The following is a 57,671-nucleotide window of genomic DNA, read 5'->3' on the forward strand; positions in this document are numbered from 1 at the left end:
TCTCTCAATCTCGGATCCCCGGTTGAACTGACCATCGCAGAGGTTGTTTCCAGGTGATGCTCACGCTGCCGTATCTCTGCATACAATCGATTATTCCATTCATCGTAAGGGAATTTGGATAAATCAGGTTGGTATTTGCTAAAGTCGATCACTTCGTTGCGATCCATTCTGGAATCATGTGTTGGAGCATTGGTTTGTGCATTTCTTTGAGTTGTCTGCTGTTCAAACTGCTGAATACGATTTCCCCAGGCTGATAAGTGATGGTTACAAGCTTTCACGGTGGACGAATCATTGCTTAAATCCAACTGATACGCAACAAAGGTTCCTCTTCCATGCTCTGATTGAATGTAACCTTGAGCAGTCAACGTATCATAGACCTGATTCACGGTTCCTCTGGAAATGTGATACGTCGCGGCTAACTCTCTAGTCGAGGGTAACTTCTCGCCATGTATAAGATTACCTTCATGAATAGCATCACGAATGGCATGATAGAGAGCCTTCATCTTCGTATATTTTCGGTTCAAATATGAACTGTAAGCTACATGAAATTGCATATGCCCTCCAGAAGTTATAATTGAAGTGGTACAATAAAAACCAAAATTATTGGATCTTTTTAGTTGACCATTCTCATTTTATACTAAATCATAGATTAGAGCGATGCCTTTATTGAAAACCACCCAAAGTTCATAGGAGGAATACAAACATGCAAACAGGTACAGATCGTGTAAAAAGAGGAATGGCTGAGATGCAAAAAGGTGGCGTCATCATGGACGTTATGAATGCAGAGCAAGCTAAAATCGCTGAGGCGGCTGGGGCAACAGCAGTTATGGCTCTTGAGCGGGTGCCTTCTGATATTCGCGCAGCTGGCGGTGTAGCTCGTATGGCTGATCCAACGATCGTTGAAGAAGTAATGAAAGTTGTGTCTATTCCAGTTATGGCCAAAGCGCGTATCGGTCATTACATAGAAGCCAAAGTGCTTGAATCCCTAGGTGTGGATTATCTCGATGAAAGTGAAGTTCTTACACCTGCAGACGAAGTGTTCCATATTGATAAACATGAGTTCACTGTACCATTTGTATGTGGAGCCAAAGATTTGGGAGAGGCTCTTCGCCGTATTGGTGAGGGAGCATCGATGATTCGTACAAAAGGTGAGCCTGGAACGGGTAACATTGTTGAGGCAGTTCGTCATATGCGTCTAATTAACAGCCAGCTCCGTAAAGTGCAAAACATGTCCAAGGACGAGCTGTACGCTGAAGCAAAAAACCTGGGTGTAGCTTATGAGCTACTGCGCGAAGTACATGAAAATGGAAAACTTCCTGTCGTTAACTTTGCAGCAGGCGGTGTAGCTACACCAGCAGACGCAGCATTAATGATGCACCTGGGAGCAGATGGTGTGTTTGTAGGATCAGGTATTTTCAAATCAGATAGCCCCGAGAAATTCGCTCGTGCAATCGTTGAAGCAACAACACATTACACAGATTACAAATTGATTGCCGAAGTATCCAAAAACTTGGGCGCCCCGATGAAAGGGATCGAAATTTCTAAATTGGCTCCTGAAGAGCGCATGTCCAACCGCGGTTGGTAAGATAGCAGGGCATCTGGTTGAATAGGTAATTTGAACATTTATATAGAAGAGCCGATCAATTGAACTTAATTGATCGGCTTTTTTGTTATTACTGTTTAGTTTGTTGATATCTTCAAAATGCTGTGCCTATAATAATCGGTATGAAGGAAGGTGCAGACAATTCGCTATCTATACGAGTTTATTCAACATCAGGACGATCTGCCTATGAAACTCTTCGTGAACTCGGTAAAACATATTGATTTCCATTGGCATAAGGAAGTGGAAGTTGTATATGTTCTCCACGGTTCAATCATCATGTATCTGGACCAGCAGCAATATACACTGCAAAAAGATGATGTGATCGTGGTTAACAGTATGTCAGTCCACAAGATCGAACGAACCAATCAGGACAACGTGTTATTGACATTGCAGTTCGGTCCCGAGTTGATGAACAATAATACCTTTATCACCTGTAACTCTGCCTTGAATGTGGAGCAAGATGCTCCCCGGCTGCATAGCATTAAACAATATCTTGCGCAGATGGTATGGGAGATTAACAAAAAAACACCGGGTTATCAAAATTTCACAATGGGCAGATTACAGATGTTATGCGGCTACCTGCAGAGGTATTTTTCCACTGGAACCAATGCCCTATTGGAAGAAGGCAGCAGGGATTATGACTATAAGAGACTGAACAGGGTCCTCACATATATTGATCTACACTACAATGAGAAGATTACGCTGCAGGATATGGCGCATTCCGAACATTTAAGTTTGCATTATTTCTCGCACTTCTTCACCGACAAAATCGGAATACCTTTCCAAAAGTATTTGACGCTCATTCGATTGGAGAAGGCTCAGGCGCAGCTGGCTGCAAACGATAAAAACATTTCGGAGATTGCGCTGGATTGCGGATTTGCCAATGTGAAGCTGTTTAACAAATACTTCAAGGAAAAGTACGGCTGCACGCCCGGTTCCTATCGGGAAGCTTCGCGTAAACCGGAACCCCATCAGTTGAATGTGAACCGCAAGCCCAAAACGTATGAGGAATCTTCAAGCGGAGATTATTACGAGATGGAGACGTTGAATGCGATTGGCTCACTGTATCGATATCTGGATGCTAAGGTATACGCCGATCAGGACATGCTCCATGTAACGTCTGCACATCTGTCAGACCAAACTAGCATAGGAATTCGTGCGGATCAGACGTCGTCTGTCTATGAAAAGCACTGGAATATGACCATGACGGCAGGGAGAGCCATTGAAGGTTTGCGTGAAGATTGGCGGAAGCAGCTCTCCACGCTGAAAGGCAAAGTACCTTTTCAATATATTCGATTTCACGGCATCTTCAATGACGAGATGATGGTGTACAGCGAAAACGAGCAGGGCATCCCCATCTATAATTGGTCTTATGTGGACAAGTTGTATGATTTCCTGCTGGATCAAGGCGTTCGGCCATTTGTGGAATTAAGTTTCATGCCGAGCCAACTGGCGAGATCCAAAGAAACGCTGTTTTGGTGGAGGGGGAATATCAGCCCGCCATCCGACCCTGCCAAGTGGCAGGCGCTTGTTGGCGAATTCGTTCGCCATTGTTTAAATCGTTATGGGGCGGAAGAGGTGAGACGGTGGTATTTCGAAGTATGGAACGAGCCTGACCTGGCGGGTGTTTGTTGGGCAGGAAGCAAGGAAGAATACTTTGCGTTTTACGAATCGACCGTTCATGCCATCAAATCAATTCTGCCGGAATTGAAGGTGGGGGGTCCAGCTATGGGTTACGGATCTATCTGGAATGATACCTGGGCGGAGGAATTTTTGTCCTATTGCCACAAGCGGGAAGTGGCTCTCGACTTTTTTTCATTCCACATCTATTCGGAGTATCCCAAGCTCAAAGTTGAAGAGGATCGTTTAACCCAAATCATGCCCCCTGCTTTTTATAAAGAGAGTATTGAGCTAATGCAGCAAAAAATGAATGCGTCATCGTACGGACATGTTGAACTTCATGTCACCGAGTGGAACTTTTCGCTGTATGACCGTAACTTGCTGCACGATACCATGTTCATGGCTCCGTTTGTCATCTACCACACCATGAACACACTCGGTGACGTGAAAGCGATGGCTTTCTGGTCCTTTACCGATGTATTCGAAGAAAGTATCGTTCCCGCTTCTCCTTTCTACGGAGGCTTTGGCCTGATTAACCGCGATGGGCTGAAGAAACCCAGCTATTATGCATTTGAGCTTATGCAAAAGCTTGGGGATGAGCTGATGGTCAAGGGAGACGGTTATGTTGGAACCCGAAAAAGGGATGGAAGCATGCAATTTTTGTTCTATCACTATGTTCACGTAGACCAGCTGTTTGCAAGTGGAGATTGGTCGGAATTATCCAGCTCAACCCGCTATGACGTATTTGAGGAAAAAGGCAGCAAAACTTATGAACTTACCCTGAGCAATCTCGAGGGCCCTTACAAATGCACCAGTTATCAACTTGATCGGGAGCATGGATCGGTATTTGATGAGTGGACCCGCATGGGATCGCCCTACTCCCTGACGGAAGAAGATATAGCCTATCTAAACGGTAGGAGTAGACCCGTGATGGGGACAGAGATGGTAAGAGATGAAAGTTGGCGCAGAGAGATTTTGCTTCCACCGCATGGGGTAATGCTGCTCATTTTGGATAGACAATATTAAAAAAAGTACTCTTAAGGCATCCTTTCAGTATTGAAGGGATGTTTTTTGTTGTTTATTTCTTGTTCAGGCTGGCAAGCTAGAACAATAGCGATGAATTGGGCAAAAAACGATCCATGATGCGGCAAGTTCCAACAAGAAAGCGTTAACACAAATCGATATACTATGGTTGTGGCAGCTTAGAGGAAGACAGGGGGAGTTTTGGATGAAGCGTTTCATGAAATGGATGACAGATTCGTTTGCGCCAAGATTGGAGGCGTTTACGAACAATATTTGGGTTTCTTCGATTCAAGAAGCCATCATGGTCGCCATTCCGATGATTTTCATCGGTTCGATTATTACATTGATTTCGATTTTGCAGGATTTCATTCCGGGAATGCCGGACCTGACACCCATCACGACATTCAGTTTCGGTTTGCTGGGGTTGTTTATTGCTTTTTTGACGCCTTATGTCGTGATGGAAAAAAGAGAACGACACAAAATCAAGTTGCTGGCAGGAATGACGGGGATATCTCTGTTCGTTATGCTGCTTAACCCGATGGTAAAGGAAGACGGTACCATTCAGTTCATCCTTGAACGATTTGGACCCTCGGGGATGATTACAGCACTGTTGGTAGGTGTATTTGTCGCTCTTGTAATGATCATGTGTAACAAATTTTCGTTCTTCAAAAAAGGGTCTTCACTTCCCGAATTCATTATGGACTGGTTCGATTTTCTCGTCCCGATCGCCCTGGTATTAACAACAGGATGGTTGCTTGTATATCAGCTTCATTTTGATATTTTTGGACTGATCGTGAACGTATTTGAGCCGATCAATGCCGTTGGACAAAGCTTAACCGGATTTTTATTGTTCAATTTCATTGGTGTTGTACTGTATTCTTTCGGCGTAAGCCCGTGGGTCATGACACCGATCTGGTACGCAATCTGGATACCTGCAATCGAAGAAAATGCAGCTCTTGTCGCAGCGGGACAAGAGCCGGTCAATATCAACACATTTGAAACCTTTTTCTCCGGCTGGCTGGGTATTGGCGGTATGGGTGCGACTTTGCCGTTAGTTGTTTGGTTCCTGATGGCACGTTCGAAAAAACTGAAATCTGTCGGCAAGGCGACTATTATCCCGTCCTTGTTCAACATTAATGAACCTGTCGTGTACGGAGCACCGATTGCCTTTAATCCGTTACTCATGGTGCCGATGTGGATTAACTCACTTATCACGCCGGTGATAGTGTACTTGGCTCTCGACTGGGGTTGGGTACGGATCCCGAGCCAGATCTTCCAGCTATGGTACACACCAATCGGCCTGTCCACCTACATTATGTCCGGACTCAATGGGCTTATCTTGCTGGCGGTCGTCCTGGTGATTGTATTTATTGTCTGGTTTCCGTTTTTCAAACTGTATGATGCACAGGAACTGAAGAAAGAACAGGAACAAAATTGATATTAGAAGGGTGAGTACTATGGATAAATCAATCAATGAATTGTTGACGGCATTAACGTTGGCCGAGAAAGCTTCACTCTGCGCAGGATTGAATATGTGGATGACAAAAGGAATCGAGCGGTTAAACATTCCGCCAGTTCATATGTACGATGGGACAAACGGCATCCGTAAAACAAACAGCGATGAAGAAATGGGGATTACAACGGAAAATGTACCCGCAACCTGTTACCCTACGGGTTCAGCCATCGGTTCTTCGTGGAATACGGATTTATTGTATGAAGTCGGTGTGGCACTGGGACGTGAATCCAAAACCATGAACGTTGAGCTACTGCTTGGACCTGGTGTCAATATGAAAAGAACGCCGCTTGGCGGAAGAAACTTCGAATACTACTCAGAAGACCCATACTTGACGGGAGAACTTGGTGCGGCGTTTATAAACGGGATCCAAAGCGAAGGCGTGGGCGCTTCTGTCAAACACTTTGCCGGCAACAACCAGGAGTTTGAGAAGATGGTAACCAGTTCGGAAATCGACGAGCGGACGCTTCGCGAGATTTACCTGAGTGCCTTTGAACGTATTATTAAGAAATCCGACCCTTGGACGGTTATGTGTTCTTATAATTTATTGAATGGAACGTATACAAGTGAGAACGAACATTTGCTGCATGACATTTTGAGAGAAGAGTGGGGTTATGAAGGCGTTGTTCTATCCGACTGGACCGCTGTTAATGATCGTATACGCGGACTGAAGGCCGGGCTTGATCTGGAAATGCCGGGTCCCGCAAATTACAATGCCAAAGCGATCATTGAAGCGGTTCAGAACGGAAGCCTGTCGGAAGAACAGTTGAATCAGAGCGTGGGTCGTATTTTGAAGCTGGTTGAGCGGGTAACGGGCAAAAAAGACATGGATTCTTCTCCAGATGCGGACTATCATGCACTTGCACGTAAAGCGGCGGCCGAGAGTATTGTGCTTCTGAAAAATGAGAACGCGATTCTCCCGTTAGGGCAGGATTCCATTTCGTCGATTGCCGTGATCGGACGGTTTGCCAAAAAACCGAGAATTCAGGGAGCGGGAAGTGCGAAGGTAACGCCTACAAAGGTTGATATTCCATGGGACGAGATAAAAAATCTGGCTGGCGATGCCATGACCATGAATTATGCAGAAGGGTACCCGGAGGATGACTCTATCAATGATGAGCTAATCAAGGAAAGCGTGTCAATAGCCATGAATTCCGATGTTGCTGTACTGTTTGTAGGCCAACCGGAATATGCGGAATCCGAAATGCATGATTTGCAAGGCATTGATCTTCCCGAGCATCAAGTAAAATTGATTCTTGCGGTAGCCGCAGTTCAGCCCAAGTGTATTGTCGTAACGAGTAGCGGTTCCGCACTGGCGATGCGTCCATGGGTACAGCATGTACCTGGTGTGATTCATTCTTGGTTGTCGGGTCAAGGCATGGGTAAAGTGATTGCAGATGTATTATTCGGACAGACGAATCCTTCGGGCAAGCTGTCTGAGACATTCCCCGTCAAACTATCGGACAACCCTTCACATATGCGAATTCGCGGAGAGAACGGCAAACTGTATTATCGCGAAGGCCTGTTCGTGGGTTATCGATATTATGACCGGAAAGAACTGGCACCTCAATTCCCGTTTGGACACGGATTGTCTTACACATCGTTTTTGTATACGGATCTGGAAGTGGCTCAGACCCATACCGGTGTTACTGTGTCCTTCCAATTAAAAAATACCGGTAAGCGCAAGGGGAAAGAAGTTGTTCAACTGTATGTTCACGATGAAGAGTGCACATGGACCCGTCCAGAGAAAGAATTAAAAGCTTTTGCCAAAGTTGAACTGGAGCCGGGTGAAAAACGCAAAATTACTTTTGAACTGGAAGAGAGAGATTTTTCATATTACAACACCAAGTATAACCGTTGGGTGGCAGAGACCGGGTTTTTCCAAATTTCACTTGGCAGCTCGTCCAAAGATCTCCGAATTACGGAACGTCTGCATTGTGACTTTGGTAAGGAAGAAATCACGTTCCACAAATTCAGTCTGCTCAGTGAGTGGATGAGTGATCCTGTGGCGAAAAAGGAATTGGAGCATTGCCTGAATGAAATGAACGAGCACGTTACGGACAAGGTATATCTTAACGAGGAGTTTGTGGGATTCTGGGCAGATTTCCCGATGATCAAAGTGTTCCAAATGTTCGGCCAACAATGGATGAATGAGCGGTCACCTGATGAAATTATTAATGAACTTATCGCCAAGGTTAACCAGGCACGTAATGAATAGATAAATAAAAGAGAAACCAAGTTCAATTCCGTACAAAGGAGATGAACTTGGTTTTTTTAAAGTTTCGGGTATATCATTAGGGAACGTAACCTTCGATGAATGATATTGATTATTGTTCTCATTTACACACTTCGACATTTACTGTATACTGACAATAGTTATTTTACATATTGGTCTAAAAGACAAGAGAGAATTCAAAAGGGAGAGATTATTTACATGTTGGTATCCGTTAAAAAAGGAATGTTTCTTTGTTTGATTACTGCAATGATTCTGGTGCTCGCAGCGTGTTCAAGCAGCAATGGTGGCAGTGAAGATGCAAATGGCAGCTCACAGCAAGCTGCGGAGAGCAGCGCCACGAATGAAGCAAAAAATGGGGAACAAACCGACGCAGACGCTTCAGCACCTGCTGAAACAACTTACCCGGTAACCGTTTCAAATTACACAACAGAGAATGGCACATGGGTGAAGAAGGATCAAACGTTCGATAAGGTACCTGAACGGGTTGTTGCCAATACACAAGGTGCGGCTGAATTAATGATCCGTCTTGGTTTGACTGACAAAATTGTTGGAGTTGCAGCGCTTTTCGGTAGTGTACCTGACGATATCGCTGATGAATTCAAAAAAATTCCTGTGCTGGCTGAAGGCTATGTCGGTAAGGAAGTGACCATAGGCGCTTCGCCTGACCTGGTTGTGGGGCGTGGTGGATTGTTTGAGGATGCTGATTGGGGCGTTGGTACAGTAAGCAGCTTAAATGATATGGGGATTAAAACGTACGTGCAAAGCACCAGTGTTCCTGATGCATCGTTAGATAGTCTGTATCAGGACATTACTGAATTAGGTGAGATATTCAACGTACAGGCGAACGCAGCTGCATATATTGAGACTCTTAAAGCTCGCGAGACTGCGTTGTCTGCCCGAGCTAGCGCTGAAACGATCAACTATGCATCTTTTTCAGATAATGGTGATGGAACTATTGGAATTTATAACGGAAACGGAGATACGTTTATTGAAAGTGCAATGTCATTAATCAATATGCATAATATGCTGATTAATGAAACCGGCACACTCAGTCTCGAGAAGCTAATCGAGATTAATCCGGATGCCATGATTATTTCCAGGTATGCTGGTGGTATTGATCCAGAAGAAACGATTAAAAAGCTGCTTGCCAACAAGCAGGTACAAAACATTAACGCAGTTAAAAACAAGAAAATCTACATTATTGATTTCAACAACTTCTGGGGTTACGGAGATTCCATCTTCACAGGTGTAGAAGGACTCGCCGATGATCTCGGGTTGTAATGAAGCCAAGAACAAAAAGATAGTACCATTAAAAGTCGCTATTTTAGCGGCTTTTTTTGGTTATCAGGGACCTAATTTCTGTTTCAATCTGTTCCCGGTCAGTTCGCTGAATGATAATGAGTTTCTGAACACGCTATCTTAATACAACTTGACTTGTGAATTTATTATCGGTATAGTGTGAATCAGTTCACACCTCACATTAAGGAGTAGTCTATGCCAAAAAATACTTTCTTTCGTTTAGAAGAAGCAAGGCGCGAGGACATATCGAATAGCGCTATGCATCTTTTTGTTAATAACCTTTACGAGGATATATCTATGAAGATGGTTTTGGATAGTTTGTCCATGCACCCCGGAACATTTTATCGGTATTTTGAAGACAAAGATGACCTTTATTGTCACTTAATACGTAATGTGACCCAGAAAAGAGCTGCATATTTTAATAACAGTAATGAAGATTCCCTTTACAGCTATTTCCTTACTGGTTTATTTGGTAACGTTAATAGCATGGTGAACGAGCCACTGAATGAGTTGGAAATCAAATTGACTAAAACATTTTCATATATTCCTGAGGACATTTTGCTGAAAGTATATGTGAATGTGTTAAAGGGCGAGTCATTCCCCATGATCAAGGACATTTTACGCCGAATGAGGGTTGATGGATATCTCCGACCGGATGTTGACGACGACCTGATTTCTTTTATGTTTGAGTCAATGCAGCTTAATTTAATCCTGTTTTTTAGAGAATTCGATATTAAGGACTCTAAGCTGCAACATAAGATCAGCAAGTACTTTGCTGAATTTATGGGCCATGGGCTGCTTGAAGATCATAAATATTCTGAAATGGTTAGCGATCTCAAGGGGGAAAGAAAATGAAAACCTATGACGTATTTCCAGAACCAATTGGTGGCTATACTGTCGGTCGAACCCAGATAGATTTTGAGTACACGGCATCAGATTACTCCAAAAGAGAACTGACCGCTTTTGTATATTATCCGTCTGACAGTAGCGAAGGTAAGACTACATCAACGTACATGTTTCCTGAAGTCTACGAGATGTTTAATGAGCAGCCACTTGTCACTGCGTTGAAGGATGTTTTCTCTATAGATATCAAGACCCAGTGTTACGACGACCTTGCTCTCTCCGGGAAGGAAAAGCGCTATCCAGTGTTATTCTATGTTTGCGGTGGAGGCGGTTCTCCAGAATGGGGTACAGTGCTCTGTACAGACTTGGCAAGCGTGGGGTATGTTGTGGTGAGCATCGGCCATCAGAATAGCACGATGTATAAACGTAAAGATGGGCGCCTGTTTAATGTATCCAAGGATTTTTCGGATGTCATTACAGCGTTTGGTGAAGATCCGGAGATGCTGGCGTTGGCTGGTAAGATGGAGATGCGTCCTGACGATGAAACTGCCATTGAGATGTGCCGTAACGTGCTTGCACTACCGATACTTTCCAAGATAACAGAGTACAGTGAATCACAGGCAGAAGATGTAAGGTATGTAGCCGATTATCTTTACAAACTGGACTCTGAAGAGCTAAATTCCATCTTTAAGGGCAGATTGTTGCTTGACATCGGCATGGGCATAGTTGGACATTCTTATGGAGGGCCTACGACGGCGATGGTTTGCAGGGATGACGACCGGTTCGCCTGCGGGATTGGCTTGGATAGCGGTGCGTTTGGACTTCTTGACAGCGATCTTAAGAAACCCTTCTTGTTCTTGTTTTGTGAACCTAACTATAATATGAATGCGGTTATAGGCGCTAACAATAGCATGGAAACCTATTATTTCTCAGTTGATCGTGTTGCACATTTGGATTACTGTGACATCGTGTTTACCAGTGTTAATGAGGAACTCAGAGGTGAACGGGATGCTATGGAGATGCGAAATATTGTTACAGACTATGCGAAGAACTTTTTTGATCATTACATACTGCAGAAGGCAACAAGTGTGGAAAGTTTGGCATACGATGGTGTGGAATTGATCAATAAGTCCAGCAAAAAGTGACATAACCGAGAGGTTACTGATTAATATATGTAAATTAATGCATGTCCAAGAGCTAGCCGTACAGACGCAGAGCCGATAACCCCTATTACGCGGCTATCGGCTCTCTGATATTACAAATTGACATCCTGGTTCCAATATCTGACGCTTATTCGGACTTAGTCCCGCCAGTGTTTACTTCGCTTCCAGGCTCCATCAACATGATATGACATTCTTTTTCGGCGGAAGGCTTGATCTCAACTCCCTTGGGAACAATGTACATCTCACCTTTAGCAATCTTCACTTGCCCATCACGAAAATCAATAATCATTTTCCCTTCGAGCACGAAAAACAACTTATCGGTTTCTTCATGAACGTGCCACTCAAAATCTCCAGCAATCTTAACGATTTTAAATTGATAGTCATTCATTTCACCAATGAGTTGCGGAGACCACAGATCGTTTAATTTCGAAAATTCCTCATTTAATTTAATAGCTTGATAGTGCATCGTCATTCCTCCTGTGTATTCATCCTATATGTTCAGTATACTGATCTAAGCTTTGGTATAACATGGATGCCTGTTGAAATCAGGATGGATTATTGATGAACTTCTGGCGATACTCCGTAGGAGAAATACCATTTTGTTTCTTGAACACTCTACTAAAATAGAAGGGATCAGCAATGCCAACAGTCTCGGCAATGTGTTGTACAGACGCGTCACTTGCAGACAACATTTGTTGCGCCATGTTTATACGATAATTCAATATATAATCTGCTGGCCCCATGCCCGCATGTCTTCTAAATACATAAGAAAGTCGATTGCGATTAACATTATATAGTTCTGCGAGCGAGGCTACTGTCAGGCTATGATCATAGTTTTCATGAATATGAGTAGAGACCCGTTCGAATAAAGCATCTGATTCGTTACTATTTTGCCGATGATCCACACATATTAAGGCCTCATTCAGTACATCACGGAACAGCATCTCGGTCTGAAACATTGACATGCCTCCACGCTGATTATACACATGCCATAAACGCGTAATTAGTTCGATCAGACGAGGGGATTGACCCGTTGATAATTCAAAATGCTGATGGGAAAAGCTTGATTCATCGAGATCTGAACTACATATTCGGTATAAAACAAGGATGTATTCCCAGTCGTTTTTATTAAACACGGTTTGGTCCAGTTTCATTTTCGCACCCCCGTGCACAACTTTTCCTGGTGAGAAGATATAGGGCGTACCATCAAATTGGAATTGAATCTTTCCTGTCAAAGGAAATATAAATCCAGGAAAAGAATCCGTATAGTCAGCGTGGGGCACGCCTGGATTTCTAGCATATCGATATATTCCTTCTACTTGAAAAGGAATGTGTGCAAAATGTGCTGCTAATTGATTCACATCTACTTTCACATTTCGTACCTCGTTTCAAAAGTGTTTGCTGGTCATGCTGAGATAAATTACTGTGAAACTTACTTCAACACTATTGATAATCATTATCACTGTCAACATATAAAATGAAAAATGATGCTTTTGGCTCCGCTCAAACTAGCATTAAACGGTTCCATGCGGGGTAACCGAACCAACATGGCGAATGCGGAAGCACTTTTTTTAAAATATGGGCAATGGAATCGATCTTGTGTTAACATGTGCACTAACTAATCCAATTGCATGTTTAAGAAGGGGAACTTATGTCAATTCGAATCAAAATACTGCTGTCTTTCACGGGTATGCTTGTTATAAGTCTGCTGTTCATTCTACTTACGGCAAGCCTATACACGATTGCGGCTACGGGGGATCTGCAGAGTTTTCGCGATATATACAAGGTACATTATCAGATTAATCCACTCACTGAACAGGGAGAATCGATCTTTCAAGAGATGAAGTTTCTGGCCAAAAATGACCCGGAAGACCTGCAGAACAAGGTTTTGCTGCGTGAATATGACATGAAGCTAAGAGCCGAGAAGTCAGGGCTCTACGTCAGACGAGAGAATAGTCAGATCTTCGAATCGCTGACCTTCAACCAGCCCGAACTGAAGCAAGCACTGCCTGCCTATGACCTTAACAATTACCAGATTCGGAGCACCTTCAATATTGGTGAGCGATTCTACGCGTATGCGAAATTTGATTTTCAATATTCAGATGGGGAACGAGGGAGTATATTCGTCATTCGTGAGAAAAGTCCCTTTGCGGAACTTACTCGCAAGCTGCTCCCTGTGATGTCAGTCCTGCTTATCGGTGTCCTGATTATCACCAATCTGCTCTTGTTCCGCTGGATCACTCGCAGCTTCATTAAGCCTCTGAGTCAACTACGAAGTTCAGCCGAACATATTAAGGATGGCAATCTATCCTTTAAACTTCAGCTAAACTCCAATGACGAGGTTGGTCAACTCAGCGAAGCCTTTGAGAGCATGCGGAATCAATTACAGCTCTCCTATGCGTTACGTCAGCAGGACGAAGTGAACCGTAAAGAGCTCATCTCCAACATTTCGCATGATCTCCGTACGCCAATTACCAATATCAAAGGTTATATTGAGGGTATTCGTGACGGAGTGGCTAATACGCCTGAGAAAATGGAGAGTTACGTTAATATCATTCACTCCAAAGCAGTTAGCATGGACAAGCTGGTGGATGAACTGTTTTTGTATTCAAAGCTCGACTTGAACCAAGAGCCTTTCCTGTTCAAAACAGTTGATCTCGCTGATTTCCTTGAAGATAGCATTGAAGAGCTGAGATACGATCTGGAGGATAAAGGCGTTGCCTTAGAGTGGAATAATCAGGTGTCTGGTCCCGCTATGGCTGCTGTGGATCCAGAGAAGTTAAAACGTACCGTTGTTAATGTGGTGGATAATGCACTTAAATACATGGAGAATGAACACAAACAATTCGAGATTACACTTCAAGCTGATGAGACTTGGATTACGATGGCGTTTAAAGACAATGGCAGGGGAATAGCCGAAGAAGCACTACCTTATATATTTGAACGCTTCTATCGTGCAGAACAATCCCGCAATTCCTCAACGGGCGGAAGTGGGCTCGGGCTGGCCATTGCCCGCCAAATCATTGATGGACATGGGGGCTTCATCTGGGCAGAAAGCCAGGCCAATGATGGCACGAGCATATATATCAAACTGAAACGGCTAAATGAAGAGAGGGACTAATGAGTAATGGCAAACATCTTGATCATTGAAGACGAAACAACGATTGCGGAACTGGAACGGGATTATTTTGAGCTCAACGGATTTTCCGTAGATCTCTGCCATACTGGAGATGAAGGCCTGAAACAGGCACTGGAGGGGGACTACAGTCTGATCATTGTTGATCTGATGCTTCCGGGACTCGACGGTTTCGAATGTTGCAGGCGCATTCGTGAGGCGAAGGAGGTGCCCATCCTTGTCGTTTCCGCGAAAAAGGAAGAAATCGATAAGATCCGGACGTTCAATCTGGGAGTCGATGACTTTATTACAAAACCGTTTAGCCCAAGTGAATTGGTTGCACGAGCAAAGGCTCATTTGACCCGATACGAGAGACTACTTGGCAAAAATAAACCAGCCGAGCAGGATGAAATTCACATTCGCGGGCTTCACATTGATAAAGGATCACGGCGCGTTTTCGTTAATGGCGAAGAGGTGGCGATTACAACGAAGGAGTTCGAGCTACTGGTCTTTCTTGCGAGTCATCCCAATCGTGTATTCAGCAAATCCGATCTGTTTGAGCGCATCTGGGGCATGGATTCCACCGGAGACATTGCAACGGTTACCGTCCATATTCGCAAACTGCGTGGCAAGCTGGAGACAGACCCCAAAAATCCGGAGTATATTGAAACCGTCTGGGGCGCAGGTTACCGGTTCACTGCATAAGTTTCGTGAAAATTTAGAGCCAGTTTATTTTTTGTTAATAACTTTGTCCTTGGGAGTTTCTTTTTGTCCTCTATTCTATAGATACAGGCAACTACAACCTATAGAGGAGGAATTCAACGATGAATTCTACAACCCGCAAAATCGCTACATTTCTAACTATAACTGCATTAGGTACAACAGTGTTCCCTTTAACTGCGAATCAAGTACATGCAGCTACATACGTTACTAACGTTGCGGCAACAACCACACAGCTTACCCAACAACAGATTGAAGCTGCTATCAAGGATCTGAATAGCTTGGGGATCATGAACGGATATGCAGATCAATCCATGGGTGAACATCGAGCGATTACCCGTGCTGAACTAGCTTCATTGGTTTTCAAAACGTTTAATTTGGAGAGCAGGACGGGAGAAACCGTAGAACTAACAGATGTCAATCCCAATGCATGGTATGCGCCATATGCGTCAAAGCTGGTTGAACTCGGCATCATGCAGGCGAACGATGGACAATTCAATCCGCAAACTCAAGTGTCGGATGCTGAACTCGAACAGGTCGTATCTAAAGCGATGCAACGTGATGTAAAGTCTGTTCACCATTGGATGAGCGCGTTTTACTCCGAGAACGGTTCAGCAACCCGTGGCGAAACAGCGGTACTACTGCAAACTGCACACCAAGCTATTCCTTCGGAGCAAGCTCAGATTGAGAGCGTTCGATCGCTGAACGCCATTACGTTAATTGTAACTTTTGACAAACCGCTGATAGCGGCTGATGAGGCTTTTGCCAAGGCACAAACGGACTTTGCGTTTAGTGGTGAACTGACGTTAACCAATATGCCCCGCTTGAAAACAGGGTCAATTGCAACTTACATCGTTCCAACGTCCGTTCAAGATGCTGGTGAAGTGTACAACCTGACTTACAAAGGCCAAGACGCTGGGTCCTTTGAAGGCAGTGGCACGAAAATAAACATGACAACGGCTAGTCAAGTAACGAATGATACATTCGAGATTGAAGCACTGCAAGAGAACGGTGTAGTGGATTATGGTTACATTATTTCGGCTTACAGCGGTGGTCGAGGAGCTAATGCATTCGTGCTGAATGATCAAGAGCAAGCAGGAGGCAAAACGGTTCAAATCATCTCTTCCATGCAAGCAAGACAAGTTGTAATTACGCCAGAAGGTGGCGAGCCGATCGTTGCCAGATATGTTCCGTTCACGCAATCTACAGACGGTAAACAAGAACCGAAGTTCCGTTTGCCTGAAGGACAAACACTGAAATCAGGTGTCACATATACGGTTTCTTCGGATTGGGCGAACATCGAGAATGCTTCATTTACGGCGAAATCGTTTGATGCACTAGTGGTTGCAAGTGCTCAAGCCGTGAGCGAAACCTCCATTGAAGTTACGCTTGACCAGGACCCTGGGGATGAACTGTTTTCTGGTCGAAGTGTAACGTTAACTTCAGCTAGCGGGGATGTTCTGATGGCCACTTATAAATATTCAAGTCGAAAAGGTGCGACGGGTGTATTTGACCTAACGAATGATGGAAAGTTGACTCCGGGTACTAAGTATACAATAAACCCAGTTGGGGATTGGAGTATCGCTTCTTCAGTCACCTTGACACTGGAGTAAAGGAGGCAGTATGAGTAAATCGCTGATCATCGTTGTCCTGATAAGCAGTATGTTAATCGTCCAAGGCTGCGTGCCTGAAATGAGAAACGACTCCAACGTGGAGGAAGAGGCCATGACTTCAGCAGATGAACAGCTGTTCAAGGCAGTAGAGGCCAGCGATACGGAACGCATCGAACAAATGATTCAAGCAGGTGCCAATATCAATGCTCAAGGTCAGAGTGGACGAACCGCTACAATGATTGCAACCTACAATAATGATCTAACATCGGCTAAAGTGTTAATTGAAGCGGGGGCAGATGTGAATATACAGGACAATATGAAAAACACCCCGTTTCTGTATGCTGGCGCTGAAGGATACTTGGATATTTTGAAGCTGACAATTGAGGCGGGAGCGGACCCAGCGATAACGAATCGATATGGAGGGACAGCACTTATTCCAGCTTCGGAGCATGGATATGTGGATGTAGTGCAAGAACTACTGACTCAAACTTCGGTGAATGTGGACCATGTGAATCAATTGGGATGGACAGCACTACTCGAAGCAATCATTCTTAACGATGGCAATGTACAGCAGCAGGAGACGATACTATTACTCATTGAACACGGAGCAGATGTCAACATACCGGATCGTGATGGGATATCACCGCTCAGTCACGCGAAGAATAAAGGCTTCAAGGAAATTGAAGAGATTTTGGTTGGGGCTGGTGCGAGGTAGATCACTGTTTTATGGTCAAAGAAATACAAGCTAATGTTCAGTTTTCGGTGGGAATTGATGCCGGACCAGATCATCGTATTACACACAAAAGCCGCTATAATAGCGGCTTTTTGTAGTATAAAGAACCAAATCCACATCCAAGCAAGAACAGGATTAGAACTTACATTATATTCAATTGGATGATTATATATTTAGATATCCAGCTTGCGATTACTAATCCATTTCACCATTTCAGGATCGTTGTGTGAGAAGAACAGGCTTTGCTTAGTATCTAGCGCAGTAATCGACTCGATATCTTCGTGGCTTAATTCGAAATCAAAGATATTGAAGTTTTCAATAATTCTTTCTTTACGAACCGATTTTGGAATGACAACGACTTCTCTTTGGGTCAACCAGCGCAAAACCACCTGAGCGACCGATTTGTTGTACTTTTCACCTATAGATACCAGTACCTCATTCTGGAACAAGTCATTTTTCCCTTCAGCAAAAGGTGCCCAAGACTCGATCTGAACATTATTTTCTTTCATGAATTGTCCAGTTAAGATCTGCTGGTTGAAGGGATGCGTTTCGACCTGGTTTACAGCAGGAGTTACTTCGTTTTGCAGAATCAAATCGATTAGACGATCAGGCTGGAAGTTACTTACTCCGATTGCACGCACTTTTCCTTCACGGTACAATTCCTCCATTGCACGCCAAGAGCCATGTACGTCTCCAAAAGGCTGATGAATTAAATATAAATCCAAATAGTCCAATTGCAATCGTTGCAAGGATTTCTCAAATGCTAATTTTGTACGTTCATAACCTGTATCCTGAACCCAAAGTTTCGTTGTAACAAATAATTCTTCTCTCGCCACACCGCTACGTTTAATGGCTCTACCCACGGCTTCCTCATTTAAATAAGAAGCGGCTGTATCAATGAGTCGGTAACCTGCCGATAGGGCATCTATAACACTTTGTTCACACTCGTTTGCATCTGCAATCTGAAACACACCAAAGCCGAGGATCGGCATTTCAACACCATTATTTAAAGTTACTTTTTCCATGTATTTTCCCTCCAGTTATAGCATGTCTATATTATTGCATTCCTGATCTCAGAACCGATATCTAATTTGTCTTATATGCTTGCCTATTTCTCTTATTACCTATGCATGAAGAATAAAGTTATTCAGGAATGACATCATAAAGAAGTAGTATATATCTCAATTCCAGAGGAGGATATCTTTTATGGCTAACCAGAAGAAACGAAAAGAAGCTGCCTGGAAGTCACGAAAGCAAGAACAGCATCCCCATGGTAAAATCAAATCGCTAAAAGAATTGTCCAGCGAATATGAAGAGAAACATACTACAAGTTAAGCAAAAGACTGTCGGAGAACATGCCGGCAGTCTTTCTTTACCTTTATAGATAACATGTGATTTCCCGTTCTAAAAACGAATGAACAACACTTGGAATATCCATATAGTTCGTAAATAACTGTGAACAAATCGTTAATTCGTTGACATTACATGTTATTTTTATTAGAATACGAAATGGACTTCAGGTTAAAACAGATATGGGTATCCTTAGTTTTGGTTTAGACTTAGCTGTTAAATCCTAACGACGAATATAGGAGCGATAATATTACAATCCTATATGAAGATTAGGATTTTTTGTTTTTAGCTTTGGAGTATAATTTGAAAGTTGGAGGCTGGCTTTACCATGGACAAATGGTTCAAACTTAAAGAACGAGGCACGAGCATCCCTACAGAAATTATCGCAGGGGTTACAACATTCTTCACAATGGTATACATAGTTATCGTAAACCCAGGAATACTCAGCAGTACGGGCATGGACTTTAACGGAGTATTCATAGCAACGGTACTGGCAAGTATTGTCGGAACTCTGATTATGGGGCTATGGTCCAATTATCCGATCGTCATTGCGCCGGGTATGGGTCTGAATGCATTCTTTGCCTATAGTGTAGTTGCCGGATATGGCGTGTCTTGGCAGGTTGCACTGGGAGCTGTATTTATAGCAGGGATTTTGTTTATTATTTTATCGCTTACTTCATTCCGTTACATGTTGCTTGATGCAATTCCCGCAAGTTTAAAACATGCAATAACAGCAGGGATCGGGTTGTTTATTACAACGGTAGGTCTGCAAAATGCCGGCATTATTGCCGATTCAGAATCGAATTTGATTACGATCGGGAACTTGGCAGAGCCAATGACTTATCTGACCATTATCGGATTGATTATCACCGTTGTGCTGATGGCTTATAATGTGAAAGGTTACTTGTTCATCGGCATGGTCGTTACAGCGATACTTGCCTGGATCATGGGACTATTCCAAATGCCGGAATCGATTGTATCCATGCCGCAAGGCCTCGCGTCAACGGCTCTGCAACTGGATCTCGCAGGTGTATTCTCGAATGGCTTGTATACGATCATATTTACGTTCCTGCTGATCACGCTGTTTGATACGACGGGCACGATGCTCGGCGTTGCTGAACAAGCAGGATTGCTGAAGGAAGGTAAATTTCCACGCTCGCGTGGCGCACTTTTGGCAGATGCCGTAGGAACAACCAGCGGTGCTTTGCTCGGAACAAGTCCAACATCGGCTTACATCGAATCCAGCACAGGGGTAGCTGCAGGGGGAAGAACGGGACTGACGGCGGTAACGGTAAGTGTGCTGCTTGCGCTGACGTTGTTCTTCACACCGATCGTAAGTGTAATTTCAAGCATTCCGGCGATTACTTCTCCGGCACTGATCATTGTTGGGTACTTTATGATTAACGTTATCAGCAAAATCAAATGGGATGATCTCGAAGAAGCATTTCCGGCCTTCCTGATTATCATCCTTACTCCGTTGACGCATAGTATTGCGACAGGTATCGGCGTAGGCTTCATCTTCTATCCGGTACTCAAGCTGCTTCGTGGAAAAGGTAAAGATGTCCCTCCGATATTCTACATTTTTGCGGTATTGTTCTTCATTCAGCTTGTATTCCTGGACCACTAAAATGGTCTAATCAAAAAGAGAACTGCTCTAAACAAGCAGCTCTCTTTTTTTGTTTGTTCATATTCAGTTCATATTCCCGTCACGAAGGGTACATCTTCCATGGTTACACTATACCTATGTCGCAAGAGCGGCTCTACAGATATAAAGACAGGAGAAGATGGATGTGGCAAAAACAGTAGATATAACAACAACGGGGACTAAGGGCCGTAAAAAACGGAACTTATGGTTAAAAATAATTGGAGGTATTGTCGGCGCGCTGGTGCTATTCATGGGTATTACGTTTGTCGTTCATACAATCAGTAATGGGATCGAGAAGAAGAAAATTGAATCGTATGGCCAATATGTCAATGTTGATGGGAAAAATATGAATGTGTCCATTCAAGGCAGCGGGGAACAAACCATTGTGCTTTTGCCTGGACAAGGAACCCCGTCACCTGTACTTGATTTCAAATTGTTAATCGATGAATTAACTTCTGATTATAAAGTTGTAGCGATCGAGCCCTTCGGTTATGGATTAAGCGACCAAACCGAGACGGAGAGAACAACGGAGAATATCGTCAGCGAAATTCATGAAGCTGTACAGCAGCTCGGCATTGATCGTTATATTCTGATGGGGCATTCTATCACTGGATTATACGCGGCGACTTATGTGAATAAGTATCCGGATGAAGTTTCTGCTTTTGTCGGGATCGATAGCAGTGTTCCAAATCAACCCGGCATGGATGTTAAATTACCTTTAAACTTAATGAAGTTCCTGCAAAAATCAGGTCTAATGAGAGTGATTCAAAAAGTGAGCGGAGATTCCTATAAATCACTTGCATACGATGAACATACCAAAGAACAGATGAAGTTGATCGCGAATCAAGTCTCGACGAATCCGACACTGATCGATGAGCTTAAACACCTGGGTTCCAATTTCAAAAATGGAGAAAAACTCACTTACCCTCGTGATCTGCCGATGCTTCTCTTTGTACAATCTAATAACGAGCACAATCCACAGTGGATTCCGCTACATGAAGAACAAGTGAAACAATCGGCACAGGGCAAAATAATCCCAATGGAGGGATCACATTACCTGCATCATACGAAATTCAAAGAAATTGCCGAGGAATTTAAATCATACATGAAACAAATTCAACCGAATAGTAATTAGTTTTAATAAAAAACATAGAAAAACGAGTCACCTCAAGGTGACCCGTTTTTTTATTTACTGCGACAAACCTTCTGTTACTTTGTCGATGTTCCATTTGACCATGGTGATGTATGTGTCTCCATCTTCGCCCTTTTTAGCCAGGGAGTCTGTGAAGATTTTTGAGTGAATAGGGGCACCTGTCTCAGTAGATACCGTCTCCATCGTCTTGGGATTAACACTAGTTTCTACAAACAGAGCTGGAATCTGGTTGGTTCTGATAATATCAATAATCCGGTTCATCTGATCAGGCGTACCTTGGCTATCCGTATTGATTTCCCAGATATATGCCGCTTCAAAGCCGTAAGCCTTGGAGAAATACTTGAATGCACCTTCACTTGTTACCAGAATCCGCTTATCCGCGGGAACTTTGGCAATTTGATCTTTGGCATACTGATCGGCTTCCTCTAATTTGGTAACATAGGCAGCTTGGTTGTCCAAATAATACTGCTCATTTTCAGGATCTTTCTCAATGATCCGCTTCGTAATGATGTCCACATACTTGATTCCGTTTTGAATGTCCAGCCAAGCGTGTGGATCTTCCTGCGTTTCTTTGCCTGCTTCGCTAAGATACATCGGTGTTACTTCTTCCGAAACTACGAACGCAGCGTCCGTTTTGTTAGTAACCTTCAGGAGATCCTGGAACCAACCTTTTCCCGTCTCAAGGTTAAGTCCGTTATAGAAGACCAGATCTGCCTCTGATATTTTTTTCGTATCTTGTGGCAAAGGGTCATACATGTGCGGATCGGTTCCAATGGGAACCATGCTGTATACTTCGGCTTTGTCACCTGCAACATTCTCTACCATATCCGCAATAACGGAATATGTAGCTACAATCTTTAATTTATCTTCTGGAGTGGTCGATGCCTCCGTGCTATTGGATGTTGTATCGGAACACGCAGATAGAATAACCATAAGGGCAATAAAAACACCAATCATTTGTTTTTTCATTGTGCTTTCAATCCTTTCTTAAAAAAGTTGTTTTTCGGAGACAGAATAAACGAAATGGCGAAACCACTCACACCAACAAGGACAATTGTTGCACTCGTCGGCAGGTTGAATTCAAAACTAAGTATTACGCCAACGACTCCGGATACTGCTCCGTAGATCGAAGCAAAGATGATCATGTGAAGCAATTTGTTAGTCCATAGATAGGAGGTCGCTGCCGGTATAACAAGCATCGCAATGACCAGTACAATCCCCACTTGGGACAGGGAAGAGACGGTAACGACGGAGAGTAGAAGCATGAGCAAGTAATGATAAAAGTTGGTGTTCAATCCGTACGCTTTTGACACGACCGGATCAAACGAACTGATCAACAACTCCTTGTAAAACAAGGACACAACAGCGATTACGGCAAGCATGATGATAAAGGACTGCGCCAATTCTGACTGAGGAACCGCCAAAATGTTACCGAACAGAATATGTGTTAAGTCCAGACCGCTTTTCGCAAACGTAATGAGAACGATGCCTAATGCGAAGAATGAGCTCAAAACAATGCCGATAGACGTATCGCTTTTAATCGTGCTGCGGTTGGTGATAAATTGAATCAGAATTGCTGCAATGAGTCCGAACACTGACGCGCCGAGCAGTACGTTGATCCCCAAGATGTAGGATATGGCTACTCCAGGCAAAACAGCGTGTGACAACGCATCACCCATCAACGACATTTTCCGAAGCACGATAAAGCTGCCGAGTACCCCTGATACAATCCCCAATATTATCGCAGATAGACCTGCGTTCAGTGCATATACCGGAATATCAAGCCATGTTGACAACATGTTAATCATTCTGAACATCTCCCAACCCTTTAATCTGGATATTACCTAGAGATGATCCATATGCGGCTTGTATGTTCTCTGTTGTAAACGTGCTAGATACGTCTCCAAAAGCAACCAGTTTTTTGTTGAGAATGATGATCTTGTCAAAATACTCTTCAACCTCATGCAAGTCATGGTGAACAATTAAGATTGTTTTTCCTTGCTCCCGAAGATTCTTCAGCAGATCCACAATGATTCTTTCACTCACGAGATCAATACCTACAAATGGTTCATCCAGGAAGAAGATATCTGCCTGCTGGGCGAGCGCCCTTGCAATGAATACCCGTTGCAGTTGTCCCCCGGAGAGGTTGCTAATTTGTTTGTTCGCCAGATCAGCGATATCCACCAGTTCCATACAGTGGTCCACGTAGGCTTTTTCTTTTTTTCCCGGTCTTTGAAAAAGCTTCAGCTTAGGGTACGTTCCTGTCAGGATCGTGTCCCGTACCGTGATGGGAAAAGTCAGATCAACATCGCTTTTCTGTGGTACATATGCGATGTTCTTTTTTTCCTGAGCAATCGCGGTGCCGTTAACGGTAACGTTACCCGTACGTTTCTTGATGACGCCCAATAAAGATTTGATGAACGTCGATTTTCCCGCTCCATTAGGTCCAATGATGCCGATCGTGAATCCGAGTGGAATATCGATATCTACATTTTGAAGCGCAGGATTACCAAAGTAATCCACATTCAGTTGACTGATTTGTATCATGGTTCTTCGCCCCTTCAAACGTTGACTCTATTAAAATATATTTCCTTAGTATAAAAAACATTCGCAAGCGCTAGTTTGTTTCCTCAGGGAAACTTTATTTCCTTAATCAATATATTATTGAGTCGGGCTTTTTGTCAACCACAAAATATTTTGTGAAGACAACGATTGAATCACAACGTATGGCTTTTATGGCATAACAAAAACCCTTCTATAGTTTCATGAAAAGAAGAGAAGGGCTGATGCTGATCATTTATGATGTGTTACTCCAGCTAAATAAAGAGTTTGTTCCAGTCGAGCCAGATCCACGGAGAAGTCTTCCATTCCCGAAAAACGGTCCTGTCTCGTCCCGTCCTCTTGCCCATAGATCATATAATAATCAAGTTTGTTATGGTTGCTGATCATCCAATACGTAGGTACTATATGCCGGATATGAAAAATTTCGATAACTAGCGTTCCTTTACTGCAAAAAGCAAGATTGGCCAATCCCGCTCCGTGTGGTGAAACGATTGCTTGTGCAGAAGCAAAGAGCTGAACTTGCTGCGCTACGGTCCAATCCTCCAGGCAAACAGGAATAAACCCATACGTCTCCAAATGCCGGATGACTTTATCCTCATTAGCTATTCGTCGGGCAGAGGCTTTGCTTCGAGATATGAAAATACGAACAGGAGAATGGATTGTTGTATCGCGCTTGGGTAACATAAACGTCCGAAGGATAGCTGTTGTCCAAGGTGGATAATGGGAATTCATCATTAGGGAAGGCACGACCAATCGATCGGCCTGATATTCCCGATCATCTCTAGTACGAATCACGGTTGATTCCGATACGCCAAACATAGATAACGTTTCTTTCACAAAAGATCCATGAGGATTCGGGTTCATGATGAGGGATTCAAAAGGAACATTTAGCATTCGAAGCATACCCAGTCGAGGCAGAACATCATATAACCAATGAAAATAATTATGACTCCCGCAAAAAGTCAAAACCGCAGCAGTCCCATGGAGACGATGATGTTCCTGTGCCTTCCTCCGATGCAAGGCGGGGTGTTCTTCCAGTGTCATCATTCTGTTTTGTCGTCCATCGTATTCCGGGGATAGCTCAAAGATCAGTTTTCCGTCGGATGTCAGGATAGCGCCTGATGTTCCCCAAACACGTCCATTCGATATATATGCAACATACCCACCTTGGGGATGAAGGGTATAAGGCATCAAATAACGGTGAATCTCCGTTTCAAGGGTTTTCGGAATCTTGAATTCAGCGGCTCCGCCAAAATCAAAAGGGGCAATCCTTTCTTCACCGCCGGGGGCAACGGAAGCGATCCAATCCATAATGTCTCTATAGAAACCGAACTTTTTTGGACTCTCGTCTGTCGATTTAGCGTTACTGCACATATCATTCACTCTTTGTCCCTCCATGACCCTTGTTACTATGATGCTAAGTTATGCAAACAGTACTCAAAGGGGACGAAGATGGGGATATAGGTATCGAACTTGAGGACGTAGTTGTTCTTATTACCATTTGCACAATTACTGTACCAAATGTTCCAGATCCGGCTGCAATTTGTTTCGCAAAACATATAGCATGATGGCACCAACAAGGAACGCGACGGCATCAGCAATGACAAGTGACCAGATCACTCCATGAAAGCCGTTTGTTTGATTAGCGATATACAATACAGGAATTAGCGTAATTCCTTGAATGATGGACATTATAAACGCGGCGGTTCCTTGGGCTGTTGCTTGGAAGATCCCCATAAACAAAGAAGTCATTCCTGTAATGAACAAAGATAAGAAGGTCACATGAAGAATGTAGCTACCCATTTCTATTAATTGTGGGTCAGTCGTAAATAAACCAATCAAGTGGTCGGAGATCAGATAGACGATAACGCCGAACACGACGGCCAACCCCATAATAGATTTAATCGTAAATCCAATGGTTTGCTTCATGCGTAATTTGTTTGCTGTGAATGAGAAGGCAATTAACGGCACGACTCCCTCGCACAAGCCCATCAGAATAAACTCGGGAAATTGCAATAAACGTGATGAAATTCCATACCCCGCTATAGCCTGATCGCCATATTCGCTAAGAAAAAGGTTAAGAATAAGCGACATCGCACCCAAGAAAACACTCATAACAAAGACGGGAACACCGATTTTGAACACATTGCTCAGGATGTCCTTCGTCACCTTGAACCATTTCAGGGAGACGGTTAAGAATTGACTCTTATAACTCATATGGAATGCGTAAAATGCACTCGCAACCAAGTTGGAGATGACGGTAGCAGATGCAACGCCAATCACGCCCCAATGGAAGACAAAGATGAACAGCGCATCGAGAATAATATTCACGACAACACTGAGAATCATGCCGATCATCGACGTGATTGCTGAACCTTCTGAGCGCACAATATTCTCCAGCGTGAAGAATAATATGACAAATGGTGAACCAATCAGCATAACCGTGACATAGTCTTTCGTAAATCCGAAGGACTCAGGCGTTGCCCCCAGCCCATGAACGATTGGCTCGATCAATGGGAGGCCCACGGCAATCACGATAAGTCCGAGAACTAAGCTGCTGTAAAAGGCAAATGAGGATACATGCTTCAGATCATCAATCTTTTTCTCACCTAACAAACGAGAGATGAATGTACCGCTGCCGATGCCAATTAAGTTGCCAAGCGCCATAATGACCGCAAATAACGGCAACGTTAGTGCGAGTGCGGTTAACATTGCTGTATTCCCCAGTGTGCCAAGGAAATAGGCATTCAAGATGGAATAGATGACACTCATTGAGGTGCCTAGCATCATTGGAACAGCAAAGTGGGCTACGGCTTTGGCGATTGGTGCTTTTTCAAAGTAATGGAGGTTTTCTGCATCCATGTGAGTCACTACTTTCTTCGTTAATATTGATCTAATCTAACACCGTTAGATTGAACCTTACAGTGTTAGATGTTATCATGAACCTATGAACCTGTAAAGCACAAACTTACACTGTTAGATAAAAGGGCGGATATCGATGAAAAAACAACAGCCTCAGATTTCGGAAGATAAGATTTTGGAAACTTCGTGGGAGCTTTTGGCGGAGGAAGGCATCGAGAAATTCAGCATGAGACGCTTGGCAGACAAGCTGGGGATTCAGGCTCCATCTCTATACTGGTACTTCAAGAGCAAGCAGACACTCTACCAACGGCTGGCCAACCAGATATCAAAAATTATATTGGACGAGTTTCAGTCTGAAGGGGACTGGAAGGAGCAGATGGAGGGACTTGCGATCACCGTAAGGAGTGTGCTCAGCCGATACCCGTGTTCCACACAACTCATGATGATGACGCTGCCCCACGAACCGGACATGATTCGATTTACCAACCGCATGTTGCTCTGTATGGAATCAACACCACTAGAGCAAGAGCAGAAATTACAGGCCGTTCTCACGCTTGTGAACTATGTATTCTATTTCGTACTGGATGATTATCAGCATCAGCGCAATATTTCTGCTGTTCTTAAGGACCAGGAAGCACTTCAGGGTGAAGAGATGATCAACCTCCTGGACTCTATGAGTGAGAAGGAAGCTGGACTATTCAGCAGGATGTATAATAATGGTCTGTTTGAGGTGATGGGAACCGACGGAGCGTTTGAGTTCGGCTTGAAGCTGATTCTGTTGGGCATCGAACAAGTGATAAAGGAAGAAGAGAAGTAGAACGCCACGATCTGAGCCGATTAAACTCAACCATATAGGAGAAACATTAGTTCTATATAGAACTAATGTTTTAAAACAAGAAACCCACCGAGTATAAAACTCCAGTGGGTTTCTTCTTATCATCCGATCGAAGTACCATTTGGTAGCTCGAAATCAGGTTATTATCCTAATTTTCTAAATCGATTAAAGCGCAGGAACTTGGGCAGTTGGATATGGTAAGATTTCAGCCCAAAGTACATCAGCATGCCTGACAACGTAATTAATCCGCCTATGAATTGAAAAGGAGAGATGGTTTCTCCCAACAGTAGATAAGCCAGCATAATGGCCAGAACAGGTTCACCGATAATGCCTACAGAAACCGTTGTTGCCCCAATGGATTTGAGCAGTAGATTGAAAATGTATTGACCAAAAATGGTGGGGATGATCGCAAGTAGAAGGAAGTACATCCAATCGGATGATTCGTAATTGGTCAAAGAAAGGTTATTCCATAAACTGTAGACCAGCAGGACACTTCCGCCAATAATAAAGACAACAACACTATATATATTAGCGTCGATTTTCCGACTCACTTTCTGTCCCACCAGCATATACGCCGACACCAGTATGGTTCCTATCAGTGACAGACCGTCTCCGATCAGAGCTTCTCTTGACACGCCAATATCTCCCCAGGCGATAATCACCGAACCGAATAGGGCGGTAATCAAACATAGCACGGTAGGTATACTTGCTCTTTCCTTAAACATAAAGTATGACCCGATCATCACAAACAAAGGTTGCAGCGCTAGAATGACCATGGAACTAGCCACAGAGGTATATACCAGCGATTCCATCCAAAACAAGAAATATAGACCCAGCAGCAGGCCAGCCAGAAAAACTGTAATCCAATCCTTTGAATTCATTTTTAAGAAACGAATCGTTTTCCAAGGGATAAACGGAAGCATAATAATGGCTGATATATACAGCCTGTACATACCGGCTATAGCGGTCGGAGTATCCGAAGATTTGATCATGATTGAAGAGACGGATACCGACAAAATGGCGATAAAAAGCAATACATAAGGATGAAAAAGCAGCGACAATTTATTATCTTTCACATATAAGCCTCCAAAGTTCTTATCCGGTCGTCTGTGCACAGGCTATTGTGATAAGTCAAAGATTTGATATAATAATATCATTATTTTTGTGAATTTCGTGCAACTAAATCGCTATATAATATAGATATATCGTCAAAGAAAGGAACATCATAGCATGGTGAAGCAACTTTATGAGGATATTTTGTATTCCGATGTTTCGTTTCCCTATATCATGTACACACATACACGTCATGCAAGTATCCCCGAAGGCAGAGGCTTCAACGATCTGCATTGGCACGAAGATCTACAGATCACATTAGTCACGAAAGGTAAGCTGGTTATTCAAATTAACGGAATTGATCATACATTGGAAACGGGTCAGGCGATCCTGATCAACAAGAGAATTCTTCATATCACAACAGAGCTTACACATGATGGTCAATATGTTAGTTTCAATTTTCCAGAAAAGCTATTAGCCTTTCATGTAGACAGTGCAATGGAAAAAAATTATGTACTGCCTTATACCAATTCTTCTTTGGTTTCGCTTGTGATTAAAAAAGATTCGGAGTGGGAAACACAGATATTAGACATGCTTTGGGATATGAGGGAGACATTTAATGCAGAGAAAAAATGGGGATGGGAATATGAAATTTCAATTAAAACGGTACAGTTATGGTTTGTATTAATATCCAATATTTCAGTTCCTTCCGGAGAAACCCCAAGAAGCGAGAAGCGTCAGCAGGAAAGATTACAGTTAATGCTCAGTTTTATCCATCAAAATTACGCTCATCCGGTCACGCTTCGTGAGATTGCTGATGTAGCACATTTGAGCATTTCAGAGTGTACCCGATGTTTTAAGAAAACGGCTCACATGACACCATACGAGTATTTGATCAAATACCGAATCAAGAAGAGCAAAGATCTCTTATTATCGACGAATGATACAGTAACCGAGATTGCGGAAAAAGTAGGCTTTAATCACGTGAACCACTTTATCCAGTCTTTCAGAAAGCACGAAGAAAAAACACCGAAAGAGTTTCGGTGCTCTCCATACCCTGATAGTCATGCATAAACGCTAAACGAATATTCTTTTACGTTTATAGCGAATTTTGAAATTTTGCCTGAATTTCTTTTAAAAACAAATCCGCAGCAGTCGAAAAGACCTGATGTTTTTTCCAAACCATATTCAAGCCAGATTCAAGTCTCGGCTCTAGGGGTCTGAAACAAAGGTCGCTTTCACTAGACGTATTCACTATTTTATCAAGTGTTAATGCATAACCAATGCCTTCTTCAACCATAATGGCAGCATTATATGCAAGATTGTAGGTAGTAACGACGTTTAATTTGTCAAAATCTTCACCAAACCAGTCCGCAAACTCATTTTTTGAAAACGTCTGCTTCATTGACTGTCGTGAACAGATCAGTGGAAGATGTAATAAGTCTGTAGATTGAATCGTATCTCTGGAGGCGAGTGGACTTTCTTTTCTCATAACAACTCCCCAAACATCCTTGTCAGAGAAATTAATATAGTTATATTTGGAGACATCCGCTGGCTGGATTAGAATACCAAAATCAAGAAGCCCCTTGTCAAGCCGTTCAGTTACATCATCTTCGTTCCCGCTGTATAGATGATAGCGTATATTGGGATATTCATTCTGCACGTCTTTTGCCACCCTTGCAATCTGTTTCATGGCTTCGGTTTCTCCACCGCCTATATAAATATCTCCACTTATGGTTTCTTCCATGGATTCAAATTCTGCCTCCAATTTATCGACCATACCCACAATTTCTTCAGCTCTATTTCTTAAGAGCATACCTTCATCCGTGAGAATAACACTGTAACTACTGCGAATAAATAATTTTTTTCCCAGCTCTTGTTCAAGATCTTTTAATTGTCTGGATAGGGTTGGCTGCGTAACATGCAAGAAATCAGCAGCACGAGTAATGCTTCCTTCTCTGGCGACCGTAAGAAAATAACGCAATACTCTAATCTCCATCTTAACTCCTCCTATATCCTTTAAACTCTACAATAAACCCTTGAGAAATGCCTTTCAAGCATATCTTGATATAAGATATGAGTATTTGCTATATGGTGTATAAACGCTAAACTAAAGAGCGAGGCAAATAGAGAAGAAACTGAAGGGAATGAAGGATATGGATAAGACAAAGGTATGGTTTATTACTGGCGCTGGTCGAGGTATGGGCACAACTATTGCGAAGGCTGCTTTAAATGCTGGACACAAGGTTGTGGCTACCGGCCGGAATCACGATGCGGTGGTTCGTGCGATCGGTGATTCCGAGAATGTAATAGTTGTCCCGTTAGATGTTTGCCAGCCTGCAGATGCACATTCCGCAGTCAAAGCGGCAATTGAACAGTTCGGGGCAATCGATGTACTCGTAAATAATGCGGCACATTTCTGTGGAGGGTATTTTGAGGAACTGACCCCTGATCAGATTGAACATCAGCTACAGGTGGCGTTGGTTGGTTCCATGCACGTTACCCGGGCCATATTACCTGTGATGCGCACCCAACGTTCAGGACATGTTATCTCGATCTCTTCGGGCGCTGGCATTTCAGGATTTGAGTTTAATTCGGCCTATAGTGCAGCGAAATTTGCGCTTGAGGGATGGATGGAGGCACTGACTCCTGAGGTAGCTCCATTCGGTATTTATACGACTATAGTCAATCCCGGATTTTTCCGAACAGAATTTCTTACCGATACATCCTCGACTTTCGCTAAGCCCTCGATTGAGGACTATGATGATCGGAGAGCTGGTCATCTGGAATTTTTCAATAATCAAAACGGGCAGCAGCCTGGAGATCCAAAAAAACTTGCCAATGCTCTCCTTCAAATTGCAAACGAGGCCCAACCGCCGCAACGCTTCATTGCAGGAGCCGACGCGATCGACATTGCAGAGCAAAAAATTGCTGATCTGCAGCTCCAGATCAATGCTTACCGTGATCTGTCGAGGTCCATGGCATATGACGACTAAACGAAACCACCTGCTTGTATTCATTCTGACCTTTGGTGTATTCGGTATATTAAATACGGAAATGGGCGTAATCGGAATCTTGCCTTTGATTGCAGAACATTACCAGGTCAGTATCTCAACCGCTGGTTTAATTGTGAGTCTTTTTGCGCTTGCGGTTGCTGTATCTGGTCCGATTTTACCCTTATTATTTTCGGGCATGAACCGCAAGCATGTCATGTTGATTGTGCTTGGCATTTTTATTGTGGGAAGCCTGGTCTCCGCCATAACATCAAATTTTACAGTATTGGTCATTGCACGTGTCGTTCCGGCCTTTTTCCATCCTGTCTATTGCTCATTGGCATTTACCGTCGCTGCGGCGTCAGTCCCCAAGGAAGAAGCGCCGAAGGCTGTGGCTAAAGTATTTGTTGGCGTGTCAGCAGGCATGGTGCTTGGAGTACCCCTTTCGAGCTTGATTGCTACCAGCACATCGTTGTTCTATGCGATGTTGTTCTTTGCCGCCGTAACAGTCGTCGCATTCGTAGCAACACTTCTGTTCGTGCCCTCAATGCCAGTTACGAAAAGAATCTCGATCGGTACTCAACTGTATGTATTGAGAAGATCCGTGATTTGGCTATCCATTGCTGGTGTGATCTTCATGAACGGAGCCGTATTTGGGGTCTATAGTTACCTTGCCGAGTTTCTGAAAACCGTGACCAGATATGACTGGAACACCGTTAGTGTGATGTTATTTCTATATGGCTTGGCCAATATGGTTGGGAACATGCTGGCAGGGAAACTGCTCGCTAATCACCCGTTAAGAACAGTCAAGATGTATCCAATTGCACTAATTGCTGTTTACATCTTGCTGTTCACCTTCGGACAATTCAGCGTGCCAGCAGCCTTCCTTATTTTCATTTGGGGAATCTTAGGAGGCATAGGGGGCAACATTACTCAATATTGGGTGGTATCTGCAGCACCAGAGGCACCCGAATTGTCGAATGGGATCTTTCTAACCTCTTCCAACCTGGGAACAACACTTGGCGCTAGTGTATGTGGACTAATCTTAACTGGAATAAGTACACAATATATTGTAGTTGGAGGAATCGTATTTCTAATATTTAGTATTGTAACGAATTACTTCAGAATCTCCATGACTGGTCGAATAAAGAGTTCAAATGTCGAAGGATAAGCAGACGAACGTAGTGATCGGCGTTGGAAATTAGCCTTTGGGCATTTTGCTCTCATCCATATACAACAGGTTCCAGCGGTGACCGTCCAGGTCGGCAAATCCCGCGCCGTACATCCAGCCGTCTATTTCACCTGGCTTGCCAAAGATGGTTCCTCCAGCAATCTCTACTTTTTGAATAAATGCATCAACTTCTTCTCTGCTGTCAGCGCCAATGGAAAATATGACTTCTGCGCTTTGGGAAGTATCTGCAATTTTGGCACCTGTAAATTTCTCGAACGTTGCATCCGGAAACAGCAGAATCGTTGTTGAACCTATGACAAGCTGGGCTCTCTCGTTACCAACATTCTCCCCATGGAATCCAATCGCATTGAAAAAGGTAGTGGATTTCACAACATCTTTCACCGGCAGGTTCATCCAGATTTTTTGTGACATGGCTGCAGCCCCCTTATATATACTTTCAACTACGTTTACTATACTCTACTTCTAGCAGGGTTTGAACCCTCAGAGTGTTCTCTATATAATAACCATAACGCTTACCTAACTTACCTAAGTGAGGGATAATTTGAAAGGAAGGTGATGGTGGATGAGCGAACCTTGGGCTGCTTCAATGAGTGGTGTTCCGTGGGATGAGGAAAAAATGAAGAACGCTATCACGCAATTGCGAAACCGCGCTACGATAAGTTTTGTTGTTGGGTTGGACGAAATGCATGATCTACGTCAACTGGATGAACTTGTGTTTGCCAAACGCCCGGATCTGATACTATCTATATCAAACACTGATGCGAAGGGACGTTATACCGAAGAATTTCTGGAGATACTCGCCACATTAAAGCATGTCACCGCTTTGCAGCTGGATCTCAAGCAACCACAAGACCTGAATATACTCGGTGCGATGCAAAGGATGACGTTTCTCACCATTCGCTCGCCCAAAATTCAAAACCTGGATTTCATCCGTAACTTTAAAACCTTAGACTATCTCGCACTTAGTGGGAAATTCGCTGATCTCTCCCCAATCGAGGACTGTATTCGCCTGCGTACCCTTATCCTAAACTGTGCTATTGATCAGCTTGATTTTGTTGTGGACCTGCCGTTCATCGAGTATTTGGCTATCGATCAATGTACATTGAATGGTTCGCTTGAGGTGCTGGCTGAATCAAATATCCGTATGCTGAGATTATCCTCGGTCCGTAATCTAACCCATATTGATGCGCTGGGGGCGCTGCATAATCTAGTCTATCTGCATCTGTCATTACCTAAGATCGAGCGGTTGTGCGACTTTTCAGGGATGAACAATCTCCGTCAGCTAGAATTGGATTTCATGAAATCATTACAGGAGATCGATAACCTGTGGACTGCGGATCAATTAGAGGTACTGGTCTTAAAAGAGATACATAAGGGGATCAAGGCGGAAGCTTTCGAGCGTTTGACCGAAATGCAAAGTTTGCGCCAGGTGGATTTCCGTTATATCGATCACAGCAAAGGACGTATTGCGGCCATGCGTAAACGAATGATAGATGCAGGAAAAGAACACCTTCTCTATGAGAATATCGCTGACGAAGAACGAATACCTTCCACAGGACTGGTGCATCTGTCAAAAATCCTGATGTAAACATGACATGACTACATACTCAGTTATCGGGGTATACAAAATGGTCTGATGGAAGTCGCTATTTTAGCGGCTTTTTTCGTGTCACATGTACATGGATTCGATTGAACATTTTGTTTGAAAATAGCCCTTCATTTGAATGAATATTGATCAATTATACCTTTTTGCCCATCCTGTCTTCACACGTCCATTTTTTCTCGTATAATAACAAAAAAAGATATAAGGGGGAACTCAAATGCTTACAGTTGGATACATTGGCAATGGCAAAAGCACAAATCGATATCATCTTCCTTTCGCGTTGAACCACGATCATGTGAAGGTAAAAACAATATATGCCCGTAACCTGGATAAAACGGAATGGGATCGAGTACCAGATGTACAATACACGAGTGATCTTGATGTCTTGATGAATGACGATGAGATTCAGCTGGTTGTTGTATGTACGCATCCAGAATCACACTTTGATTATGCCAAGACAGCACTGGATCACGGTAAAAATGTGCTTGTTGAGAAACCCTTCATGTTGGACAAGAAGCAAGCTGAAGACATTTTCCAGTACGCCAAGGAGAGAAATCTAATTGTCGAATGTTTTCAAAACAGACGTTATGATTCGAACTTCCTGACCACACAAAAGGTAATCGAATCCGGAAAACTTGGAGAGTTACTGGAAGTAGAAATGCATTATGATTACTATCGTCCTGAAATCCCAAACAACACCAACCATTTTTCCAAATACAACAGTTATCTGTATGGACATGCCAGCCACACGCTTGATCAAGCCATATCCTATTATGGTAAGCCGGAACGCGTTCATTATGATGTCCGTCAGTTGCTGGGCGAAGGCAGAATGAATGATTACTTTGATCTCGATCTGTATTATGGAACGTTAAAAGTATCTATTAAATCGAGTTTCTTCCGTTTAAAACCTCGGCCATGTGCGATCGTTTATGGTAAAAAAGGGGTGTTTGTCAAAGAAACGGAGGATCGTCAGGAAGAGCATCTAAAGTTATTCCACTTGCCTAAGGGTCATCCTGACTTCGGAATCGACCTGCCACAACATTATGGGACCTTAACGTACATGGATGATGAGGGTGTGTACCATGAGGAGAAAGTCGTTTCCGAAAAAGGAGATTATACCCGTGTGTATGACGCTCTCTATCAAGCCATCGTCCATGACAAGGAGAAAGTCGTCAAAGACGAAGAAACGTTAGCTGTTATGGAAATCCTTGAAAAAGGGATTGAAGCCTGCCGCTAAGATAGGCTGGATCTACCCAAATAGATTATATACTCCCTACGGATCTCAATATGTCCGTGGGGGGAACACTTTTAACAAAGAAAAGAAAGCGCTTGCTATAAAGTTTAACAGATGTATGATCGCCAAGAAATGACTGCTCCCACCTAAAACACAACATTTTGAGAGTCTTATACTTGATGAAGGGAGGCATTGGATGATCATCCAAAAAATCTTTAACAATAACGCCATTGTAGCTAAAGATGCGCTCCGGGAAGAGTTTGTAGTTATGGGTAAAGGCGTTGGATTCAAGAAAAGTGTAGGAGACGCGCTCGATGAAAACCTGATCGAAAAACTATTCATTCTGAAACCCAATGAAACGTCAGAAAAATTCAAAACGTTGCTGGAAGATATCCCAACTGACTATGTTTCATTATGTTACGACATTATAGAATACGCCAGAAATAGACTCAAAACGCCCCTCAGTGATTATATTTATGTGACACTTACCGATCACATCAACAACATGATCAAGCTGTATGATGAGGGAATCAAAATTGTAAATCCGTTAACTTGGGAGATTAAGAAGATCTACCCCAAAGAATTCGAGGTAGGTCTGAAGGCACTGGAATTCATTGAAGAATCCATAGGCAAGCGATTTCCTGAAGACGAAGCAGCCAATATTGCACAGCATCTCATTAATCCCAAAGTAAACAGTGAGTATCCCGAGATCGCAGATTTAGGGCGACAATTAGAGAAGATTAATGATATTTTGTCCATCATCCAATATACCTTTAATGTTGTTCTGGATGAAAAAGAGGTAAGTTACGAACGGTTCATTAGCCATCTAAAATTCTTTTTCCAAAGCTTGAATCAGCGGCGAGAAGCGTTGATCGAAGACGATTTCCTGTTTAGACAGATCAGATCCAAATATACCAAAGCATATGAGTGCATGTTGAAAATCGAGAAGTATCTCAATACTACATTATCAGATGAAGATCAATTATATCTCACGATTCACATCGAAAGAATCACACGAAAATCAATTGAATAAAATCTGGGATTGTTACTGGTCATGCAGGCGAGACTCATTGGACAAGGCGTTTTCCGCTTTGTTCCTATGGTCTTGCCTTTTTATTTATATCCAATGTTGGAAGGATGATCACTCATGAAGTATGAGGAATTGGCAAAAGACATTATTTATCATGTTGGTGGAAAAGAGAATGTAGAAAGTCTGGCGCATTGTGTAACTCGTCTGAGGTTCAAACTGAAAGATGAAGGCAAGGCTAACACCGATGTCCTGAAAAATATGGACGGCATCATCACCGTAATGCAAAGCGGAGGACAATATCAAGTCGTAATCGGCAACCATGTTCCTCAGGTTTATGCTGATGTTGTGGCTATAGGCGGACTTCAACTGGACTCCGGACAGTCATCTGGAGAGTCGACCAAAGAAAAAACGAACATTTTCAACACATTTATCGATGTGGTTTCCGGCGTGTTCACCCCGGTGCTTGGCATCTTGGGAGCAACCGGAATGATCAAAGGGTTAACTGCTCTCCTGGTAGCTGTCGGATGGCTCAGTACAACATCAGGAACCCATCAAGTGCTGAGCGCGATAGGTGATTGCCTGTTTTACTTCTTCCCGATCTTCCTCGGATATACGTCAGCGAAGAAGTTTAATGCTAACATTTTCATCGGAATGGCGATAGGTACTTGTCTGGTTTATCCAAGCTTCTCAAGCCTAACCTCAACAGGCCAACCGCTGTACACCGTATTTGGTGGTTCCGTGATTGAATCGTCTGTGTATCTGTCCTTCCTGGGGATTCCGGTTATTCTAATGAATTATGCATCCAGTGTCATTCCAATTATTATTGCGACTTATGTTGCTTCGAAAGTCGAAAGGGTTTTCAAACGAATTATTCCAAATGTTATAAGTAACTTCTTTGTTCCATTCTCCACGTTGCTGGTGGTTGTACCACTGGCACTGATCGCAATCGGGCCGGCTGCGACTTGGGCAGGTCAATTGCTCGGGGCAGGAACGATGTTCCTCTATAACTTGAGTCCGGTCATCGCGACAACTTTGCTCAATGGATTCTGGCAGGTGTTTACTATTTTTGGCGTACAGTGGGGATTAGTACCGATTGCTTTCAACAATCTTGCCATACTGAAGTACGATCCAATGATCATTACCGCTTCCGTGCTTACTGTATTCTCACAAGTCGGTGTGGTACTGGCTATTTTAATTAAAACCAAAAACAAGAAATTGAAATCCTTGTCCATTCCTGCCATTATCTCGGGTATCTTTGGGGTATCAGAGCCTGCAATTTACGGGATTACGTTACCGCTCAAAAGACCGTTTATTATGGGATGTATTGCAGCGGCTGTCGGCGGTGGTATTACCGGCCTAATGGGAACCAAAGCATATATGGTTGGTGGTATGGGAATCGTTGCTTTTCCAAGCTTTATTAGCCCAGAAGGAATCGACAGCGGATTCTATGGCATGATTCTTGGCTCTCTTGTGAGCTTCGGTCTGGGATTCTTGCTCACGTTCTTCCGTGGATTTAAAGATCCTGAGCAAACGAACAGCAATCAAGATGGCGATGGAAAAGGTAGTGCTGGCAACGAGGTAGCAGTTAAGCATGACATCGTACAAAGTCCGATGAAAGGTAACATTATTGCTCTAAGCGAAGTTAAGGATGAGGCATTCTCCAGCGGTGCGCTTGGTAAGGGGGTAGCCATTGAGCCAACTGAAGGCAAAGTATACTCACCCATCGACGGGGTACTTACGAATGTGTTCCCATCCGGTCATGCCATTGGCATAACAAGTGCACACGGCATTGAAATTCTTATTCATGTCGGAAAGGATACGGTAAAGCTGAAGGGGAAACATTTCACACCCAAAGTGAAACAGGGAGAAGCCGTTAAACAAGGAGAACTTCTATTGGAATTCGACATGAATGAGATTAAAGAAGCTGGATTCAGTCTAATCACACCTGTTATTGTGACCAACTCGGGTGATTACCTGGATGTCATTGAAACGGAGAAAACAAGTGTCACGTATCATGATCATTTGCTTAAGGTCGTGAACTAATGAGCGTATTTAAAAACGGATTTATGTGGGGCGGTTCAGTTTCCAGCATGCAAGTGGAGGGAGCTTGGGATGAAGATGGCAAAGGTCTTACCGTGTATGATGCGAGTCAGATGAAAAGCAATGCCGAGACTGCTTCGGATTGGAAAGTTGCCATTGATTTTTATCACCGTTACAAAGAGGATATTGCTCTGTTTGCAGAAATGGGCTTTACAGCTTATCGATTTTCACTCAGCTGGGCGCGCATTTTGCCGGATGGAGAGGGGATCGTGAACGAAGCAGGGTTACAATTTTATGATCGTGTCATAGATGAGTTATTAAAATATAACATTGAACCTGTAGTATGCTTGTACCATTTTGACATGCCGCTTACTCTGGCGAATAAATATGGAGGTTGGCAGTCACGGCAAATGTTCGAGGCCTTCAAAGCCTACGCTCAAATCGTGATCGAGCGCTTCGGTACACGCGTGAAATATTATATTCCTTTTAACGAACAGAATGCAGCCGTGTCCATCCAGATGAAGAATCTGGAAGAGCTTATCCCGCAATCACACATGCAACATACGGCCGCAGCGGTGCAACATCATATGTTCATGGCTTCGGCAGCAGTACGAAACATCGCACGGGAGTATGCACCGCACGCGATGGTAGGGGGCATGGTTAATTTTGCACCCTTTTACCCTTCGACCAGTAAACCGGAAGATGTACTAACCGCTCAGAAGGCGAATCGCAGATATAATTACCGGATGTTAGATGTATTTGCGAATGGCGAGTACCCGGCAGATCAACTGCATGAATGGCGCTTGAATGAGGTAACACCGCCCTTTCAGGAGGGCGATCTCTCTTATTTGAAAGAGGGCAAGATGGACTTTCTGGCTCACAGTTACTATCAATCCTTAACGATTCAGAGTGGTATGGAAGTGACTATCGAATCCATTTGGGACTTTTTTCTTGGAGGGAAATCACTAAACAATGCATATTTGAAAACAAGCGAATGGGGCTGGGCTATTGATCCGGTTGGTCTGCGGCTTACGGTCAAAGAGATATATGACAACTATAAGTTACCGGTATTCACCATAGAGTGTGGAATTGGCGTCAAAGAAGAGCTGGATGAGAATGATACGGTGCTAGACGATTATCGCATAGCCTATTTTCGCGAACATATTGAGCAACTCAGACTAGCAGTTTCTCAGGACGGCGTAGATCTGATGGGCTTTCTCACATGGGGACCTATCGATATATTAAGCTCACAAGGTGAAATGAAGAAGCGTTACGGGTTTATTTATGTCAATCGCACCGAAACAGATCTGAGAGATTTGAAGCGTTACAAGAAGACAAGTTACAACTGGTTTAGAGAGGTTATTTCCAGTAATGGAGAAGACCTGGAATGAATAAATGAATGAACGAAATGATCATGTGGTTACGACCGTTCTCTGGAATACTTCCGGAAAACGGTCATTTGTTTTGTTTGGATGCACTATTGCTTAAATGAATGTTCCACCGAACGGCTCACTTTCTCAATAAATTGAGCTATTTCTTGCGGAGTTTCCTTCATCCCATGTTTAATCCAATTTTTAATGACTGCTGCACTGCCGCTCGAAATGAATGAATAGTATGATTCAAGCGTATTCACATCCATGTGAGGCATTTGTTCCCTCCATACTTCAATACTTCGATCATGCAAAATATAGATCACCCGTTCCAAATAATCTCCATTCCCATGATCAGAGAACAGGATGGTACACAGGTCACTGTTATCAGCAATATGTTCGCAGATTTCAACGAATGAACTTTTAACATGTCCATCATCCAGTATAGAACGTTCTATAAGCTCCTTAATAACCGCAAAAAATGATTCTTCAATGCTTGAAAGCAAATGAACTGGAGAATGATAGTGCATATAGAACGTATTACGATTAAGATTCGCTTGTCTACATAAGTCAGTCACGGTAATTTTGTTAATTGGACGCTCTTTCATAAGTGCTAAGAGACTTTCTCTTAATACCATTTTGCTATATTGAATTCTGCGGTCTTCTTGCATTCCCCTTAATTACCCTCCTAATGATGCAAAATCATCGAGCTAACAGACATAATCCGTTGTTTCGTTCGTTAACTATCATTTGTTATCGAACTGCCTGTTGTTTATCGAACAGTGTGTACATATACTATAACCAGAGTAACAGATTATTACCTTTTGGAGGAACAATTAATGAAAGTAACCTATGCAATGATAGATAAAGAATTACGTCTGAAAGGTAGGATTTTGAACATCTTAATGAGTCCCTCAAGTGAAGACCGATTCTTAAAAGATATGCTCAAAAGAAAAAAACAAATTGAAAAACGAAAAGGGAAGCATCTGGAAGGGATGCACTGTCGGGAAGAATGGATTGAACGTAAAGACGGATCTAAACAGCGTATGCTTATCTATAGACCTCATCATGTCCAAGAAAACCTTCCGGGTATTCTTTGGTTACATGGAGGAGGCTACGCACAGGGAATACCAGAACTGTTCGAAAACATGTACCAAAAGTTAATGGGCACAAGTAATTGTGTTATTATCGCGCCGGATTATCGTTTATCTATTGAAGCACCGTATCCAGCAGCGTTAGAGGATAGCTATGACGCTCTTCTATGGATGAAGCAGCATGCCAAGGAGCTGGGAATTCGGAGCAATCAACTTATGGTAGGTGGGGAAAGTGCAGGAGGAGGGTTAACCGCAGCTCTTACTCTCTATGCGAGAGATCAGGGGGAAGTGAATATCGCATTTCAAATGCCGCTGTACCCCATGATCGATGACAGAATGATCACTGAATCAGCCCAAGATAATAATGCCCCCATATGGAACTCTGACATGAATGAATGGGCTTGGAAGCTGTACCTCGGAGAGAATTACGGAAAAGAGGTATCTCCTTATGCGTCAGCTGCAAGAGCTACCGATTATAGTAACCTTCCACCCACAGTGACTTTCGTCGGTGATGTGGAACCTTTCCGGGATGAAACGATCGAATACGTTAAGCAATTAAAAGAAGCCGGCATTCCCGTTGAATTCACGCTATATAAAGGCTGTTACCATGGATTTGATATCATTAATCCCAAAGCCAAGGTAAGCCAGGAAGCCACTTTATTCTTAATGAAATCTTACAAGTATGCAGTAGAGCATTATTTTACCGAGCAACATGCCACACTTGAATAGCGGGATGTATGTCTGGAATGGAAACAAACCAAAAGAGCAATCTCCAATGAGGTTGCTCTTTTGGTCATGGCTTATTTTGCCTAACGATGTATACACAGTTTCTTCCTCCGGCTAAAATGTATTCTCCTCGTTCAATATGAACATTATCGCCTAAAACCGTTTTGAATAAATGTAATTCATTCTTGCATAACCCGGTACATACCGCTGCCGCTTCACAGATGGGACAATGCTTCTCAATGAGTAGAAGACTGCCATCATCCTGCTCCTTAACCTCAGCCATATAACCCTCATTAGTACGAATCTCGGCCAATTTCTCCAATCTCTCTCTAACATCCGATGCATCGCCAAGGTGCTGAAGATATTGTTCTTGCATATTTTTATTTCGCACATCCAGCAGCTTGTCCAGCCCTTCATGACCAAAAGCTTCTTTCATCGAATTGATGAGGCTGACGGATAAATCCGAATAGCCGCTTGGGAAAAAACGATTAGCCGCAGGAGTTAATATCCATAGCTTGGTGGGGCGACCCATGGGACGGGCCTCTTCCACAGTGGTAACCAATCCTTCTTCTTTTAGCGCATTCAGATGTTGCCGAATAGCCATTCCAGATAACGAAAACTGAGTGGAGAGTGCCATAACATCCATTCCCCCGCGCTCCTTTAACAGATCAATAATTGCTCTCCGGGTACTGGTCGAGACATCCTTTTTGGTTTGATTTCCGCTCATACTGTACCTCCTTTTGAAGCAATTGAATCTACATCACTCCCTACATTTTAAACAAAAATGTTGACAAAGTCAAAGCCGAACTGTAGCTTAGACATTATAAACAAAAATGTTTACTAAGTATCCGGATACGATGTATACATACCAATTTTCTTGGAGGTCACATGTCATGTCGTCTAATCATCAAAGTATTTTCAGCCCGCGTTATTTTGCACTGTCCATAGGAATCATTTTGTCAGTGATGGCCGTTGGATTCGAAGGTCTATCTGTCACCACCATTGCTCCTTCGATTGCTGGAGACTTGAACGGCCTTAGCTTGTTCGGGTGGATATTCAGTACATACCTGCTTGCGCAGATTATCGGCACGCTGGTCGTCGGTCGGATCATTGATAAAAGAGGACCTGCAGCACCGTTCACTTTTGCACTTCTGTTGTTTATCGTAGGGCTGATCGCTGCCGCAACCGCAGGCGATATGTATACCATGATAGGATCACGGGCCCTTCAGGGTTTGGGTGCCGGAGCTATGATGACTTGTGTATATACGGCTATATCGTTAAGTTACCCGGATGAGTTACGTGCCAAAATTCTTGGAGCATTTGGTACTGCCTATGTTCTTCCGTCCATGCTCGGTCCATATGTAGCCGGTCTTATCGCAGATCAGTGGTCCTGGCGCTTTGTTTTCTGGGGGATCTTACCCGTGCTGGTGGTTTCAGCATTGCTTAGTTTACCTGCCTTTAGGAAATTGAAAGTGCAGAAGACGGGAGGGGATACCGGATCTTCATCCACTTGGATGGCGCTACTCTTAACGTTAGGTACAGGGATTTTCCTGGTTGGTTTAAGTATGCTTCCGAGCATTATGGGATTTGTTTTAGTCGTAATTGGCCTAGTATTGATGTTATTTCCGCTCCGTAAATTGCTACCGAAGGGAACACTTACGTTGCGAAGAGGTATGCCAGCAATTCTGGCAACACGTGGGTTGTTCTTCGCTGCCTATACCAGCACACAGAATTTCCTGGTATTAGCTCTAATCGACGTGAAAGGAATTACACCTTCACAGGCCGGATTAATTGTCGCGAGTGCTGCATTAAGTTGGTGTATCATTGCGTATCTGCAAGGACGGTGGGATGCGGCAGATCAGGGCCGTGGACGTCATATGAGAATTATTCTCGGGGTAGGGCTGCTTGCCATAGGGATTGCCATCGTATTTTGGGTACCTGTTGTGACAGTTACCATTGCAGTCATTGGTCAGATCATTGCAGGAGTCGGTATTGGATTGGCGCATCCGATTAGCGGTGTTGTCGCATTTTCCCAAACGGGGGAGGAAGGCGTAGGCCAGACCTCGGCCAATCTGCAATTTGCAGATTCATTTACACCGGGGGTAGTGATCGGTATTGGTGGTTCCATCCTTGTAGTGTGTCAGGCTGGCGGTATGTCACTTCAATCCGGCTTAATTGTAGCCATGGGGTTCCATCTCTTGTTGATCGTCATGAGTATCATTGCCAGCACTCGGATCTCACCACGCAGATGAATATGAAAGTGGGTGTACAGACCATTGTTCACTGAAGATCCGAATAAACTATTTACAGCTTATCGCATCATCGGAACGAAATGGACCATCCATATTTTATGCACTCTTTCTCAAGGTCCGAAGAAATTCGGTGAAATTTGCGATAACATTCCTTCCATTTCCGAAATGATCCTCTCCAGACGTTTAAAGGGTCTTCAACATGATCATTTGGTCAAAAGAACAATACGGACACGCCCTACACAAATTATTTATGAACTTACGCCAAAAGGAGCTGCTCTTGCAGCATTCATACCTTGTCTAATGGACTGGGATACCAAATTTCAAAATGATACCACCGGGAGGAATAAAAATGATCATTGAGGTCAGTGATACAGCATCGGACAAAATCGTTGAGATCTTATCAAGTGCGGATATCCAAAATGCCTTCCTTAGAGTAGGCGTTGATGAAGGGGGATGCAGTGGATTATCTTATACCCTTATCGTGGATGAGCAGCAGGCAGAAGAAGACATTGTGTTAAATAAAAAGCAATTTAGGATATTGGTTCACGCAAACAGTATTCCATATATTGATGGTCTTGAGATTGACTATGAAGAGAGCGGAATGTTAGGCGGATTCACGATGAATAATCCAAATGCCAAAGTTTCGTGTGGATGCGGGGCCAGTTTCAGAATGGCCAATTATCGTGGCGAAGTGAAAAAATGTGACTGAACTGAAGGAAGGAGTGCAGAGCAATGATCTCATTTGTAATATCTGACCAAGCGATCAATTCATTTAAGAATGAATGGGAATTGGAAGAGGGCCAATATGTAAGGATTTATGCAAAATATGTTGGAGGAGGCTCCGATGCTTTTACAATTGGCATAAATGCGAGTGCTACACCGGTCGATCCCGCATTGGTTCAATCCATTGGAGGATTTCATTTCTTTGTTGAAAAAACAGATGCCTGGATTCTGGAGGATGAACTTCTCCAAATTGACTGTAATGAAAATGGCATATTTTCAAGCAAAATCTCCTATTGAACATGGGAACCCTATTCTAGACCATAATCTTACTTTTTAAACATTGAACTTTACAAAGTATAACGCTTCATGTATATTCAGGAAGTTAAAAGGTTTATTTTACCATAATATCCATCAAATTAAGGAGGTGTGGGAGACAAACAATAATCAAATTGGGATTTTTGATGCTCAATACAGGGCAACTACAATTGGTATTATGCTGGTTCTGGCAACCGTAGCTTTCGAAGGACTGGCTATCACAACGATTGCCGCGAAAATGGCACAAAGTTTAGAGGGCATCCATTTATACGGTTGGATCTTCAGTGCATTTTTGTTATCTCAGCTTATTGGAACTTTGGTTATGGGTCAGCAGGTTGACAAGCGCGGCGTTTTTACATCTATGCTGATATCTTTTAGTGTTTTTGTATTAGGAACTGTGGTCTCCGCTATTTCTTTCGATATGCACATGCTTATTGCGGGAAGAGCCCTTCAAGGTTTTGGAGCGGGGGCCCTGATCACATGTGTTTATACCTGTGTGACATTACATTATCCAGATACACTTCGTACTCAAATCCTGGCCGCATTCTCTATGGCATTTGTCCTACCAACCTTAATCGGACCTTATGCAGCAGGCCTTATTGCTTCCTACATCTCGTGGCGATATGTTTTCTGGATCGTTTTACCCTTGATTGGAATAGCGTTGAGTCTCACATTCCGTTCTTTCCGTAATTTGCAGCTTCAGCAAGATCTGTCAGGTCCAGCGCGAGCAACCGACTCAAAGATTATGTACGCGATTCTGCTTGCCGTTGGAACGGGGCTGTTACTCACAGGACTTGGTATGATAACCGATTGGAAAGGTATAGTACTCACTTTGGCTGGATTAGTCATCATGATCACACCAATGCGTAAATTGCTGCCTGTGGGCACTTTTTCGGTAAAAAAAGGATTGCCTGCTACTTTGGTATCGAGAGGGCTATATGTTGCTTGTTATTTTACAACGGAAAGTTTTGTGATCTTGGCGCTAACCGAAGTGAAGGGGTTATCAGCTGACCTTGCTGGCCTCATCGTAGCAGCAGGTTCTCTGAGCTGGTCCGCCGCAGCGTGGTTACAAGCCAAGCTTGATGCACGAGATCAAGGTCGTGCCCGAAAGGGTAGGGTCATGACGGGCATTGGGATTATGATCGTTGGAACTGCACTTGTGATCCTGGCTCTTATTTTGACGGACGACGGGATTATGCTCATCCTTCTTTCACAAATGATTACAGGGTTTGGTGTTGGATTGGCCAACCCTACAACGGCAGCGATTGCTTTACAACATGCCTTGCCCAGGAAAGAGGGAGAAATGTCCGCGAATCTGCAATTTGTGGATTCCTTCTATATGGGAGTAAGCATTGGCGTTGGTGGCGCTCTGATTGCCTTGTCCGAAACGTTACAGTGGGGCATATCGACAGGGGTCTTGATCGTGTTAACACTGCAATTACTATGGGTCTTGTTAAGTTTATTAGCATCACTACGAATTACCCAACTCGTTCATCAAGAACATCATCCAATCAGCCAAGTGAAGGATAACATCTCCATGTAACGGATGACGACCGCGTCGTTAAATACATCACGAAGAACGGGGGGACTAATTGCATTGGGAGGTGGGTAAGATGGCACGTGTATTAGTAGTCATTACTCCGGCTGAAGGACATGTGAATCCATCGTTAGGATTAGTTACTCAATTGATAGACAATGGTGAGGAAGTCATCTATGTGTGCACGGAGGAGTACCGTTCCCGAATTGAACAAACCGGTGCCCAGATACTTACCTATCCATTTCCACAAGATGCCTTCTCTCATGATCCGGTGTTGAAACCCCAGGAGTATAAGCATTCTTATCAGTTCACCTATATGATGGTAAGTATTATCCGGAGGATCATCCCCAATGTGCTGCAGGTGGTAGAGGATCAAAAGTTCGATTATATGATCTTTGATTCCCTGATGGGATGGGGAGGGACTATTCTTGCAGAAAAACTGGGAATTCCTGCGGTGTGCTCGATTGCGTCCTTTGCTTTTGTGGAGCCTCTGGGATCTAACTCAGGTCTGAATGAGACGGAGACAAAGGAGCTTTATGAGGCTACGATGAAGATAACAACGGAGTTAGCCGAAGAGTTTCAAGTGAGTATTCCAGCCATGGAAGAGATTCCGGCCCATGCAGGTCAGTTAAAGCTCGTGTACACCAGCCGTTATTTTCAGCCGCAGGCAGAAAAGCTGGATGATCGTTTTATTTTCACGGGTCCTTCGATCATAACACGTCAAGATGCTCCTGCCTTCTCGTTCGAGCTGCTTCGTGAACAGTACCCACAAACCGTGTACATTGCTATGGGTACGATCTTAAATAAAAACTTGGATTTCTATCAGCTTTGCTTTGAAGCATTAGGGGATCTACCCGTAAATGTTGTTCTATCTTCAGGAAAATACACGGATATGGAGCCGCTGGCGGAACAAATTCCTCCTAACTTTATCGTCAAGCCATACATTGCCCAGTTGGACATGCTGCAGCATACAGATGTTTTTATTACACATGCTGGAATGAACAGCACGAGTGAGGCTTTATATTACAACGTTCCGATGGTAATGATTCCATTAACATCGGATCAGCCTCTTGTCGCCAATCGGGTACAGGAGTTGGGCGCGGGGATTACTTTAAATAAACATAACCTCAGTGCAACTAATTTGAGAGAGGCATTAACAGAAGTACTACACAATTCGCAATATAAACGGCAGGCTTACCTCATCGGTGAATCTTTACGCCAGGCTGGCGGTTACAAGCGAGCTGCTGAATTGATCATGAATCTTATGGGTTCAGGAGTAGAACTTTATGAATTTTGATATAGCAGCCAGCTTCATTTAGGCATTAAAAATAGACGATCCTGTTAATCCAGGGTCGTCTATTTTTTAACGTTGATTAATCTTCTGTGAACTGATAACCAAGTTATACGAAGTAGATGATGTCTGTGATCCATGATCAGTGAGTCTAGTTTGTCACCTCTGACTTTTTAATTGGTAGTAAACGGTTTGTTGCGAATACGACCATTACAACCAGAAGAGCTGTTATCCCGATCAAAAGTTGGATATTACCTAAAGGATACAAAAAACTTCCTATTAGTGGAGCTGTAGCCATACCAAGATAACGAACAAAGTTATAGACACCCATTGCAGTAGCACGCTCTTCAACAAATTCTGAGGACAAGAGGGTTGGCATCACAGGTGTTGCAAGTCCCATCACGAATCCAGTAAGCATCAGAGAGAGAAGCAAAGCAATTAGAGAATAATCTGCAGCAAAAATAAAAATCACAAGACTCAAAATGGTCATTATACCGGCCCAGAAGAGTGTTTGAACTGACCCTATTCTGGTTTGTAAACTTCCACTTATTTTACTTCCAACAAGATTGAATATCATGAGGGCAAGGGAGAAAAAACCAATGCTTGCGGCGCCTAAAGCATACTTCGTTTGTAATATTGTAGGTAAAAATACGATGAATGTGTAAAAGACATCATACATGATGAAACCACTCAAAAGAACTACAACGCCGATTTTGTTTCCTAGAATTTTCCCAAATGCTTTTAAACCTAGTCTTGTTCCCGCTGGTTTTATGTTGACTGGTTTTGTCTCAGGTAACATAAATATGGCTGCGATCAGGATCAGAAGAGCACTGACTGCTGCAAAACCAAACGTACCTGTGTAACCGAATTGACTACCGATAATGCCACCGATGAGCGGACCAACTGCTGGTGAAATTCCAAGAATCATCTGATATGTAGCCATGCTTTCGGCACGCTCTTTACCCTCAAAAACATCTCCAATCATTGTAGCAGCTACTAATGGAACAGATGATGCACCTATTCCTTGAATGACTCGAAAAATGAGGAGCATTTCTATTGAACCTGAAAACATACATCCTATAGTAGCAATTACATAAATAATTATACCCGGGACTAGGATTTTCTTACGTCCATTACGATCAACAATGGGGCCAAGTATGATCTGCATGGTTGCCATGGCCACAGTGAATAAAGTAACTGTTAAATTAACTAAATGTAATGACGTATTTAGATCTTGTTGCAGATCAGGTAGCAAAGGAATGTACAGGCTTTGAGCAAGAGAGACAATAGCGGCAGAAATGCCCAAGATGAAGAGCAATCGTCGTTTGTTCATAAAACACCTCCAAATTATATTGACTGACTGTCAGTCATTATTGTATATTGAGCTTATAACATTGACTGACAGTTAGTCAAGTTGTACATTTAAACTAATATAAAGGAGTGACAAAGGAGATCTGACAATGACACGTGTAAGCAAGAATCCCCAGGAACGAAAAAATGAAATACTGACTGTGGCTATGGAATTATTCAACTCGAAGGGCTACGAAGATACATCCGTCAGTGAAATCGTAAGAAAAGTTGGTGTTTCACAAGGAACTTTCTACAATTATTTTCAATCCAAAGAAGATGTACTTCATGCTGCTTGTGAACGAACACTAGCATCTCGTTTGGAAGCAATACATCATTTAGTTGAAAATAGCGAGCTCAACGCGCGAGAAAAACTCATTCGTATTTTTATGGATGCAACCCCTGACGAACATGATGAGGATGTATTTGAATATCTTCATAAGGAAAGTAACAGTACTTTGCATCAAAAATGGATTGTTATCGAAATTAATGGATTGATTCCCTATATCAAAAAAATCGTTCAGCAGGGGGCAGAAGAGGGAGAGTTTCTTGCTCAACAACCTGAGCTTAAAGCGGAGTTTCTTTTGGTAGGTGCTGCATTTTGGCTTGATCGCGGTGTGTTTACCTGGAATGAACAAGAATATCTGGAGAGAAAAAATGCTTTGAACGGGATCATTGATCAGCTACTTGCTGTTAATAAGCAATGATTTGCATAGCTTAAACAGACTACGGGAAGAAGGAATACAAGAATGACTGCATTAACAAAAGATTTTAGTGAGGTTTTACATGGCCGTCGTACGATAAAGAAATACGATCCACATTTTAAAATTAGTCGGGAAGAAATTATTGAAATGCTCGAAGATGCTGCTTTGGCACCGTCAGCATTCAATTTACAGCCTTGGCGATTTGTTGTTATTGAAAGTGACCAAGGTAAGGAAGACCTGCTCGAAATTGCGCCTTTCAACTTTTCACAAATTAATACTTCGTCAGCGGTTATCGCCGTCTTTGGTGATCTGAATTTTGTTGACAGCGCAGAAGAAATTTATAAGGAAACCGCTGATCTTGGCTATATAACGCAGGAAATTAAAGATAAGATGCTGGCTATGGTTGTACCTATGTATAATCAATTTTCGATTGATCAGAAAAAAGAGTCTGTGTTGCTGGATGGCGGACTTGTCTCTATGCAGTTTATGCTTACGGCACATGCTCATGGTTATGCAACAAATCCAATGTCAGGCTTTAACAAAGAGAAGATTGCAGCAGTGTTGGGACTAGATCCAGAGCGATATGTTCCAATACTGCTCATTTCAATCGGCAAGGGAGCTTCAGATGCGCGCCCGCCTGTTCGTCTTCCGATCGGCCAAATTACAGAGTGGAAATAACAGAATTTTTACTACGAAAAAAAATGCCTCGACTATAGTACCCATGAAAGTCGCTATTGTAGCGGCTTTTTTTGGTTTTAATAGTCTCAAGACTTGACCTACAGTCAACTCTATGTCTTATACTCCGAATAGGCTTGAAAATTATATAAAGAATTGGGGATTTATTTAACATGACGAAGAGCACGAATTGGAGTGTTTTTGGACTGGCCATACTACTTGGTTTATTTTCTACATTAGGTCCATTTACGATTGATATGTATTTACCGGCATTTCCGGAGATTGCTCAAAATATGAATACAACGGCATCACTTGTACAATTTAGTCTTACTGCTTGTTTATTAGGACTAGGTGTAGGACAACTTGTTATGGGTCCTTTGAGTGACGCGTACGGTAGACGTAGACCATTGTTGATCTGCATGGCAGCTTATATTATTTGTTCCTTGGCATGTGCTTTTGCTCCGAATATCGGACTATTGATTTTGTTTCGTTTCACGCAAGGATTTGCGGCTTCAGCTGGAATTGTCATTTCCCGTGCGATAGCTAGAGATCTGTACAGTGGACATGAACTCACTAAATTTTTCTCTTTGCTTTTGCTTGTAGGGAATTTGGGCCCTTTGGCAGCACCGATTGCAGGAAGTGGGGTTCTTTCATTCACGACATGGATTGGCGTGTTTATCTGCCTTTCATTCTTGGGGATTTTCTTATTAATTATGACAAAGTGGAGCTTAAAAGAAACACACCCCGTAGAAAAACGTATGGTTCCAGACTTCAAACAACAATTGGGTAATTACAGAATGCTTCTGCGTGACCGTAAGTTTGTAGGCTACATGCTGGCACAGGGAATTATGACGGCAGGGGTCTTTGCTTATGTGGCCGGAACACCATTTATTTACCAAAATATATATGGCGTCACACCCACTGTTTTTGCTATTCTGTTTGCTTCGAACGGAATCAGCTTGATCATCGGATCTCAAATCGTGGGGCGATTGGCCAAACGTATCCCTGAGCAGACCCTGCTATTATCTGGGCTATGGCTTGCTATAATTGCAAGTGTTGCTGCTTTGGTGGTAACTCTGGTTCATGGTCCACTTTTCGCTTTGGTCATTCCATTGTTCTTCTTCGTCTGCTCGATCGGGATTACGTCTACAGCGGCATTCCCACTTGCCATGGAGAGTCAAGCTAAGATGGCCGGAAGTGCAGCAGCACTGCTCGGAGTCGTTCCTTTTCTTCTGGGTGCACTGGTTGCTCCTCTGGTCGGTATCGCCGGTGAGGACACTGCCGTCCCGTTAGGACTCACTTTATTAATGACCAGTATCATTGCGATTGTTACTTATTTCCTACTCGTTAAAAACGTCACGCAGCATACACCTAATCATGCCCAATCTAATGCTGACTTTTAAATAGAAGGAACAGCTCGCCAAGCATTGGTCGGAGACATGAATATGACCCCATTACAAGTCGCTATCTTAGCGGCTTTTTTTGGTTTAAGGGCAGAATAAGTTTAATCTCTCTTGTACAGCATTCAGGACTTCTTCCGGAATCTCCTTAACCTTAATATCTTCACCTAGGAACAGCAACCAATTAGTGATTTCGGTTAATTCTTCTGAATTATGAACATTCATATATGTCTTTAAGAGGGCTGTAGTTTGGTACGGATTCGTATAAGCAATTGAAAACTTTAAAGGATGGTATCTTTTGAATTGAGCAATCGCCTTTGGACCAAGTTCCAGCACAAGATTGATAACTTCTTCCTGTGTACTTAGTTGCTCTATAATCTTTTTAGGACTCAACCTTTTTTTCGTCGGGTATACTTCTACATGAGTGATGTTGTCGACAGATACGATTCGTCTCTTTTCTTCCTCTAAGTCAAAACCTTCAATAATCCAATGGCCTTTTTGATGATGAAGGTGCAACAGAACAATGGGATAGGACTTTGTTTCCTTCTCTTCTTGGACAGTAACTAACAAATCATTTTCTAAGAGAAGAATTTGGATGAGTTTTTCCAAGGTAGGATGGGGCAGGTCTGAGAGATCAAGCAAGTCTGGATTATGAGGATTGGTCCCTTCAAAAAGCAATATTTGATTCAAATGCACAAGGTCATCCTGCTGATTTTCGGAGATGAGGCCCAATAATTTTTCAGCTAAAGATTGACGACTCTTCAGATAAGGAAGCTGTTGATTTCTTGTTGCCATAAAGGCAATAAATAGCGCTTTGATTTCATTATCGGTAAATCGGACGGTGGGCAGGAGGGAGTTGTTCATCACAAAATATCCCCCATCCCGCCCAACTTCAGCGACAAGTGGCATTCCCATGGCTTCAATTTCTCTGATATCTCGAATAGCCGTTGAACGAGAAATGTTAAATTCTTGCATAATTTCAGAAATGGTAAAGTGGGCACGGTTATTGATATACCGCGTGATGATATTAATGCGTTCAACTTTTTTCATGGGGCCCCCTAAACAGTATCATATTCTGACATGATTTAAGGTTATTATAAACCCATCAAGTGAAAACACAAATCAATTGATCATTTAAAAGAGGATGGTGTAAACCATGAGTAATTATCATTTCGAAGAAAAAGACAGCTTTATCGTGCTAGGAATTGGAACGGAGCTTAAGAGCGACTACACAGACTATGCTGGCATAAGCAAGGAGAAGGCTGATTTTTGGTCCACCGTGAAAGAGAATGGAAGCCTGGACACATTAAAGTCCCTAGCAACAAACGAGTACATTTTTGCTGTAAACGAAGCAGTCAATAACAAGATGATGCATTATGCTGGTGTCATGACAGAAGAATCTCTGCCAGAAGCAACGAGAGTGATCCAATTTCCTAAGGGAGAATACCTGGTTGTGAAGGGCGAAGCAGAGACGGCTGATGCGCTTAGTAATATGCTTACTGGCATTGCCTTTGGTCAAGCTCTACCGACAGAAAAGGATTATGCCTATGTTGGTGGCCCAAACACAACGGTTGAAATGGGAGAGAAGAACGGCTTAGTATATGGTGAAATGTGGATTCCTGTTGTAAAGAACTAACTGAAGCATAAATATTCAAATGCGAAAGAATCCCTTCTTTTATAGGAAGTGGATTCTTTTTTAGTTCGATGTCTAGTGATTATCATTTAATAGATTTAGTTTTCCTCAAGTATGTTATCATAATCTTTGTGATGACGGCTTCATTCGAGGATTTTTATATACATAAAGTCAATGGAAGGCAGGAGATATAGCAGTATGGTCACGCTGATACTTTCGCTCGTTATGATTATGAACATATTACTCTCAGCGGTATTTTTGTTTTTTGAAAGGAGAGACATCGGTTATACCTGGGCCTGGCTCATGATTTTTTACTTCATTCCTATTTTAGGTTTTATCGTTTATCTCTTTCTGGGCCGTAACCTCAAAAAGAAAAATTTTTACGGACTTTCAGCTGAAGAGAGAAGTTCACTCAAGTTAATTGTCGAGAACCAAATAGTGACATTGAAGGAGCAACGTAAGGAAAGCAACCCCCTGCTCATGAAATATGCTGATCTGATTCAATTGAATCTCACTTCATCCAATGCAATCCTAACCAATGACAATGAGATATTCATCTTCGATGATGGACAAGAGAAATTTGATTCTTTATTTGCTGATATCAAGCATGCCAAGAAAGAGATTAACATCCAATATTACATTATACAACCGGATTCCTTAGGGAAGAAATTACGAGATGAATTAACCATAAAAGCTAAAGAAGGCGTAAAAGTGCGAGTTCTCTATGACGAAATTGGTTCAAAGAAACTTTCACTGAAATTTTTCAGAGAACTGATCTCTGCCGGTGGAGAAGTAGAGGTCTTTTTCCCATCACTGATTAGGCCTTTAAATTTCCGCATGAACAATCGAAATCATCGCAAACTTTGTATCATTGATGGAGAGATTGCTTATATCGGCGGATTTAATCTGGGAAATGAGTATCTAGGCATGGATAAAAAGTTTGGATACTGGCGTGATACACATTTTAAAATGCACGGAGATGCCGTCAATCATATTCAAGGTAGGTTTATTTTGGATTGGAAACACGCCAGCAAATCCGGTCAAGTAAGTTACGAACAATTCTCCTTCAACACAGTCAAGCTTGGCGGTTCAAGTCCAGTTCAGATTGTGTCTAGTGGTCCTAACTCACAGGTAGAACACCTGAAGAATATGTACATTAAGCTTATAGTAAATGCTAAAAAGAGTGTGTATATTCAAACACCTTACTTTATTCCTGACAGCACGTTTATGGATGCATGTAAAATCGCTCTCCTATCCGGGGTGGATCTGCGCATTATGATTCCCAATAAGCCCGATCACCCGTTTGTATATTGGGCAACTTGGGCGTATGTTGGTGAATTATTGGACTATGGCGCGAAGATTCTGTTATATGACAATGGTTTTTTACACGCAAAGACCATTGTAGTTGACGAAGAAGTCGCTTCAGTAGGCACGATGAATATTGATTCCCGGAGCTTTAGGTTGAATTTTGAAGTGAATGCAATTGTATATGATGAGGGAGTTGCGAAACAACTTCAAGAATTGTTTCATCAAGATAGCCAGTTAAGTTCAGAGCTTACTTCTGATCGTTATAAAAATAGGTCCCTTATTATCAAGTTTAAAGAAGGAATATCACGTCTTCTTTCACCTATTTTATAGCTCAGCTTCACTGCCGATGTTATACTCAACCAGGCACGATAAAACTTTTCACTGAAGTGCTTCTTAACGACTAAAGTATTATCAAATCCTTCTTTTTAAGTCAACAGTTAAAAGCTCTCTTCCAAATGGAAGAGAGCTTTTCCAATTACACGACAGCATGTAATTAATTTAAAACACCGCTGCCGACTATTTTAACCTTTACTTCCGGATGAAAACGAACTTGGCCATATTGTTTATTCCAATCTAGGCTTTTCCACAAGTCTGGGTAATGGGCAATTAAATGTCTGCCAATCCCGAAGGAATCACAACCACTTTGCTGAAGTGTCTTGATAATTTGTTCTGCGTTATGAGTCATGTCATCGGATAGCTTACGATTCAGACGGTTAATCGTCTCCTTTTCCTGCAGATGGTTCATTGCATACTCAACAATAGTTACAGGAAGTTCAATATGAAGATTTACATCAATCTGACTGTCATCAGCCACTTTTACAGCGAGTTTGCGCTTAATCTGTTCGGTATTCGCTTCGTAAGTGACATAGTTCCGTGGATTGTTGGAAGGCCCTGGATGAATCTTTTTGACAAAACGCGCCGCTTTATTCCATTTACCACTCATAATAATGTATAGCGGAGCCTGTTCGGTATTGAGACTCCCACTGAACCTTTGCCCATGAAACAGGGCGATTCCCCGAGCATCAATTTCTTCTCCGTCCTTATAGAGGTAAGGTAGCGTAAAATCCTGTCCGGGATCCAGCATGGGAGGGAGAAGGGTCTCTAACGTCATTTCAGGAAAAATGCATAATTCCTCCAGACTCTTAATTTTTTTCGTAATAAACTCACCAATTAGTATGCTGCCGACTCTTTTCTGGTGTAACAAATCTCCGGCATCACCATCCACAATCGCAATTTTCACATGCGAGGTCGGGTAATCGGGTTCCCGATATAAGACATCCAAGTAAGGATAAATGTCATTCTGTGCGAGTTTGTTGCCGTATAAGATCATCCCATATTTGAAAAAACGAATATCTCCCGTCACTTTAGCCCGGATTCTATCTGTGCTTTGACGAACCGATCTCCCGGCACCTGAATGGACTTCATTAACGCTACTCCCTTGTTCACTTTCAAAATCATCGACAATTTCAAGCGTTTGTTTAATGTCACCCTCTGAGGTGATGTCATATGCTGAAGCATTAGCCAGTCTTGCATCTTTTAGACTATCCTGATCCCAGCATCCCGTCATCAACATGAGCAGGATCAGCATGCCAAGAGCCATTCCTTGTTTACTCATATCATCTTCTCTTTTCGTTTCAATATATAAGACAGGAGCAGGAGCAATAGAGGCAAGATCATCAGAAAAAAGTAAGCCGATCTGTTGGCAATCGTACTAATTAACTCAAGGTTTTCCTTCTGTTGTGGCAGATAGGCAATTACGCAAGAAGCAATAACGACATAAGGCACGGCCTTTTTATGATGTTTTTGTTTGAACAGGTAACTTATACCGTAGGATGCTGTGTAATAGTAGCCACAAATGGCCCCGAAAATTGAAATTAACCAGATGGGCAGGAACAGAAAATCGGCCCGATCCATTGTCCCGAGTGGGATAGAGCGGAGCAGATAAATGACAGGTTCAGGCATTAAGTCAAGTTGCTGAGGACTGAAAGCCGTTGAACAAATGAACACGGTAAATGCATACAACAAAACGACAACAGCGCTTGCTAAAGCAACAGACTTAAGTTTGCCACCGCTGCTACCTTCAACCATAGGAAACACAACGAGAAAAAATTCGAATCCGAACATCGCCATTAATGTTTCGGTTGAACCACTAATAATATTAGGCCAACCTGCTTCGGTCATAGGCAAAAGATATAACAGATTGATTTCCTTGATTCCGTAACTGATCAATACCATCATGGGCAAGACCAAAAAGGAGATGAGC

General features: G+C 42.9%; 53 protein-coding genes (2 of these 53 cut by a window edge). 35 read left to right on the forward strand and 18 right to left on the reverse strand.

The genetic code is table 11. The features are described 5' to 3' along the window. A protein-coding gene (locus MKX75_RS14945; protein WP_339165843.1) for a PLP-dependent aminotransferase family protein crosses the window boundary here: on the reverse strand, positions 1 to 554 show its 5' portion. 937 nt of this gene lie to the left of the window's left edge; the window shows 554 of its 1,491 coding nt (coding positions 1–554); it begins with the start codon at positions 552 to 554; its stop codon lies beyond the left edge, outside the window. A 149-nt stretch (positions 555 to 703) separates the two neighbouring features. Between MKX75_RS14945 and pdxS the strand changes: the two genes are divergently transcribed. The 7 genes from pdxS to MKX75_RS14980 all read left to right on the forward strand — a co-directional run bounded on the left by pdxS (position 704) and on the right by MKX75_RS14980 (position 11,282). Beyond that, on the forward strand, positions 704 to 1,585 hold the full coding sequence (gene pdxS, locus MKX75_RS14950) for a pyridoxal 5'-phosphate synthase lyase subunit PdxS (RefSeq protein ID WP_036671277.1): 882 nt from the start codon (positions 704 to 706) through the stop codon (positions 1,583 to 1,585). A 204-nt stretch (positions 1,586 to 1,789) separates the two neighbouring features. Next, on the forward strand, positions 1,790 to 4,249 hold the full coding sequence (locus MKX75_RS14955) for a helix-turn-helix domain-containing protein (protein ID WP_339165844.1): 2,460 nt from the start codon (positions 1,790 to 1,792) through the stop codon (positions 4,247 to 4,249). Positions 4,250 to 4,451: 202 nt separating this feature from the next. Beyond that, on the forward strand, positions 4,452 to 5,684 hold the full coding sequence (locus MKX75_RS14960) for a PTS transporter subunit EIIC (RefSeq protein ID WP_339165845.1): 1,233 nt from the start codon (positions 4,452 to 4,454) through the stop codon (positions 5,682 to 5,684). 19 nt (positions 5,685 to 5,703) lie between these two features. After that, positions 5,704 to 7,977 carry a glycoside hydrolase family 3 C-terminal domain-containing protein gene (locus MKX75_RS14965; RefSeq protein ID WP_339165846.1) on the forward strand — a complete coding sequence of 758 codons (2,274 nt, stop codon included), beginning with the start codon at positions 5,704 to 5,706 and terminating at the stop codon, positions 7,975 to 7,977. 240 nt (positions 7,978 to 8,217) lie between these two features. Further along, the gene (locus MKX75_RS14970; protein WP_339165847.1) at positions 8,218 to 9,276 is read left to right on the forward strand and encodes an ABC transporter substrate-binding protein; all 1,059 of its coding nucleotides are present in this window, start codon (positions 8,218 to 8,220) and stop codon (positions 9,274 to 9,276) included. Positions 9,277 to 9,489: 213 nt separating this feature from the next. Beyond that, positions 9,490 to 10,149, forward strand: coding sequence for a TetR/AcrR family transcriptional regulator (locus MKX75_RS14975; protein WP_339165848.1), 660 nt, complete (start codon positions 9,490 to 9,492; stop codon positions 10,147 to 10,149). Continuing rightward, positions 10,146 to 11,282: a choline esterase gene (locus MKX75_RS14980; protein ID WP_339165849.1), complete on the forward strand. Its 1,137-nt coding sequence runs from the start codon at positions 10,146 to 10,148 to the stop codon at positions 11,280 to 11,282. The genes MKX75_RS14975 and MKX75_RS14980 overlap by 4 nt, the downstream gene beginning before the upstream one ends. A gap of 145 nt (positions 11,283 to 11,427) precedes the next feature. Here MKX75_RS14980 and MKX75_RS14985 read toward each other — a convergent pair whose 3' ends face one another. Next, positions 11,428 to 11,766: a cupin domain-containing protein gene (locus tag MKX75_RS14985; RefSeq protein ID WP_339165850.1), complete on the reverse strand. Its 339-nt coding sequence runs from the start codon at positions 11,764 to 11,766 to the stop codon at positions 11,428 to 11,430. A gap of 79 nt (positions 11,767 to 11,845) precedes the next feature. Continuing rightward, the gene (locus MKX75_RS14990; RefSeq protein WP_339165851.1) at positions 11,846 to 12,673 is read right to left on the reverse strand and encodes an AraC family transcriptional regulator; all 828 of its coding nucleotides are present in this window, start codon (positions 12,671 to 12,673) and stop codon (positions 11,846 to 11,848) included. Between the two features lie 278 nt (positions 12,674 to 12,951). Between MKX75_RS14990 and MKX75_RS14995 the strand changes: the two genes are divergently transcribed. The 4 genes from MKX75_RS14995 to MKX75_RS15010 all read left to right on the forward strand — a co-directional run bounded on the left by MKX75_RS14995 (position 12,952) and on the right by MKX75_RS15010 (position 17,463). Further along, the gene (locus MKX75_RS14995) at positions 12,952 to 14,421 is read left to right on the forward strand and encodes a HAMP domain-containing sensor histidine kinase (protein ID WP_339165852.1); all 1,470 of its coding nucleotides are present in this window, start codon (positions 12,952 to 12,954) and stop codon (positions 14,419 to 14,421) included. Positions 14,422 to 14,427: 6 nt separating this feature from the next. After that, the gene (locus tag MKX75_RS15000) at positions 14,428 to 15,120 is read left to right on the forward strand and encodes a response regulator transcription factor (RefSeq protein WP_339165853.1); all 693 of its coding nucleotides are present in this window, start codon (positions 14,428 to 14,430) and stop codon (positions 15,118 to 15,120) included. A 119-nt stretch (positions 15,121 to 15,239) separates the two neighbouring features. Further along, positions 15,240 to 16,748, forward strand: a complete 1,509-nt coding sequence (locus tag MKX75_RS15005; protein ID WP_339165854.1) for an S-layer homology domain-containing protein — start codon at positions 15,240 to 15,242, stop codon at positions 16,746 to 16,748. A gap of 10 nt (positions 16,749 to 16,758) precedes the next feature. Beyond that, positions 16,759 to 17,463, forward strand: a complete 705-nt coding sequence (locus MKX75_RS15010; protein ID WP_339165855.1) for an ankyrin repeat domain-containing protein — start codon at positions 16,759 to 16,761, stop codon at positions 17,461 to 17,463. A 191-nt stretch (positions 17,464 to 17,654) separates the two neighbouring features. On the opposite strand, the gene MKX75_RS15015 is transcribed toward MKX75_RS15010, so the two are convergent. After that, positions 17,655 to 18,506 (reverse strand): aldo/keto reductase, encoded by an 852-nt coding sequence (locus MKX75_RS15015; protein ID WP_062834558.1) that lies wholly within the window; start codon positions 18,504 to 18,506, stop codon positions 17,655 to 17,657. A gap of 181 nt (positions 18,507 to 18,687) precedes the next feature. On the opposite strand from MKX75_RS15015, the gene MKX75_RS15020 reads away from it, so the two are divergent. From MKX75_RS15020 to MKX75_RS15030, 3 genes are all read left to right on the forward strand, one after another. After that, complete coding sequence (locus tag MKX75_RS15020; protein ID WP_222126790.1) at positions 18,688 to 18,816, forward strand: DUF6254 family protein; 129 nt, start codon at positions 18,688 to 18,690, stop codon at positions 18,814 to 18,816. A gap of 343 nt (positions 18,817 to 19,159) precedes the next feature. Beyond that, the gene (locus tag MKX75_RS15025) at positions 19,160 to 20,458 is read left to right on the forward strand and encodes an NCS2 family permease (RefSeq protein ID WP_339165856.1); all 1,299 of its coding nucleotides are present in this window, start codon (positions 19,160 to 19,162) and stop codon (positions 20,456 to 20,458) included. Between the two features lie 157 nt (positions 20,459 to 20,615). Further along, on the forward strand, positions 20,616 to 21,611 hold the full coding sequence (locus tag MKX75_RS15030; RefSeq protein WP_339165857.1) for an alpha/beta hydrolase: 996 nt from the start codon (positions 20,616 to 20,618) through the stop codon (positions 21,609 to 21,611). A gap of 54 nt (positions 21,612 to 21,665) precedes the next feature. On the opposite strand, the gene MKX75_RS15035 is transcribed toward MKX75_RS15030, so the two are convergent. The 5 genes from MKX75_RS15035 to MKX75_RS15055 all read right to left on the reverse strand — a co-directional run bounded on the left by MKX75_RS15035 (position 21,666) and on the right by MKX75_RS15055 (position 27,053). Beyond that, positions 21,666 to 22,598 (reverse strand): metal ABC transporter substrate-binding protein, encoded by a 933-nt coding sequence (locus MKX75_RS15035; RefSeq protein ID WP_062834561.1) that lies wholly within the window; start codon positions 22,596 to 22,598, stop codon positions 21,666 to 21,668. Further along, complete coding sequence (locus MKX75_RS15040) at positions 22,595 to 23,428, reverse strand: metal ABC transporter permease (protein WP_062836048.1); 834 nt, start codon at positions 23,426 to 23,428, stop codon at positions 22,595 to 22,597. Before MKX75_RS15040 ends, MKX75_RS15035 begins: the two co-directional genes overlap by 4 nt. A gap of 1 nt (position 23,429) precedes the next feature. Continuing rightward, on the reverse strand, positions 23,430 to 24,176 hold the full coding sequence (locus MKX75_RS15045) for a metal ABC transporter ATP-binding protein (RefSeq protein ID WP_062834562.1): 747 nt from the start codon (positions 24,174 to 24,176) through the stop codon (positions 23,430 to 23,432). 246 nt (positions 24,177 to 24,422) lie between these two features. Beyond that, positions 24,423 to 25,589: a glycosyltransferase family 61 protein gene (locus tag MKX75_RS15050; RefSeq protein ID WP_339165858.1), complete on the reverse strand. Its 1,167-nt coding sequence runs from the start codon at positions 25,587 to 25,589 to the stop codon at positions 24,423 to 24,425. A 111-nt stretch (positions 25,590 to 25,700) separates the two neighbouring features. Continuing rightward, the gene (locus MKX75_RS15055; protein ID WP_339165859.1) at positions 25,701 to 27,053 is read right to left on the reverse strand and encodes an MATE family efflux transporter; all 1,353 of its coding nucleotides are present in this window, start codon (positions 27,051 to 27,053) and stop codon (positions 25,701 to 25,703) included. Between the two features lie 136 nt (positions 27,054 to 27,189). Here MKX75_RS15055 and MKX75_RS15060 point away from each other — a divergent pair, with 136 nt between their 5' ends. Further along, the gene (locus tag MKX75_RS15060) at positions 27,190 to 27,870 is read left to right on the forward strand and encodes a TetR/AcrR family transcriptional regulator C-terminal domain-containing protein (protein WP_339165860.1); all 681 of its coding nucleotides are present in this window, start codon (positions 27,190 to 27,192) and stop codon (positions 27,868 to 27,870) included. A 161-nt stretch (positions 27,871 to 28,031) separates the two neighbouring features. Here MKX75_RS15060 and MKX75_RS15065 read toward each other — a convergent pair whose 3' ends face one another. Beyond that, entirely contained in the window at positions 28,032 to 28,964 is a 933-nt protein-coding gene (locus MKX75_RS15065) for a DMT family transporter (RefSeq protein ID WP_339165861.1), read from the reverse strand. A gap of 154 nt (positions 28,965 to 29,118) precedes the next feature. On the opposite strand from MKX75_RS15065, the gene MKX75_RS15070 reads away from it, so the two are divergent. Continuing rightward, entirely contained in the window at positions 29,119 to 30,015 is an 897-nt protein-coding gene (locus tag MKX75_RS15070; RefSeq protein WP_339165862.1) for an AraC family transcriptional regulator, read from the forward strand. A gap of 25 nt (positions 30,016 to 30,040) precedes the next feature. On the opposite strand, the gene MKX75_RS15075 is transcribed toward MKX75_RS15070, so the two are convergent. After that, positions 30,041 to 30,940 carry a LysR family transcriptional regulator gene (locus tag MKX75_RS15075; RefSeq protein WP_339165863.1) on the reverse strand — a complete coding sequence of 300 codons (900 nt, stop codon included), beginning with the start codon at positions 30,938 to 30,940 and terminating at the stop codon, positions 30,041 to 30,043. A 157-nt stretch (positions 30,941 to 31,097) separates the two neighbouring features. Here MKX75_RS15075 and MKX75_RS15080 point away from each other — a divergent pair, with 157 nt between their 5' ends. Then, positions 31,098 to 31,937, forward strand: coding sequence for an SDR family NAD(P)-dependent oxidoreductase (locus tag MKX75_RS15080; RefSeq protein ID WP_339165865.1), 840 nt, complete (start codon positions 31,098 to 31,100; stop codon positions 31,935 to 31,937). After that, positions 31,927 to 33,105 (forward strand): MFS transporter, encoded by a 1,179-nt coding sequence (locus MKX75_RS15085; RefSeq protein WP_339165866.1) that lies wholly within the window; start codon positions 31,927 to 31,929, stop codon positions 33,103 to 33,105. The genes MKX75_RS15080 and MKX75_RS15085 overlap by 11 nt, the downstream gene beginning before the upstream one ends. 30 nt (positions 33,106 to 33,135) lie before the next feature. Here MKX75_RS15085 and MKX75_RS15090 read toward each other — a convergent pair whose 3' ends face one another. After that, the gene (locus tag MKX75_RS15090; RefSeq protein ID WP_339165867.1) at positions 33,136 to 33,537 is read right to left on the reverse strand and encodes an extradiol dioxygenase; all 402 of its coding nucleotides are present in this window, start codon (positions 33,535 to 33,537) and stop codon (positions 33,136 to 33,138) included. A gap of 151 nt (positions 33,538 to 33,688) precedes the next feature. On the opposite strand from MKX75_RS15090, the gene MKX75_RS15095 reads away from it, so the two are divergent. From MKX75_RS15095 to MKX75_RS15115, 5 genes are all read left to right on the forward strand, one after another. Beyond that, positions 33,689 to 34,714 carry a hypothetical protein gene (locus MKX75_RS15095; RefSeq protein WP_339165868.1) on the forward strand — a complete coding sequence of 342 codons (1,026 nt, stop codon included), beginning with the start codon at positions 33,689 to 33,691 and terminating at the stop codon, positions 34,712 to 34,714. Between the two features lie 232 nt (positions 34,715 to 34,946). Then, positions 34,947 to 35,966 (forward strand): Gfo/Idh/MocA family oxidoreductase, encoded by a 1,020-nt coding sequence (locus tag MKX75_RS15100; RefSeq protein ID WP_339165869.1) that lies wholly within the window; start codon positions 34,947 to 34,949, stop codon positions 35,964 to 35,966. A gap of 193 nt (positions 35,967 to 36,159) precedes the next feature. Next, positions 36,160 to 36,996, forward strand: a complete 837-nt coding sequence (locus tag MKX75_RS15105; protein ID WP_339165870.1) for a PRD domain-containing protein — start codon at positions 36,160 to 36,162, stop codon at positions 36,994 to 36,996. A gap of 114 nt (positions 36,997 to 37,110) precedes the next feature. Beyond that, positions 37,111 to 39,036: a beta-glucoside-specific PTS transporter subunit IIABC gene (locus tag MKX75_RS15110; RefSeq protein WP_339165871.1), complete on the forward strand. Its 1,926-nt coding sequence runs from the start codon at positions 37,111 to 37,113 to the stop codon at positions 39,034 to 39,036. Then, positions 39,036 to 40,424: a glycoside hydrolase family 1 protein gene (locus MKX75_RS15115; RefSeq protein WP_339165872.1), complete on the forward strand. Its 1,389-nt coding sequence runs from the start codon at positions 39,036 to 39,038 to the stop codon at positions 40,422 to 40,424. Before MKX75_RS15110 ends, MKX75_RS15115 begins: the two co-directional genes overlap by 1 nt. 86 nt (positions 40,425 to 40,510) lie before the next feature. Here MKX75_RS15115 and MKX75_RS15120 read toward each other — a convergent pair whose 3' ends face one another. Continuing rightward, a complete protein-coding gene (locus MKX75_RS15120) occupies positions 40,511 to 41,074 on the reverse strand; it encodes a TetR-like C-terminal domain-containing protein (protein WP_339165873.1) in 564 nt (187 codons plus the stop codon). A gap of 168 nt (positions 41,075 to 41,242) precedes the next feature. Between MKX75_RS15120 and MKX75_RS15125 the strand changes: the two genes are divergently transcribed. Beyond that, entirely contained in the window at positions 41,243 to 42,226 is a 984-nt protein-coding gene (locus MKX75_RS15125) for an alpha/beta hydrolase (RefSeq protein WP_339165874.1), read from the forward strand. Positions 42,227 to 42,290: 64 nt separating this feature from the next. Here the strand turns inward: MKX75_RS15125 and MKX75_RS15130 are convergent, their stop codons facing one another. Next, positions 42,291 to 42,950, reverse strand: a complete 660-nt coding sequence (locus MKX75_RS15130; protein WP_145148008.1) for a metalloregulator ArsR/SmtB family transcription factor — start codon at positions 42,948 to 42,950, stop codon at positions 42,291 to 42,293. A 166-nt stretch (positions 42,951 to 43,116) separates the two neighbouring features. On the opposite strand from MKX75_RS15130, the gene MKX75_RS15135 reads away from it, so the two are divergent. The 6 genes from MKX75_RS15135 (at position 43,117) to MKX75_RS15160 (ending at position 48,347) form a co-directional block, all read left to right on the forward strand. Beyond that, entirely contained in the window at positions 43,117 to 44,475 is a 1,359-nt protein-coding gene (locus MKX75_RS15135; RefSeq protein WP_100527892.1) for an MFS transporter, read from the forward strand. Between the two features lie 24 nt (positions 44,476 to 44,499). Further along, positions 44,500 to 44,835 carry a winged helix-turn-helix transcriptional regulator gene (locus MKX75_RS15140; protein WP_264926484.1) on the forward strand — a complete coding sequence of 112 codons (336 nt, stop codon included), beginning with the start codon at positions 44,500 to 44,502 and terminating at the stop codon, positions 44,833 to 44,835. Then, positions 44,825 to 45,184 (forward strand): iron-sulfur cluster assembly accessory protein, encoded by a 360-nt coding sequence (locus MKX75_RS15145; RefSeq protein WP_100527894.1) that lies wholly within the window; start codon positions 44,825 to 44,827, stop codon positions 45,182 to 45,184. Before MKX75_RS15140 ends, MKX75_RS15145 begins: the two co-directional genes overlap by 11 nt. A 23-nt stretch (positions 45,185 to 45,207) precedes the next feature. Then, positions 45,208 to 45,495 carry a Fe-S cluster assembly protein HesB gene (locus tag MKX75_RS15150; protein ID WP_100527895.1) on the forward strand — a complete coding sequence of 96 codons (288 nt, stop codon included), beginning with the start codon at positions 45,208 to 45,210 and terminating at the stop codon, positions 45,493 to 45,495. 196 nt (positions 45,496 to 45,691) lie between these two features. After that, the gene (locus MKX75_RS15155; protein WP_339170482.1) at positions 45,692 to 47,056 is read left to right on the forward strand and encodes an MFS transporter; all 1,365 of its coding nucleotides are present in this window, start codon (positions 45,692 to 45,694) and stop codon (positions 47,054 to 47,056) included. 70 nt (positions 47,057 to 47,126) lie between these two features. Further along, positions 47,127 to 48,347, forward strand: coding sequence for a macrolide family glycosyltransferase (locus MKX75_RS15160; RefSeq protein ID WP_145148016.1), 1,221 nt, complete (start codon positions 47,127 to 47,129; stop codon positions 48,345 to 48,347). Between the two features lie 145 nt (positions 48,348 to 48,492). Here the strand turns inward: MKX75_RS15160 and MKX75_RS15165 are convergent, their stop codons facing one another. Next, positions 48,493 to 49,674, reverse strand: a complete 1,182-nt coding sequence (locus MKX75_RS15165; protein WP_339165875.1) for an MFS transporter — start codon at positions 49,672 to 49,674, stop codon at positions 48,493 to 48,495. Positions 49,675 to 49,801: 127 nt separating this feature from the next. On the opposite strand from MKX75_RS15165, the gene MKX75_RS15170 reads away from it, so the two are divergent. The 3 genes from MKX75_RS15170 (at position 49,802) to MKX75_RS15180 (ending at position 52,470) form a co-directional block, all read left to right on the forward strand. Then, positions 49,802 to 50,395 carry a TetR/AcrR family transcriptional regulator gene (locus MKX75_RS15170; RefSeq protein WP_339165876.1) on the forward strand — a complete coding sequence of 198 codons (594 nt, stop codon included), beginning with the start codon at positions 49,802 to 49,804 and terminating at the stop codon, positions 50,393 to 50,395. A 42-nt stretch (positions 50,396 to 50,437) separates the two neighbouring features. Continuing rightward, positions 50,438 to 51,070, forward strand: a complete 633-nt coding sequence (locus MKX75_RS15175) for a nitroreductase family protein (protein ID WP_339165877.1) — start codon at positions 50,438 to 50,440, stop codon at positions 51,068 to 51,070. A gap of 170 nt (positions 51,071 to 51,240) precedes the next feature. Continuing rightward, complete coding sequence (locus MKX75_RS15180) at positions 51,241 to 52,470, forward strand: multidrug effflux MFS transporter (protein WP_076333944.1); 1,230 nt, start codon at positions 51,241 to 51,243, stop codon at positions 52,468 to 52,470. An 84-nt stretch (positions 52,471 to 52,554) separates the two neighbouring features. On the opposite strand, the gene MKX75_RS15185 is transcribed toward MKX75_RS15180, so the two are convergent. Beyond that, a complete protein-coding gene (locus MKX75_RS15185; protein ID WP_339165878.1) occupies positions 52,555 to 53,517 on the reverse strand; it encodes an HTH domain-containing protein in 963 nt (320 codons plus the stop codon). Between the two features lie 106 nt (positions 53,518 to 53,623). Here MKX75_RS15185 and MKX75_RS15190 point away from each other — a divergent pair, with 106 nt between their 5' ends. Next, complete coding sequence (locus MKX75_RS15190) at positions 53,624 to 54,103, forward strand: GyrI-like domain-containing protein (protein WP_339165879.1); 480 nt, start codon at positions 53,624 to 53,626, stop codon at positions 54,101 to 54,103. 195 nt (positions 54,104 to 54,298) lie between these two features. Continuing rightward, the gene (gene cls, locus MKX75_RS15195; protein WP_339165880.1) at positions 54,299 to 55,738 is read left to right on the forward strand and encodes a cardiolipin synthase; all 1,440 of its coding nucleotides are present in this window, start codon (positions 54,299 to 54,301) and stop codon (positions 55,736 to 55,738) included. Between the two features lie 163 nt (positions 55,739 to 55,901). Here cls and MKX75_RS15200 read toward each other — a convergent pair whose 3' ends face one another. After that, positions 55,902 to 57,023 carry a Ger(x)C family spore germination protein gene (locus MKX75_RS15200; protein ID WP_339165881.1) on the reverse strand — a complete coding sequence of 374 codons (1,122 nt, stop codon included), beginning with the start codon at positions 57,021 to 57,023 and terminating at the stop codon, positions 55,902 to 55,904. Further along, on the reverse strand, positions 57,020 to 57,671 hold the 3' portion of the coding sequence (locus tag MKX75_RS15205; protein WP_076333939.1) for an endospore germination permease. It continues 437 nt past the right edge of the window; the window shows 652 of its 1,089 coding nt (coding positions 438–1,089); its start codon lies beyond the right edge, outside the window; it ends in the stop codon at positions 57,020 to 57,022. Before MKX75_RS15205 ends, MKX75_RS15200 begins: the two co-directional genes overlap by 4 nt.

The sequence above is a fragment of the Paenibacillus sp. FSL R5-0341 genome (assembly GCF_037975235.1).
Taxonomy (GTDB): Bacteria; Bacillota; Bacilli; order Paenibacillales; family Paenibacillaceae; genus Paenibacillus; species Paenibacillus amylolyticus_A.

Coding starts and splice junctions, on each gene's coding strand:
- MKX75_RS15200 (WP_339165881.1), bottom strand. CDS start 57,023: ATGAGTAAACAAGGAATGGCTCTTGGCATGCTGATCCTGCTCATGTTG.
- pdxS (WP_036671277.1), top strand. CDS start 704: ATGCAAACAGGTACAGATCGTGTAAAAAGAGGAATGGCTGAGATGCAA.
- MKX75_RS15100 (WP_339165869.1), top strand. CDS start 34,947: ATGCTTACAGTTGGATACATTGGCAATGGCAAAAGCACAAATCGATAT.
- MKX75_RS15185 (WP_339165878.1), bottom strand. CDS start 53,517: ATGAAAAAAGTTGAACGCATTAATATCATCACGCGGTATATCAATAAC.
- MKX75_RS14970 (WP_339165847.1), top strand. CDS start 8,218: ATGTTTCTTTGTTTGATTACTGCAATGATTCTGGTGCTCGCAGCGTGT.
- MKX75_RS15075 (WP_339165863.1), bottom strand. CDS start 30,940: ATGGAGATTAGAGTATTGCGTTATTTTCTTACGGTCGCCAGAGAAGGA.
- MKX75_RS15115 (WP_339165872.1), top strand. CDS start 39,036: ATGAGCGTATTTAAAAACGGATTTATGTGGGGCGGTTCAGTTTCCAGC.
- MKX75_RS15080 (WP_339165865.1), top strand. CDS start 31,098: ATGGATAAGACAAAGGTATGGTTTATTACTGGCGCTGGTCGAGGTATG.
- MKX75_RS15050 (WP_339165858.1), bottom strand. CDS start 25,589: ATGGAGGGACAAAGAGTGAATGATATGTGCAGTAACGCTAAATCGACA.
- MKX75_RS15045 (WP_062834562.1), bottom strand. CDS start 24,176: ATGATACAAATCAGTCAACTGAATGTGGATTACTTTGGTAATCCTGCG.
- MKX75_RS15070 (WP_339165862.1), top strand. CDS start 29,119: ATGGTGAAGCAACTTTATGAGGATATTTTGTATTCCGATGTTTCGTTT.
- MKX75_RS14975 (WP_339165848.1), top strand. CDS start 9,490: ATGCCAAAAAATACTTTCTTTCGTTTAGAAGAAGCAAGGCGCGAGGAC.
- MKX75_RS15005 (WP_339165854.1), top strand. CDS start 15,240: ATGAATTCTACAACCCGCAAAATCGCTACATTTCTAACTATAACTGCA.
- MKX75_RS14965 (WP_339165846.1), top strand. CDS start 5,704: ATGGATAAATCAATCAATGAATTGTTGACGGCATTAACGTTGGCCGAG.
- MKX75_RS15120 (WP_339165873.1), bottom strand. CDS start 41,074: ATGCAAGAAGACCGCAGAATTCAATATAGCAAAATGGTATTAAGAGAA.
- MKX75_RS15145 (WP_100527894.1), top strand. CDS start 44,825: ATGATCATTGAGGTCAGTGATACAGCATCGGACAAAATCGTTGAGATC.
- MKX75_RS15105 (WP_339165870.1), top strand. CDS start 36,160: ATGATCATCCAAAAAATCTTTAACAATAACGCCATTGTAGCTAAAGAT.
- MKX75_RS14985 (WP_339165850.1), bottom strand. CDS start 11,766: ATGCACTATCAAGCTATTAAATTAAATGAGGAATTTTCGAAATTAAAC.
- MKX75_RS15150 (WP_100527895.1), top strand. CDS start 45,208: ATGATCTCATTTGTAATATCTGACCAAGCGATCAATTCATTTAAGAAT.
- MKX75_RS15025 (WP_339165856.1), top strand. CDS start 19,160: ATGGACAAATGGTTCAAACTTAAAGAACGAGGCACGAGCATCCCTACA.
- MKX75_RS15060 (WP_339165860.1), top strand. CDS start 27,190: ATGAAAAAACAACAGCCTCAGATTTCGGAAGATAAGATTTTGGAAACT.
- MKX75_RS14995 (WP_339165852.1), top strand. CDS start 12,952: ATGTCAATTCGAATCAAAATACTGCTGTCTTTCACGGGTATGCTTGTT.
- MKX75_RS15030 (WP_339165857.1), top strand. CDS start 20,616: ATGGATGTGGCAAAAACAGTAGATATAACAACAACGGGGACTAAGGGC.
- MKX75_RS14955 (WP_339165844.1), top strand. CDS start 1,790: ATGAAACTCTTCGTGAACTCGGTAAAACATATTGATTTCCATTGGCAT.
- cls (WP_339165880.1), top strand. CDS start 54,299: ATGGTCACGCTGATACTTTCGCTCGTTATGATTATGAACATATTACTC.
- MKX75_RS15010 (WP_339165855.1), top strand. CDS start 16,759: ATGAGTAAATCGCTGATCATCGTTGTCCTGATAAGCAGTATGTTAATC.
- MKX75_RS15180 (WP_076333944.1), top strand. CDS start 51,241: ATGACGAAGAGCACGAATTGGAGTGTTTTTGGACTGGCCATACTACTT.
- MKX75_RS15165 (WP_339165875.1), bottom strand. CDS start 49,674: ATGAACAAACGACGATTGCTCTTCATCTTGGGCATTTCTGCCGCTATT.
- MKX75_RS15090 (WP_339165867.1), bottom strand. CDS start 33,537: ATGTCACAAAAAATCTGGATGAACCTGCCGGTGAAAGATGTTGTGAAA.
- MKX75_RS15175 (WP_339165877.1), top strand. CDS start 50,438: ATGACTGCATTAACAAAAGATTTTAGTGAGGTTTTACATGGCCGTCGT.
- MKX75_RS15110 (WP_339165871.1), top strand. CDS start 37,111: ATGAAGTATGAGGAATTGGCAAAAGACATTATTTATCATGTTGGTGGA.
- MKX75_RS15085 (WP_339165866.1), top strand. CDS start 31,927: ATGACGACTAAACGAAACCACCTGCTTGTATTCATTCTGACCTTTGGT.
- MKX75_RS14960 (WP_339165845.1), top strand. CDS start 4,452: ATGAAGCGTTTCATGAAATGGATGACAGATTCGTTTGCGCCAAGATTG.
- MKX75_RS15000 (WP_339165853.1), top strand. CDS start 14,428: ATGGCAAACATCTTGATCATTGAAGACGAAACAACGATTGCGGAACTG.
- MKX75_RS15190 (WP_339165879.1), top strand. CDS start 53,624: ATGAGTAATTATCATTTCGAAGAAAAAGACAGCTTTATCGTGCTAGGA.
- MKX75_RS15040 (WP_062836048.1), bottom strand. CDS start 23,428: ATGTTGTCAACATGGCTTGATATTCCGGTATATGCACTGAACGCAGGT.
- MKX75_RS15160 (WP_145148016.1), top strand. CDS start 47,127: ATGGCACGTGTATTAGTAGTCATTACTCCGGCTGAAGGACATGTGAAT.
- MKX75_RS15135 (WP_100527892.1), top strand. CDS start 43,117: ATGTCGTCTAATCATCAAAGTATTTTCAGCCCGCGTTATTTTGCACTG.
- MKX75_RS15055 (WP_339165859.1), bottom strand. CDS start 27,053: ATGGATGCAGAAAACCTCCATTACTTTGAAAAAGCACCAATCGCCAAA.
- MKX75_RS15035 (WP_062834561.1), bottom strand. CDS start 22,598: ATGAAAAAACAAATGATTGGTGTTTTTATTGCCCTTATGGTTATTCTA.
- MKX75_RS15095 (WP_339165868.1), top strand. CDS start 33,689: ATGAGCGAACCTTGGGCTGCTTCAATGAGTGGTGTTCCGTGGGATGAG.
- MKX75_RS15130 (WP_145148008.1), bottom strand. CDS start 42,950: ATGAGCGGAAATCAAACCAAAAAGGATGTCTCGACCAGTACCCGGAGA.
- MKX75_RS15155 (WP_339170482.1), top strand. CDS start 45,692: ATGCTGGTTCTGGCAACCGTAGCTTTCGAAGGACTGGCTATCACAACG.
- MKX75_RS14980 (WP_339165849.1), top strand. CDS start 10,146: ATGAAAACCTATGACGTATTTCCAGAACCAATTGGTGGCTATACTGTC.
- MKX75_RS15015 (WP_062834558.1), bottom strand. CDS start 18,506: ATGGAAAAAGTAACTTTAAATAATGGTGTTGAAATGCCGATCCTCGGC.
- MKX75_RS15170 (WP_339165876.1), top strand. CDS start 49,802: ATGACACGTGTAAGCAAGAATCCCCAGGAACGAAAAAATGAAATACTG.
- MKX75_RS15125 (WP_339165874.1), top strand. CDS start 41,243: ATGAAAGTAACCTATGCAATGATAGATAAAGAATTACGTCTGAAAGGT.
- MKX75_RS15020 (WP_222126790.1), top strand. CDS start 18,688: ATGGCTAACCAGAAGAAACGAAAAGAAGCTGCCTGGAAGTCACGAAAG.